General features: G+C 73.6%; 47 protein-coding genes, 2 pseudogenes and 2 riboswitches. Of the genes and pseudogenes, 24 read left to right on the top strand and 25 right to left on the bottom strand.

Annotated features, from left to right (window positions below):
• Window positions 1–293: 293 nt before the first annotated feature.
• The 5 genes and pseudogenes from ACFCY7_RS19475 to cseB form a co-directional block, all read right to left on the bottom strand.
• A pseudogene (locus ACFCY7_RS19475) lies at window positions 294–395 on the bottom strand (IS5/IS1182 family transposase); the annotation flags it as partial.
• Window positions 396–612: 217 nt separating this feature from the next.
• Window positions 613–1,680, bottom strand: a complete 1,068-nt coding sequence (locus ACFCY7_RS19470; protein ID WP_376486647.1) for an endonuclease/exonuclease/phosphatase family protein — start codon at window positions 1,678–1,680, stop codon at window positions 613–615.
• Window positions 1,677–2,630, bottom strand: a complete 954-nt coding sequence (locus ACFCY7_RS19465) for a D-alanyl-D-alanine carboxypeptidase (RefSeq protein ID WP_328940555.1) — start codon at window positions 2,628–2,630, stop codon at window positions 1,677–1,679. The genes ACFCY7_RS19470 and ACFCY7_RS19465 overlap by 4 nt, the downstream gene beginning before the upstream one ends.
• A gap of 491 nt (window positions 2,631–3,121) precedes the next feature.
• The gene (locus tag ACFCY7_RS19460; protein WP_328940554.1) at window positions 3,122–4,381 is read right to left on the bottom strand and encodes a HAMP domain-containing sensor histidine kinase; all 1,260 of its coding nucleotides are present in this window, start codon (window positions 4,379–4,381) and stop codon (window positions 3,122–3,124) included.
• A complete protein-coding gene (gene cseB, locus ACFCY7_RS19455; protein ID WP_376486644.1) occupies window positions 4,378–5,118 on the bottom strand; it encodes a two-component system response regulator CseB in 741 nt (246 codons plus the stop codon). Before cseB ends, ACFCY7_RS19460 begins: the two co-directional genes overlap by 4 nt.
• 526 nt (window positions 5,119–5,644) lie before the next feature.
• Here cseB and ACFCY7_RS19450 point away from each other — a divergent pair.
• The 5 genes and pseudogenes from ACFCY7_RS19450 (at window position 5,645) to ACFCY7_RS19430 (ending at window position 8,579) form a co-directional block, all read left to right on the top strand.
• Window positions 5,645–6,393, top strand: a pseudogene (locus ACFCY7_RS19450) (transposase family protein).
• Window positions 6,394–6,683: 290 nt separating this feature from the next.
• The gene (locus ACFCY7_RS19445) at window positions 6,684–6,809 is read left to right on the top strand and encodes a hypothetical protein (protein WP_328940552.1); all 126 of its coding nucleotides are present in this window, start codon (window positions 6,684–6,686) and stop codon (window positions 6,807–6,809) included.
• Window positions 6,810–6,929: 120 nt separating this feature from the next.
• On the top strand, window positions 6,930–7,244 hold the full coding sequence (locus ACFCY7_RS19440; RefSeq protein WP_376486640.1) for a hypothetical protein: 315 nt from the start codon (window positions 6,930–6,932) through the stop codon (window positions 7,242–7,244).
• A gap of 16 nt (window positions 7,245–7,260) precedes the next feature.
• On the top strand, window positions 7,261–7,980 hold the full coding sequence (locus ACFCY7_RS19435) for a helix-turn-helix domain-containing protein (RefSeq protein ID WP_376486648.1): 720 nt from the start codon (window positions 7,261–7,263) through the stop codon (window positions 7,978–7,980).
• A 44-nt stretch (window positions 7,981–8,024) separates the two neighbouring features.
• Complete coding sequence (locus ACFCY7_RS19430) at window positions 8,025–8,579, top strand: dihydrofolate reductase family protein (protein WP_376486638.1); 555 nt, start codon at window positions 8,025–8,027, stop codon at window positions 8,577–8,579.
• 343 nt (window positions 8,580–8,922) lie between these two features.
• A riboswitch (cobalamin riboswitch) is annotated at window positions 8,923–8,988 on the top strand.
• Window positions 8,989–9,119: 131 nt separating this feature from the next.
• Here ACFCY7_RS19430 and ACFCY7_RS19425 read toward each other — a convergent pair.
• Together ACFCY7_RS19425 and ACFCY7_RS19420 are read right to left on the bottom strand one after the other, a co-directional pair.
• A complete protein-coding gene (locus tag ACFCY7_RS19425) occupies window positions 9,120–10,643 on the bottom strand; it encodes an aldehyde dehydrogenase family protein (protein ID WP_376486637.1) in 1,524 nt (507 codons plus the stop codon).
• Window positions 10,644–10,687: 44 nt separating this feature from the next.
• Complete coding sequence (locus ACFCY7_RS19420; protein WP_376486634.1) at window positions 10,688–11,968, bottom strand: GAF domain-containing protein; 1,281 nt, start codon at window positions 11,966–11,968, stop codon at window positions 10,688–10,690.
• Between the two features lie 92 nt (window positions 11,969–12,060).
• Window positions 12,061–12,168: riboswitch (ZMP/ZTP riboswitch) on the top strand.
• Window positions 12,169–12,196: 28 nt separating this feature from the next.
• On the opposite strand from ACFCY7_RS19420, the gene ACFCY7_RS19415 reads away from it, so the two are divergent.
• Window positions 12,197–13,051, top strand: a complete 855-nt coding sequence (locus tag ACFCY7_RS19415) for a bifunctional 5,10-methylenetetrahydrofolate dehydrogenase/5,10-methenyltetrahydrofolate cyclohydrolase (RefSeq protein WP_376486631.1) — start codon at window positions 12,197–12,199, stop codon at window positions 13,049–13,051.
• Between the two features lie 188 nt (window positions 13,052–13,239).
• On the opposite strand, the gene ACFCY7_RS19410 is transcribed toward ACFCY7_RS19415, so the two are convergent.
• The gene (locus ACFCY7_RS19410; RefSeq protein ID WP_376486629.1) at window positions 13,240–14,709 is read right to left on the bottom strand and encodes an SWF or SNF family helicase; all 1,470 of its coding nucleotides are present in this window, start codon (window positions 14,707–14,709) and stop codon (window positions 13,240–13,242) included.
• Window positions 14,706–17,714 (bottom strand): DEAD/DEAH box helicase, encoded by a 3,009-nt coding sequence (locus ACFCY7_RS19405; RefSeq protein ID WP_376486626.1) that lies wholly within the window; start codon window positions 17,712–17,714, stop codon window positions 14,706–14,708. Before ACFCY7_RS19405 ends, ACFCY7_RS19410 begins: the two co-directional genes overlap by 4 nt.
• A 310-nt stretch (window positions 17,715–18,024) precedes the next feature.
• Between ACFCY7_RS19405 and ACFCY7_RS19400 the strand changes: the two genes are divergently transcribed.
• The gene (locus tag ACFCY7_RS19400; RefSeq protein WP_376486624.1) at window positions 18,025–19,164 is read left to right on the top strand and encodes a fatty acid desaturase family protein; all 1,140 of its coding nucleotides are present in this window, start codon (window positions 18,025–18,027) and stop codon (window positions 19,162–19,164) included.
• An 81-nt stretch (window positions 19,165–19,245) separates the two neighbouring features.
• Entirely contained in the window at window positions 19,246–19,791 is a 546-nt protein-coding gene (locus ACFCY7_RS19395; RefSeq protein WP_376486622.1) for an MOSC domain-containing protein, read from the top strand.
• 38 nt (window positions 19,792–19,829) lie between these two features.
• Here ACFCY7_RS19395 and ACFCY7_RS19390 read toward each other — a convergent pair whose 3' ends face one another.
• Window positions 19,830–21,206: a tannase/feruloyl esterase family alpha/beta hydrolase gene (locus tag ACFCY7_RS19390; RefSeq protein WP_376486620.1), complete on the bottom strand. Its 1,377-nt coding sequence runs from the start codon at window positions 21,204–21,206 to the stop codon at window positions 19,830–19,832.
• Between the two features lie 158 nt (window positions 21,207–21,364).
• Here ACFCY7_RS19390 and ACFCY7_RS19385 point away from each other — a divergent pair, with 158 nt between their 5' ends.
• Window positions 21,365–21,961: an HD domain-containing protein gene (locus ACFCY7_RS19385; RefSeq protein ID WP_376486617.1), complete on the top strand. Its 597-nt coding sequence runs from the start codon at window positions 21,365–21,367 to the stop codon at window positions 21,959–21,961.
• Between the two features lie 103 nt (window positions 21,962–22,064).
• On the opposite strand, the gene ACFCY7_RS19380 is transcribed toward ACFCY7_RS19385, so the two are convergent.
• From ACFCY7_RS19380 to ACFCY7_RS19360, 5 genes are all read right to left on the bottom strand, one after another.
• Window positions 22,065–23,012, bottom strand: a complete 948-nt coding sequence (locus ACFCY7_RS19380; RefSeq protein ID WP_376486614.1) for a hypothetical protein — start codon at window positions 23,010–23,012, stop codon at window positions 22,065–22,067.
• A 114-nt stretch (window positions 23,013–23,126) separates the two neighbouring features.
• Complete coding sequence (locus tag ACFCY7_RS19375; protein ID WP_376486612.1) at window positions 23,127–23,462, bottom strand: hypothetical protein; 336 nt, start codon at window positions 23,460–23,462, stop codon at window positions 23,127–23,129.
• A gap of 118 nt (window positions 23,463–23,580) precedes the next feature.
• A complete protein-coding gene (locus ACFCY7_RS19370; protein WP_376486609.1) occupies window positions 23,581–25,524 on the bottom strand; it encodes a bifunctional serine/threonine-protein kinase/glutamate ABC transporter substrate-binding protein in 1,944 nt (647 codons plus the stop codon).
• 390 nt (window positions 25,525–25,914) lie between these two features.
• Window positions 25,915–26,115, bottom strand: a complete 201-nt coding sequence (locus tag ACFCY7_RS19365; RefSeq protein WP_376486608.1) for a hypothetical protein — start codon at window positions 26,113–26,115, stop codon at window positions 25,915–25,917.
• A 163-nt stretch (window positions 26,116–26,278) separates the two neighbouring features.
• On the bottom strand, window positions 26,279–26,923 hold the full coding sequence (locus tag ACFCY7_RS19360; RefSeq protein WP_376486605.1) for a class I SAM-dependent methyltransferase: 645 nt from the start codon (window positions 26,921–26,923) through the stop codon (window positions 26,279–26,281).
• Window positions 26,924–27,074: 151 nt separating this feature from the next.
• Between ACFCY7_RS19360 and ACFCY7_RS19355 the strand changes: the two genes are divergently transcribed.
• The 12 genes from ACFCY7_RS19355 to ACFCY7_RS19300 all read left to right on the top strand — a co-directional run bounded on the left by ACFCY7_RS19355 (window position 27,075) and on the right by ACFCY7_RS19300 (window position 39,803).
• A complete protein-coding gene (locus ACFCY7_RS19355) occupies window positions 27,075–27,908 on the top strand; it encodes an MHYT domain-containing protein (protein ID WP_376486603.1) in 834 nt (277 codons plus the stop codon).
• 208 nt (window positions 27,909–28,116) lie between these two features.
• The gene (locus ACFCY7_RS19350; protein WP_376486601.1) at window positions 28,117–31,455 is read left to right on the top strand and encodes a nitrate- and nitrite sensing domain-containing protein; all 3,339 of its coding nucleotides are present in this window, start codon (window positions 28,117–28,119) and stop codon (window positions 31,453–31,455) included.
• Entirely contained in the window at window positions 31,452–31,886 is a 435-nt protein-coding gene (locus ACFCY7_RS19345; RefSeq protein WP_376486598.1) for a roadblock/LC7 domain-containing protein, read from the top strand. Before ACFCY7_RS19350 ends, ACFCY7_RS19345 begins: the two co-directional genes overlap by 4 nt.
• A 14-nt stretch (window positions 31,887–31,900) precedes the next feature.
• On the top strand, window positions 31,901–32,317 hold the full coding sequence (locus ACFCY7_RS19340) for a DUF742 domain-containing protein (protein WP_376486595.1): 417 nt from the start codon (window positions 31,901–31,903) through the stop codon (window positions 32,315–32,317).
• Complete coding sequence (locus ACFCY7_RS19335; protein WP_376486594.1) at window positions 32,298–32,915, top strand: ATP/GTP-binding protein; 618 nt, start codon at window positions 32,298–32,300, stop codon at window positions 32,913–32,915. The genes ACFCY7_RS19340 and ACFCY7_RS19335 overlap by 20 nt, the downstream gene beginning before the upstream one ends.
• Before the next feature lie 160 nt (window positions 32,916–33,075).
• Complete coding sequence (locus tag ACFCY7_RS19330; protein ID WP_376486591.1) at window positions 33,076–33,486, top strand: roadblock/LC7 domain-containing protein; 411 nt, start codon at window positions 33,076–33,078, stop codon at window positions 33,484–33,486.
• Between the two features lie 255 nt (window positions 33,487–33,741).
• Complete coding sequence (locus ACFCY7_RS19325; protein WP_376486588.1) at window positions 33,742–35,160, top strand: DUF6397 family protein; 1,419 nt, start codon at window positions 33,742–33,744, stop codon at window positions 35,158–35,160.
• A gap of 48 nt (window positions 35,161–35,208) precedes the next feature.
• Window positions 35,209–36,756: an ATP-dependent DNA ligase gene (locus tag ACFCY7_RS19320; protein WP_376486586.1), complete on the top strand. Its 1,548-nt coding sequence runs from the start codon at window positions 35,209–35,211 to the stop codon at window positions 36,754–36,756.
• A 39-nt stretch (window positions 36,757–36,795) separates the two neighbouring features.
• On the top strand, window positions 36,796–37,251 hold the full coding sequence (locus ACFCY7_RS19315) for a hypothetical protein (protein WP_376486583.1): 456 nt from the start codon (window positions 36,796–36,798) through the stop codon (window positions 37,249–37,251).
• A 308-nt stretch (window positions 37,252–37,559) separates the two neighbouring features.
• Complete coding sequence (locus tag ACFCY7_RS19310; RefSeq protein WP_376486581.1) at window positions 37,560–38,345, top strand: polysaccharide deacetylase family protein; 786 nt, start codon at window positions 37,560–37,562, stop codon at window positions 38,343–38,345.
• Between the two features lie 376 nt (window positions 38,346–38,721).
• Entirely contained in the window at window positions 38,722–39,435 is a 714-nt protein-coding gene (locus tag ACFCY7_RS19305) for a hypothetical protein (protein ID WP_376486578.1), read from the top strand.
• On the top strand, window positions 39,432–39,803 hold the full coding sequence (locus ACFCY7_RS19300; protein ID WP_376486577.1) for a peptidase inhibitor family I36 protein: 372 nt from the start codon (window positions 39,432–39,434) through the stop codon (window positions 39,801–39,803). The genes ACFCY7_RS19305 and ACFCY7_RS19300 overlap by 4 nt, the downstream gene beginning before the upstream one ends.
• Window positions 39,804–39,881: 78 nt before the next feature.
• On the opposite strand, the gene ACFCY7_RS19295 is transcribed toward ACFCY7_RS19300, so the two are convergent.
• The 7 genes from ACFCY7_RS19295 to ACFCY7_RS19265 all read right to left on the bottom strand — a co-directional run bounded on the left by ACFCY7_RS19295 (window position 39,882) and on the right by ACFCY7_RS19265 (window position 45,282).
• On the bottom strand, window positions 39,882–40,649 hold the full coding sequence (locus tag ACFCY7_RS19295; protein WP_376486574.1) for a rod shape-determining protein: 768 nt from the start codon (window positions 40,647–40,649) through the stop codon (window positions 39,882–39,884).
• Between the two features lie 120 nt (window positions 40,650–40,769).
• A complete protein-coding gene (locus tag ACFCY7_RS19290) occupies window positions 40,770–41,957 on the bottom strand; it encodes a globin domain-containing protein (protein WP_376486571.1) in 1,188 nt (395 codons plus the stop codon).
• A gap of 75 nt (window positions 41,958–42,032) precedes the next feature.
• Window positions 42,033–42,476: an RrF2 family transcriptional regulator gene (locus ACFCY7_RS19285; RefSeq protein WP_376486568.1), complete on the bottom strand. Its 444-nt coding sequence runs from the start codon at window positions 42,474–42,476 to the stop codon at window positions 42,033–42,035.
• 36 nt (window positions 42,477–42,512) lie between these two features.
• Window positions 42,513–43,460 carry a hypothetical protein gene (locus ACFCY7_RS19280; protein ID WP_376486566.1) on the bottom strand — a complete coding sequence of 316 codons (948 nt, stop codon included), beginning with the start codon at window positions 43,458–43,460 and terminating at the stop codon, window positions 42,513–42,515.
• A 25-nt stretch (window positions 43,461–43,485) separates the two neighbouring features.
• The gene (locus ACFCY7_RS19275; protein WP_376486564.1) at window positions 43,486–43,884 is read right to left on the bottom strand and encodes an SHOCT domain-containing protein; all 399 of its coding nucleotides are present in this window, start codon (window positions 43,882–43,884) and stop codon (window positions 43,486–43,488) included.
• 220 nt (window positions 43,885–44,104) lie between these two features.
• Window positions 44,105–44,554, bottom strand: coding sequence for a peroxiredoxin (locus ACFCY7_RS19270; protein ID WP_376486561.1), 450 nt, complete (start codon window positions 44,552–44,554; stop codon window positions 44,105–44,107).
• A gap of 128 nt (window positions 44,555–44,682) precedes the next feature.
• Window positions 44,683–45,282 (bottom strand): PadR family transcriptional regulator, encoded by a 600-nt coding sequence (locus ACFCY7_RS19265; RefSeq protein ID WP_376486558.1) that lies wholly within the window; start codon window positions 45,280–45,282, stop codon window positions 44,683–44,685.
• Between the two features lie 162 nt (window positions 45,283–45,444).
• Between ACFCY7_RS19265 and ACFCY7_RS19260 the strand changes: the two genes are divergently transcribed.
• The 3 genes from ACFCY7_RS19260 to ACFCY7_RS19250 all read left to right on the top strand — a co-directional run bounded on the left by ACFCY7_RS19260 (window position 45,445) and on the right by ACFCY7_RS19250 (window position 47,892).
• On the top strand, window positions 45,445–45,930 hold the full coding sequence (locus ACFCY7_RS19260) for an SRPBCC family protein (RefSeq protein WP_376486555.1): 486 nt from the start codon (window positions 45,445–45,447) through the stop codon (window positions 45,928–45,930).
• A 136-nt stretch (window positions 45,931–46,066) separates the two neighbouring features.
• On the top strand, window positions 46,067–47,416 hold the full coding sequence (locus ACFCY7_RS19255) for an Ig-like domain-containing protein (protein ID WP_376486553.1): 1,350 nt from the start codon (window positions 46,067–46,069) through the stop codon (window positions 47,414–47,416).
• Between the two features lie 167 nt (window positions 47,417–47,583).
• Window positions 47,584–47,892, top strand: a complete 309-nt coding sequence (locus tag ACFCY7_RS19250) for a CU044_2847 family protein (RefSeq protein ID WP_376486550.1) — start codon at window positions 47,584–47,586, stop codon at window positions 47,890–47,892.
• Window positions 47,893–47,916: 24 nt separating this feature from the next.
• Here ACFCY7_RS19250 and ACFCY7_RS19245 read toward each other — a convergent pair whose 3' ends face one another.
• The 3 genes from ACFCY7_RS19245 to ACFCY7_RS19235 all read right to left on the bottom strand — a co-directional run.
• A complete protein-coding gene (locus ACFCY7_RS19245; protein ID WP_376486547.1) occupies window positions 47,917–49,332 on the bottom strand; it encodes a threonine/serine exporter ThrE family protein in 1,416 nt (471 codons plus the stop codon).
• A 138-nt stretch (window positions 49,333–49,470) separates the two neighbouring features.
• Window positions 49,471–50,286: an ABC transporter permease gene (locus ACFCY7_RS19240; protein ID WP_376486544.1), complete on the bottom strand. Its 816-nt coding sequence runs from the start codon at window positions 50,284–50,286 to the stop codon at window positions 49,471–49,473.
• 22 nt (window positions 50,287–50,308) lie between these two features.
• Window positions 50,309–51,187 (bottom strand): ABC transporter permease (locus ACFCY7_RS19235; protein ID WP_376486541.1); only part of this gene is annotated, 879 nt, incomplete at its 5' end.

Here is a 51,187-nt window from a genome sequence, read left to right as displayed (position 1 = left end):
AGCGTCGACCCGGCCCGGAACTCCCGGGTCCGGTCGACGCTCGCGCGCGTGGCCGAGCGGGAGAATCTCCCGCAGGCCCCTCTTTCTGTGGCTCCAGAAGAAGCCGAGCTTCTTCGGCGGGTAGCTGACCAGCAGGTTTTTCGTCTGCTGGCGGTACACGCCTCGCATGTCCCCTGACCGCGGAAACGGCCGCGATTCGGCCAAGCGCAGGCGGCTGGTCCGGGAATGGCCCGGATCTTGGCCGGCACGGAGAGGGCCTCTGACCGATGGCGCGAGGCGGCGGCGAGTTGGCACACAGCGAGGGGGATCCCGCGTCTGCGCAGGTAGGCGCGGTTGGCCTTGGACGAGGAGGCATGGTCCGCGGCCACCGCCATGGGTCGGGTGCGTGGCCGGCCGAGTGAGCCGGGACCTGGATTCGGCCGAGTGCTGTGGGAATGGAGGGCTGCCCCTGGGGCGGGTGAACTCCCGCTGCTGCAGGGGCGGCGCCTGGGGTCTCGGCGTCGGTGACGAGGGCACCGTCGTATGCCGTGTCCGCTCCCTCCCAGCGCTCAGCGAGGGCAAGGGCGGTCGCCGCTTCGCCCCACATCGCGCCCGACGACCACCCACTCATCATCAGGGAGCGGGGTCCGGGGAAAGGTGGATCCGGGCCGCTACCGGAAGGTGGTCGCTGGCCGTCGCGGGGAGGGTCCATGCCGAAGCGGCCCGGACGCCCCCGAGAAGGATCTGGTCGATCCGGACGGCCGGCAGGCGCGCCGGCCAGGTGAAGCCGAAGCCCGCGCCCGCCAAGGCCTGTGCGGAGACGAGACGGTCGGTGAGGGGCCGCAATGCGCGGTCGTCGGTGGAGCCGTTGAGGTCGCCCATGACGACGACGCGCCGGACGGGCTCGGCCCGTACCTCCGCCGCCAGCAGGCCCAGTGCCTCGTCGCGCGCCCCGGCGGTGAATCCGGCCGGGCCCACGCGGACGGACGGCAGGTGGGCGACGTACACGGCCAGCCGCCCGCCGGGCGCGTCGACCGTGGCCCGCATCGCCCGCGTCCACGGCATGATCGGCACGGCCCGCGCGTCCCTCAGCGGATGGACGCTCCACAGGCCCACCGTGCCCTGGTAGAAGTGGTACGGGTAGGCCTCCGCCAGGGCCTGCTCGTAGGCGGGCGCCGTGGCCGGGCTCAGCTCCTCCAACGCCAGTACGTCCGCCCCGGCGGCGAGCAGGCTCCGCACGGTTCCTTCGGGGTCGGGGTTGGCCTGGTTGACGTTGTGACTGACCAGCGTGAGGTCCCCGCCGGGGGACGTCTTGTCGGCGAGGACTCCGCCGAAGACCGCCAGCCAGGCCGCCGCCGGCACCACCAGGGCCACCGCCGCCGCCACCCGCGCCCGCCGCAGCAGGGCCGCGGCCACCAGCACGGGCACGACCAGCGCGCTCCAGGGCAGCAGGGTCTCGGCCAGACTGCTCAGCCGTCCGGGCAGCCTGGGGAGCAGCCCGTGGCCCGCGACGCCCACCGCGAGGAGGACGGAGCAGCCCGTGACCGCCGCCCCGCGGCGTCGCCACCACCGGCGGCGCGCCCCGGCGTCCGCCGCGCGGTCCGGGCCGACCGCCGTGCCGCCCGCCCCGGTGGAGGGAAGGGTCCCCGCCGCCGTGCCGTCCGGTGCGGCGGCGGGGACCGGGCGTGTCGTCGCGGTCATCGTCCCCGGCCCTCCGTTCCGGCGGCGGCCAGCCGGTCGCGGACGGCGGTGAGCAGGCCGCGACTGGTGTCGACGGCGGCGCGGAGCCCCTCGGCGGGCGTGGTGTTCGCCCGCTGGTGCAGGACGGCGCCCACCAGCAGCCGGGGCGTACCGCCGACGCGCACCTCGCAGGCCCACAGGAGGTTCCCGCCCGCCGGTGTGCTGGAGCCGGTCTTCACGCCGAGGACGCCCGGGGTGTCCAGCAGGGGATTGGTGTTGGTGATCGTCCCGAGGCCGGGGACGGTGGTCTCGCGGGTGGCCACGACCGCCCGGAAGACAGGGTCCTCCATCGCGGCCCGCGTCAGCCGCACCTGGTCGGCCGCGGTGCTCGTGGTCGTCGGCTCGATGCCGCTCGCCCCCGTGTAGACCGTGTCCTTCATGCCGAGCCGTCCGGCGGCGCGCCGCATCTTCACCACGAAGGCAGCCTGGCTGCCGGAGTCCCAGCGGGCCAGCAGACGGGCGACGTTGTTGCCGGAGGGGATCAGGAGCAGTTCCAGGAGCCGGCGCTGGGAGTAGCGTTCGCCAGGCCGTACGGGGACGGTCGACTCGCCGCCGACTCCCGCCTCGTGCGCGGCCGTCCGGTCCACTTCGATCAGGGGGCCTTCCTCGTCAGGCCGCAGCGGGTGCTCCTCCAGGATGACGTAGGCGGTCATCACCTTCGTCAGGCTCGCGATCGGCACTGGCCGCCGCCCGCCCCGCTCGCCCAGCGAACCGGTCCCTTCGAGGTCGACGGCGCTCTGGCCGTCCCGCGGCCACGGGAGCGGGCCGATGTCGGAAACCGGCCTTCGCTCGTCACCCGGCGTCGGAGGCGCGCCGGAGGGGGAGGCGACGGCGATGCCCAAGGCCGTCAGCAGGGCCAGGAACAGGGCACCGCCGACGAGGCGGTGACGGGGGGTACGGGGAACGGGCACGGGCCGCCTCCAGGGGCTGCGGTACGGGATCGGTACGGCAGCAAGACTCCGGGGACGAGGTCTCCGTCCCACGGTCGGAAGAGCGCGGCCCGCGCTCGGGAACCCATCGGTCGTGTATCAACGGGGCGGCGAGTGGACGTGCGCCAGCCGGCGCGTTCGACGCATCGGCGGGGCGGGTCGGGGCCCCGGCCGGAAGAGCGGAGGGGGTGCGCATCGCGCCGGGCGGCCGTCCCGGCGAAGGCGATCGATACGGGACGGCCTCGTCGGCGGACGGAGCCGTCCCCGGACGGCGGAGCCACGCACCGGCGGGCCGTCCGAAGCGCGGGGACGTACGCCGACAGGTGACCGTCGAGGACCGTGCGTCGGCATGCAGGCCGTACCGGTACGTACCCCGACAGGCGGACCTCCCGGGACGCCGAGGAGCGTCCCGCGGCGGGCAGGCCGTCCCGGTACGGCCGGGTCACCCGCCGGCGGGCGGTCCAGGGACGCGGTCACGCCTCGGACGGTGGCCCGTCCTGGGGCAGGGTCAGGGTCGCGACCGCCCCTCCGTCCGGGGCGTTGGCGAAGTCCAGGGTCGCCCCGATCACCCTCGCCTGGCCGGACGCGATCGTCAGGCCCAGGCCGTGCCCGTGCCCCCGCTCGGCCGTGCCCGTACGGAACCGCTGGGGGCCGTGGGACAACAGGTCGGCCGGGAAGCCGGGGCCGTGGTCCCGGACGGTCACCGTCCGACCGGCGACGGCGACTTCCACCAGGCCCGCGCCGTGCCGGTGGGCGTTGACGACGAGGTTGGAGACGATACGGTCCAGGCGCCGGGGGTCCGACTCGACCACCGCCGTCTCCCGTTCGGTCACCCGCGCCGCGAGGCCCGTCCGCGCCACCGAGTCCCGGACGAGGGCGGCCAGGTCGACCGGTCCCGGCTGGGACGTCTCGGCGCCCGCGTCGAGACGGGAGATCTCGAGGAGATCCTCCACCAGGTCCCGCAGCACCTGCACCCGGCTCTGGACCATGTCCGTCACCTCGCCCTCGGGCAGCAGGTCCGCCGAGGTGACCAGACCCATCAGCGGGGTGCGCAGCTCGTGTGCGACGTCGGCGGTGAAGCGCTGCTCGGTGTCGATCCGCTGCTGGAGGCTGTCGGCCATCGAGTCCACCACGGCTGAGATCTCGGCGACCTCGTCGCCCCCGCGGACCGTCCCCGTCCGGGCGTCGAGGTCGCCCGCCGTGATGCGGCGGGCCGTGCGGGCCACCCGGCGCAGCCGCCGGGCGGGGAGTTCCGTCGCCAGGGCCGTGGCGGGGACGACGACGCCCAGGGTGAGCAGCGAGTACTTCCACATGTGACGGTCCAGGGCCTGCCGGGTCAGCAGGTCGGCGGTCATGTCGACCTCGACCGCGTACAACTTCCCGCCCTCCCGCCGGGCCGCCCAGAACACGGGGGCCGGTGGCTCGTTCTCGTAGAGCGTGGCCTCGCCGTCGTGCTCGACCTGCCGCAGCAGGGCCTCGGGCAGCTCCCCCGGGGAGGCCCGGGGGCCATCCTCACCCGCGGCCGCGGCCTCCTCTCTGGCCTTCGCCAGGGCCGTGACGGCTCTGCCCGCGCCCTCGTGCATGGACCGCCGCAGCACCGAGTCGTGCACCAGCACGCCGACCGTCAGCGCCATCGAGGCACAGGCCAGCGCCACCAGGAGGACGATCTTCCAGCGCAGCGAGCGGGAGTGCGGCACCAGGCCCGCGACCGCTCCCCGGGGACCCCGGCTCACCGCTTCCACTTGTAGCCGAAGCCCCGGACCGTCTCGACTCGCTCGGAGCCGATCTTCTTGCGCAGTCGCTGCACGCACAGGTCGACGACCCGGGTGTCGCCGTCCCAGCCGTAGTCCCACACCTCGCGCAGCAGGGTCTGACGGTCCAGCACGATTCCTGGGTGCGCTGCGAATTCGAGCAGCAGCCGCAGCTCGGTCGGGGCGAGCGCGATCCGCTCGCCGCCCCTGCGGACCTCCAGGGCCGCGGGGTCGAGGGAGAGGTCACCGAAGACCAGCGGGGCGGCCGGCTCCGCGGGGCCGGCCGGTTCGGCTACCGGGGGTACGAAGGCGGCCCGGCGCAGCAGCGAACGGATCCGCGCCACCAGGACGGCGGTGTCGACGGGCTTCACCACGTAGTCGTCGGCCCCCGCCTCCAGGCCGGACACCACGTCGAGGGCGTCGCCGCGCGCCGACATCATCAGGATCGGGTCCGTGGCCGTCTCCCGGATGCGCCGGCACAGCCCGATGCCGTCCAGGCCCGGCAGCATCACGTCGATCAGCATCAGGTCGTGCCGCCCCTCCCGGAAGAGTTCGAGCCCGGTCAGGCCGTCGGCCGCGACGAGCACGCGGTAGCCGTAGCGCTCCAGGGCCATCGCGACGGACCGCCGGATCACCTCGTCGTCCTCGACGAGCAGGATCGTCACGGGCGCGGGCGCGGGCGCGGGCGCGGGCGCGGGCGGGGGCACGGCATCAGGCATGTACATCCCTCGGGGCACGGGACGGGAAAGGTCCTCCATCATGCCTCACCCTCCCGCACCCCCGGCGGCGCGGGAGGGCTGTCGGCACGCCCCCGACCTGGTCTGATACACGCCTGATACACCACCGCGCGGGGGCCGACGCACATCCGAGCCGGTACGGACACGGAGACGGCGCGCCTGACACCGGCGCCGCGACAGCCGCTCCGGAGCCCACCGTCGCCGGACGAGTGACGTCGGTTGCCCCGACGGCGTCGTCACCCTGTCGGAAGGTGCGCCCGCCGCGCCGTCCGCACGCACGTCGTGACGCAGGGCCTCCACGACCTGTCGGCCGGCGCCGCACCAGAAGCACCGGCCTGGACGTCGACAGGTGGGCGGCCTGCACCGGGTGCCCGGTCACCCGGGGTGATCGGCCGCGGGCCGGGCGGCGAGGTCGTCGCCGACCGGGTCGTCCGGGCCGGGCTGACCGCCGCCGTCGTCCGCGGCTAAAGCGTGTTGCAGAAGGCCTCGGTGCGGGCATTTCCCCTGTATGCGTGGGGTGTTGAGGGCTGAAGCGTTGTGGGTGGAGACGTTCACCGGTCTGCGGATGCGGCAGTTCGAGCGGCTGGTGAAGGTGGTCCGGGAACGCGGTGGCAACGGTCCTGGCGGTGGCCGGCCGTGGTGTCTGCCGCTGGCCGACCGGGTGTTGCTGGTGGCCGTGTACTACCGCACGAACCTCACCATGCGGCAGCTCGCGCCGCTGTTCGGCTGCTCGCCCGCGACGGTGTGCCGGGTCATCCAGCGGCTGCGGCCGCTCGCCCGGCCGACGCGGTGGAACGCTTGTGGATCGTGGACGGCACGCTGATCCCGGTCCGGGACCGGAAGACCGGAGCGTCCTCGCGTAACTACCGGTTCTCGGCGAACGTGCAGGTCACCATCGACGCCGACACCAAGCTGGTGATCGCCGCGGCCCGGCCGGTGCCGGGCAACACCGCGGACGCGAGGGCATGGCGGGACTCCGGCCTGGCCCAACGCTGCGAAGGCGTGACCGTGCTGGCCGACGGCGCCTACATCAACACCGGGCTCGTCGTCCCGCACCGCAAACGGCCCGGACGGGCCCTGCTGCCGGGCGAGGAGGAGGACAACGCCGAGCACCGTAAGGTCCGTGCCCGCGTCGAGCACGCCTTCGCCCGCATGAAGCACTACAAGATTCTTCGCGACTGCCGTCAGCGCGGCACCGGTCTCCACCACGCGGTGCAAGCGGTCGCCCACATGCACAACCTCGCCATGGCCACGTGAACAGACCGGCCTCGAAACCGGCCCTGACCTGCCCGGACACAACCTTCTGCAACACGCTTTAGCCGCGGACGACGGAGACCCGATATCGGGGCCTTGCGCAGCCACTTGCATGTGACCAGTACGGGTCATGGGAGTGGAGGTGTGGGCTCGAGTCGTACCCGATTCGGGCGGTGGCGCGGGTTCCCGCCGGGTCAGGCTGGGCAGAATGAGGGACCTACGCGACCGTCGGCCTTGCGGGTGAGCAGGTTGATGCAGGGTGTGGGAGCGGGGCGTGAAGCTGGGCGTCCGACGTGAACGACGCTGTGCTGACGGAGCTCGTCGCCGCGGGGGCCGCGATCGGCGGCGGAGCGGCTGACGGGGTGTTCGCCTTCGCTGCCGCGAAGCGGCAGGCCGCTGCCGCCTGGGAGGCCGGCTGACAACAGGCGGCCGCCTGGGACGCGGGTCGGCTCCAGGCCACAGCGCAGCTCGACCTGTCCCGTCGGACGCTCACGGAACAGGCGCTGACGAACCAGAGGGCGGTGCGGCGGGCGGCATACGTGACGTTCCTGGGCCGTACCGATAGCACTCAACTGGCTCTGGCGGCTTGGCAGAGCGCCATCGGCACGGCGGACGAGTCGCCACGCCGAAGGGAGTACGAATCGGCGCTGGCGGCGGTGGGGGAGGTGCTCGGCAAGCGCCGCACAGCCGACTGGTTGTGCGGCGCCCGCGAGGTCGACGAGCTTGCCGTGGCGAGCCGCGCCCGGGGCGCGGGGATCGACGCCCAGCTGCTGGACGCGGTCACCGCCGGCCGGGGACCGTCTCTGCCACGTCCGGACGGCGTGGCAGACTGGCGGCTCACGCAGCAGCGGTGAGCGGGGGTTGATCCGGTTGGGGCTGGAGATCGAGAGCCGCCCTTCGGAGCTGCCGCACATCGAGCGGGTCTGGCGCAGCCGAAGCGATGACGTGGGGCGAATGACGTCGATCGCGAACGCGCACTGGGAGCTCGTCTTCTGGGAGCACGACGGCCGGGTGCAGGCTGCGGTACTCGGCCCGGAGCCCAAGGCCAGCGTGGCGCCCGTCCCGAAGGACGCCACGTTCTTCGGCATCAGCTTCGCCGTCGGTACTTCGATGCCGCACGTACCGATCAGTCGGCTGGTCGGCAGCGGTGTGGAGATTCCCGACGTCACGCGGCGGTCCGTGTGGCTGAGGGGCTCGGCGTGGCACGTGCCCGATTACGACAATGCGGAGGCATTCGTACGGCGCCTGGTACGCGAGGGCATCGTGGACCGCGACCCGATCGTGCCCGCCGTCCTCGACGGGGCGGTTCCCGACGTCTCCGAACGCACCCTCCAGCGGCGTTTCGCCGCCTCGACGGGCCTCACCCAGGGCGCCATAGGGCAGATCCACCGTGCCCGCCAGGCGGCGGTACTGATCCAGGAGGGCGTTCCGGCACAGGACGTCGTACACCGGCTGGGGTACTTCGACCAGCCGCACCTGGCACGGTCCCTGACCCGATACATCGGCCGCACCGCCACTCGGCTGAGCGCCCCGGACACGGCCGAGCCGCTGTCGCTTCTGTACAAGCCCTCGCCCTCGGCGCCCGCATAGCCTTCCTGACGCAGCGACAAACCCGTACGTATCATGGAGGAATCATGCGCAAGGTCGTTTCCGGTCTGTTCGTCTCGCTCGACGGTGTCGCCCAGTCGCCGAACGAGTGGCAGTTCGCCTTCGACGAGGAGATGGGCGCCGCGCTGGCGGAGACGCTGGAGACGGCCGACGCGATCCTGCTGGGCCGTGTGACGTTCACCGAGTGGGCCGGGTACTGGCCGACGGTGACCAGCGGGGAGGACGCGGCCTTCGCCAAGTGGATCAACGGCTCGCCCAAGTACGTGGTCTCCTCCACGCTGGACAGCGTCGACGACTGGGCGAACAGCACACTCGTCCGTGGCGAGCTGGCGACCGCGATCGAGGAGCTCAAGGCGGGCGAAGGGAAGAACATCACCATCGCGGGAAGCCCGACGCTGGTGCGCTCGTTGCTGGAGCTGGACCTCCTGGATGAACTGGTCCTGCTGATCCACCCGGTGGTGGCCGGTGAGGGGCGCAAGAAGCTGTTCGCCGATGATGCCGCCCTGAAGAAGTTGGAGCTGGTGAGTGCCCGGCCCACGAGCAGCGGAGTGATCATCGCGACCTACCGACCGGAGCGCTGAGAGGTCCTCCGTGGGGCCTCTGCGGTGTGCAGGCCGCTGATCTTGAGTGCTTGGCCTGAGGAAATCGGACTGCTCCGCCCCACCGCCGAGGCCCGGCTGCGCCGGGCGGCGTTGTGGGCCGTTCTGGCCTGGGGGGACGCCCCGCGGGGAACTCGGGGCCGCTACTCCGCTCACGTCTCGGCGGTGGCCCAGTGCCGCGCGACGGCCGGCGACCGGCTGCGCGAGGCGCTCCGGCGTTCGGGCCCGGGCGTCCGGAGGCCACGGTCCAGGGCACCACGGTCTGGGGCGAGCACCCCTCACTGAACGGGTCGGACGGATTCGCGCGGGTCGAGCGGCTTGTGCACCCGGTGGGAATCCGGGACTGCTCCGCAGCGGTGAGCGGGAACGACCGCCGTCATACGCGAGCCGGCGCAGAGAACCGGTCCATCCCGCCTCCGGTAGGTCGATCCTGACGGTCTCGCCGGTGGGGCCGGCTCCGCCGCACCACCAGCGGGAGGCGCCTGCCCGGCCGGAACCCGGGCCAGGCGTCTCTCTGTATTCCTAGAAGAACCCAAGCTTCTTGGGACTGTAACTCTGCAATATGTTCTTCGTCTGCTGGTAGTGGTCGAGCATCATGCGGTGGGTTTCGCGGCCGATGCCGGATTGCTTGTAGCCGCCGAAGGCGGCGTGGGCGGGGTAGGCGTGGTAGCAGTTGGTCCAGACGCGGCCGGCTTGGATGGCGCGGCCGGCGCGGTAGGCGGTGTTGGTGTCGCGGGTCCAGACGCCGGCGCCGAGGCCGTAGAGGGTGTCGTTGGCGGTGTGGATGGCGTCGTCGAAGTCGGAGAAGGAGGTGACGGCGACGACGGGGCCGAAGATCTCCTCCTGGAAGACGCGCATGCGGTTGTCGCCTTCGAAGATGGTGGGTTGGACGTAGTAGCCGCCGGCGAGTTCGCCGCCGTGCTCGACCACCTGGCCGCCGGTGAGGATCTTGGCGCCTTCCTGCTGGCCGATCTCCAGGTAGGAGAGGATCTTGGCGAGCTGGTCGGCGGAGGCCTGGGCGCCGATCATGGTGGTGGTGTCGAGGGGGTGGCCGGCGACGATGCGTTCGGTGCGGGTGACGGCGGCTTCGAGGAAGTCGGCGTAGTGGCCGCGCTGGACGAGGGCGCGGGAGGGGCAGGTGCAGACCTCGCCCTGGTTGAGGGCGAACATCGTGAAGCCTTCGAGGGCCTTGTCGCGGAAGTCGTCGTCGGCGGCCCAGACGTCGTCGAAGAAGATGTTCGGGGACTTGCCGCCGAGTTCGAGGGTGACGGGCTTGAGGTTCTCGGAGGCGTACCCCATGATCAGCCGGCCCGTCGAGGTCTCGCCGGTGAAGGCGATCTTGGCGACGCGGGGTGAGGAGGCGAGCGGTTTGCCGGCTTCCTCGCCGTAGCCGTTGACGATGTTGAGGACGCCGGGCGGCAGGAGGTCGGCGACGAGGCTCAGCCAGAAGTGGACGGAGGCCGGGGTCTGTTCGGCCGGCTTGAGGATCACGGCGTTCCCGGCGGCGAGGGCGGGGGCCAGCTTCCAGACCGCCATGAGGATCGGGAAGTTCCACGGGATGATCTGCGCGACGACGCCGAGGGGCTCGTGGAAGTGGTACGCGACGGTGTCGTCGTCGATCTCGCTCAGGGAGCCCTCCTGGGCTCGCAGCGCGCCCGCGAAGTAGCGGAAGTGGTCGATCGCGAGCGGGATGTCCGCGGCGAGGGTCTCCCGGACGGGCTTGCCGTTGTCCCAGGTCTCGGCGACCGCGAGCGCCTCCAGGTTGCTCTCCATGCGGTCGGCGATCCGCAGAAGGACGGTCGCCCGCTCGGCCGGGGCGGTCTGGCCCCACGCGGGTGCGGCGGCGTGTGCCGCGTCCAGGGCGCGTTCCACGTCCTCGGCGGTGCCGCGGGCGACCTCCGTGAAGGGGCGGCCGTCGACCGGGCTGGGGTTCTCGAAGTAGCGCCCGCCCGCCGGAGCGACGTACTCGCCTCCGATCCAGTGGTCGTAGCGGGCCTGGTACGACATGAGCGCGCCCTCGGTACCGGGTGCGGCGTAACGGGTCATGGGCATGGCCTCCCTGGGACGCGCCGGCCGTCCCTGGCCGGCGCTCACGGCCGAGTGTGGTGGCCCGTACGTTGCAAGTCCGTTGCGCCGGCCGACAGTTCCGCCTCCAGGGAGTCGAGCCGCGCCCGTACGGGGGGAAGCTGCGGTGCCGGTACGGCCGCGCAGAGCGCCCGCCAGACCACCACGTCGTCCTCGCCCCACGTGCTGTACGCCCAGTCGGCGAGCAGACCGGGATCCCCCCGGTCCACCAGTGCGGCCCGCAGCCGCCCTGCGAGCCGTTCCCGGAGCCGTACGACTCCGGGCGCGGTCGACGAGGGGAGCAGCGGGCCGGGGTACTCGGCGGCCGCGGCGGCGACCGCCCCGGAGGCCAGCCGCCGGTCCACCGCGGTGAAGTCCGCTTCCACGGTGTCCGCGAGCCGGTACGGACGGGAACGCAGCACGTCGGGGCCGAGGAGTGCGCGCAGCCGGGACAGTTCGGCCCGCAGTGTGACCGGGGTGACCGACTCGTCCTCGTACAGCAGGGTGAGCAGCCCGTCGCCGCTCACGCCCTCCGGGCGGTGGGCGAGGATCACCAGGATCTCGCTGTGCCGGCGGCCGAGCCGTACCCGCCGCCCGCCCACGGAGAGCACGGCCTCGTCCCGGCCGAGGGCCGACAGTCTGAGGTCTCCGGGCGCGGGGTCGGGCGCGAGCAGGGCCAGCTGGGACTCGGCCGCGCGTGCGACGGCCTGGACGAAGCCGAGGCTGTGCGGGTGCGCGAGGCCGGCCCCGCCCGTGATGTCGACCGCGCCGAGGACCCGCCCGGTGCGCGGGTCGTGCACGGGTGCGGCGGCGCAGGTCCAGGCCTGGACCGAGTGGCGGAAGTGCTCGGCGGCGACGACCTGCACCGGACGGTCGACGGCGAGGGCGGTGCCGGGCGCGTTCGTGCCCGCCGCCGACTCCGACCACCGTGCCCCGGCCACGAAGTTCATGCCGCGCGCCTTGCGGAGGGTGTCCGGATGACCCTCGACCCACAGCATCCGCCCGGCCGCGTCGCAGACCGCGAGCAGGTGCTCGCCGTCCGTCGCGTACGCCCCCATCAGTTCCCGGATCACGGGCATCGCCGCCGCGAGCGGATGGCCGGCGCGGTACGCCGTGAGCTCGTCCTCCTCCAGCTCCACCCGCGCCGCCCCGTCGGGGCTCACGCGCGCGCGTACGGAACGCCGCCAGGACGCGGCGACCAGCGGCCGAGCGCCCTCGGCGACCGGACCCGGATCCGCTTCCGCCGCCACCCACGCATCGCTCAACTCGGCCTCCCCGTCGAGGTCGTCACGGTCCGTCCCGGCCATCGTGGTGCCCGTGCGGGCCGCCGACAAGCGGCCGGACGGCGTTGCATATGCACCCTGTCCGGGACCCGCCCCACGGCGCTCACGTAGAGTGGGGCTCGGGCCGTGACTGGCGCTTGAGGTGGATCACCACCGGGGAGCGGCCCTGCGGAGCGCGTCGCGACGGCGCGGGTCCGCAGCTGCCGTGCGCCTGGGCGAACCATCCGTCAGAGACGACGCCCAGGAGTCGCCATGTCCACCAGCACCGCCATCCTCATGGACGGTACGGCCCTCGCCCGCCGCACGGTCGAGGAGACCGCCGCCCGCGCCGCCGAGATCACCCGCCGCACCGGCGTCACCCCGTGTCTCGCAACCGTCCTCGTCGGCGCGGACCCCGCCTCCGTGACGTACGTGAAGATGAAGCAGAACCGGTGCGCGAAGGCCGGAATCCGCTCCAAGCACGTCGAGCTGCCCGCCGAGACGACGACGGAGGAGCTCGTCGCCGCGATCACCGCGCTGTCCGAGGACCCGGAGGTCCACGGCATCCTCCTCCAGCACCCGGTCGGCCCGCACATCGACGAGCGCGCCGCCTTCGAGGCCATCGCCCCGGAGAAGGACGTCGACGGCGTCACCATGGCCTCGTTCGCCGCCATGGGCTTCGGCCTCCCGGGCTTCGTCTCCTGCACGCCCGGCGGCATCATGCGCCTCCTCGACGCGTACGACGTCGAGCTGAGCGGCAAGCGGGCGGTCGTCGTCGGCCGCAGCGCGATCCTCGGCAAGCCGGCCGGTCTGCTCCTCCTCGGCCGCGACGCCACCGTCACCTACTGCCACTCGCGCACCAAGGACCTCTCCTCCGTCGTCCGTGAGGCCGACATCCTCGTGGCCGCCGTCGGCAAGCCGAACTTCATCAAGGGCGAGGACATCAAGCCGGGCGCCGTCGTCATCGACGCCGGCTACAACCCGGGCAACGTCGGTGACGTCGACTTCGCCTCCGCCGCCGAACGAGCCTCCCTCATCACCCCCGTACCCGGCGGCGTCGGCCCCATGACCATCGCCGTCCTCCTCGCCCAGACCGTGGAGGGCGCCGAGCGCCAGCTCGGCCTGTAGCACCCGGGTGGTCCCGGTCGCCGCGTCGTGGCGGACGCCGGGCGCGCCGACCGGGGACCGCCGCAGGGGCCCCGGACAGGGGCCGTGGAGGGCGGGGAGCAAGGGCGCGGACAAGGACGGGGGACCGGGGACGGGGGACCGGGGAGAGGAACCGGTTCTTCGGCCCTACCCCGGTCGGCGGTACGCGCCTACCCTTCGTCGCCCGTGGCACCCGCCGCCCGAGGCGTCTGCGCCGTCGCGAGGGCGACGGCCGGGTCACGGTCCGGCGGCCCCACCGGGGACCAGTGAGCACCCTCCCTGGCGTACGGCCACCAGCGACCGTCGACGCCGAGCCGGAGCTGCGCCTCCGCACCCACGGCCGTCCACCGGGCGCCCGAGCGCCGCAGAACGGGCCGCTCGTCGTCCTCCCAGGCCTCCGCCAGCCGCGCACCGGCCCGCACGAGGCCTTCCGCGTCCGGGGTCCACTCCTCCTCCAGTACGGATAGGGCGGCGGCACCCCCGAGCCGCCACGCGCGCGTGGCCAGGTCCAGTTCCGCCGGTGTCCTGCCGGAACCGGCGGCGAGTCGTGCCCTGATCCAGGACACGGGCGAGTCCGCCGCGAGCCGTACGGCGTCCTGAGCGGCCGTCAGCCGAGACCCTGCCGGATTCTCCGTGGCGGACCCGGACATGGGCATGTACCCGGACCCGGATACGGCCCCGGATGCGGCCGAGGCCTCCGGGGACACGAGGGCGGCCACCAGCATCCGGTGGGCACGGGCCGCCGCGTCCGCCGCGAGGAACTCCAGCGCGGTCGGGTCGACACCCGGCTCGGGATCCGTGTCCGTGTCCAGGCCGGGCGGGGCGCCCGGGGAGGTGACGGCGACCGGAGGCGCGGGCAGCGGCGGGAGGAGGAACCCGTCCGCGTACGCCTCGGCAGCCGACACGCCCGGCATGTCACCCGCACCGGCCGGGGCGTTTGCCGGCGGCGTGTCGTTGTCGCGCCCGCCGCCGCGCGCCGACGCGCCGGAGGCGCGCGCGGCACTGCGCGTCTGGAGCTGGTCGAGGAGGGTGCGTTCGCCGCGCCCCCGCATCAGCAGCAGGACGAAGGGGTCCTCGTCGAGCAGGCGCGCGACCTGGTAGCAGAGCGCCGACGTGTGCGGGCAGTGGTCCCAGGCGTCGCAGCCGCACTCCGGGTCGAGGTCGCCGATGCCGGGCAGCAGGTCGAGCCCGGCCGCCGCCGCGTCCTCCACCAGGTGGGGCGGCATCTCGCGGTCGAGGAGCGCGGCGATGTGCCCCGCGCTGTCCACGGCGAGGTCGAGCAGCCGCTCCCACTCGTCCTCGGAGAGCTCCCGCACGAGGACGTCGCTGCGGTACGCCGTACCGTCCCGGTCCTTGACGATCGCCGTGAGCCGGCCGGGCCGCACCGTCACGGCGCCCACCGCTCCCGCGCGCGCGTGCCGGCGTCCGGCCTTGAGCTGCACGTTGTCGAGGGCGGTGTCCTCCAGGGCCTTGAGCCAGGCCCGGCCCCACCAGGTCCGGGCGAACGCCGTGCCCTTCGTCGGCGGCAGCGCCGCGAACGTCCGCTCGTCGCCGCCGCGGCCACCGCCCGGCGTGCCCCCGGGTCCGCCGAGGGGTCCGTCGGCGTGTCCGTACCCCGTCCCGTGTCCGGTGTCGCTCATCGTCCGTCCCCTCGCAGTCGCACCAGCTCCGCCAGTTCGGCGTCGGTCAGTTCGGTCAGCTCCCGCGGGGCGTCCGAACCCGTACCGAGCACGCTGTCCGCGAGCTCCTTCTTGCGGTCGAGCATGGCCGCGATCCGGTCCTCGACCGTGCCCTCGGCGATGAGGCGGTGGACCTGGACCGGGCGGTCCTGCCCGATCCGGTACGCGCGGTCGGTGGCCTGTGCCTCGACGGCAGGGTTCCACCAGCGGTCGTAGTGCACGACGTGCTCGGCCCGGGTGAGGTTGAGCCCCGTCCCTGCGGCCTTCAGGGAGAGGAGGAAGACGGGGACGTCGCCGTCCTGGAAGCGGGCGACCATCGCCTCCCGTTCGGCGACCGGCGTGCCGCCGTGCAGGAACTGCGTCCGCACGCCCCGCGCCGCCAGGTGCGTCTCCAGGAGCCGGGCCATCCCCACGTACTGGGTGAAGACCAGGGTGCGCGCCCCTTCGGCCAGGATCGTGTCGAGCAGTTCGTCGAGCAGCTCCAGCTTGCCCGAGCGGCCCTCGATCCTCGGCCGTTCCTCCTTGAGGTACTGGGCGGGGTGGTTGCAGATCTGCTTGAGCGCGGTCAGCAGTTGCATGACGAGGCCCCGGCGCTCCATGCCGTCGGCGGCGGCGATCGCCTCCAGGGTCTCCCGTACCACCGCCTCGTACAGTCCGGCCTGTTCCGGCGTCAGGGAGACGGCCCGGTCGGTCTCCGTCTTCGGCGGCAGTTCGGGCGCGATGCCGGGGTCGGACTTGCGGCGGCGCAGCAGGAACGGGCGGACGAGGGCCGCGAGGCGTTCGGCGGCGGCCGGGTCCGCACCGCCCTCGACGGCGGCGGCGAACCGGGTCCGGAACGCACCCAGGCTGCCGAGCAGCCCCGGTGTGGTCCAGTCGAGGATCGCCCACAGCTCCGAGAGGTTGTTCTCCACGGGCGTGCCGGACAGCGCCACGCGTGCGCGTGCCCCGATGGTCCTCAGCTGCCGGGCCGTCGCCGAGTACGGGTTCTTGACGTGCTGCGCCTCGTCCGCGACGACGAGCCCCCAGTTCCGCGCGGCGAGCCGCTCGGCGTCGAGCCGCATGGTGCCGTACGTGGTGAGGACGAAGCCGCCGTCGGCGAGCTCCTCCAGGTCGCGGGTGGCGCCGTGGAAGCGGCGGACCGGCGTGCCGGGCGCGAACTTCTCGATCTCCCGCTGCCAGTTGCCCATGAGGGACGTGGGGCAGACGACGAGCGTGGGGCCCGCGGCGGCCGGGTCGGTCTGCCGGTGCAGGTGGAGCGCGATGACGGTGATCGTCTTGCCGAGGCCCATGTCGTCGGCGAGGCAGCCGCCGAGGCCGAGCGAGGTCATCCGGTGCAGCCAGTCGAGTCCGCGCAGCTGGTAGTCCCGCAGGGTCGCGGCGAGCCCGGCGGGCTGAGCGATCTCGGGCCGACCGCCGTCGGGGTCCGCCAGCCGCTCCCGCAGCCGCTCCAGCCATCCGGTCGCGGCCACCTCGACGGCGCGCCCGTCGACCTCGGTCGTTCCGGTGAGAACGGCCGCGAGGGCGTCGACCGGGGTCACCTTGCGGTCCTGCTGGGCCCGCGCCCGGCGCACCTCGGCCGGGTCGACGAGGACCCAGCGGTCGCGCAGCCGGACGAGCGGCCTTCCGGCCTCGGCGATGCCGTCGAGCTCGGCCCGGGTCAGCTCGTGGTCGCCGACGGCGAAGCGCCAGTGGAAGGCGAGCAGGGCGTCCGCGGACAGGAAGGAGGGGAGGGACGAGGAGAAGGAGGCGGAGGAGGAGGACGAGGAATCGGATGAGGCGAGGGCCGAGGGGAAGGCGGAAGTCGGAGAAGCGTGCAGCGCGGCGCCGGAGGGGTGGTCCCCTGTTCCTTCCCGGTGTGCGTCCGAGGGGCCGATCGCCGCGCGGGCGGTCAGCCGGTCCGAGAGTTCGCGCGGCCAGTGGATCTGGACGCCCGTCGCCGCGAGGGCGTGCGCGGCCGGGCCCAGGAGTTCCGTGACCTCCTCGTCGGCGAGTTCGACGGTGTCGGGGACGGCCGCGGAGAGCAGCGGGGCCAGCGGGGGCCAGGCGCGGGCGGCGCGCCGCAGGGCGAGCAGCGCGTCCATGCGGGCGCGTGGGCCGAAGGCCGCTCCCGTCGGGCCGGAGCCCGCCCAGACCTCCGCCGCGTCGGCGACGAGGGTCGGGTCGGCGACGCCGTGCAGCTGGAGCACCGCGCGGAAGGCCGGCGCGTCGTGGGCCTCGGTGGTGAAGCCGGGCAGTTCGAGGCGGAGCGACAGTCGGACTCCCGCGTCGTGGACGGCCGCCACATCGGCGGCCCACGCCCGCTGTTCGGGGATCGGCTGTGGCTCGTCGGCGGCGAAGGCGGGGCCTCCGGCGGCGAGCACAGCTGCCGGGGTGCGGGGGAGTGTGTCCGCGACCGCGTCGGCGAAGGCGCGGAGCAGCGCCTCGGGCGCGGGCAGCTGCAGCGGTTCGTCCAGGGACAGGGGAACGGCGTGGGCCACGGGGGGCATCGACGCGGCGAGCGTACGGAGCTCCGCCAGCTCCCGCGGACCGAGCGGGCCGACGCGCCAGGCGTCCAGGTCCCCGGCGGTGAGGCCGGGCAGGAGGAGCCCGCGGGAGACGAGGTCGAGGGCGAGGAGCGATGCGGCGCCCCAGAAGGCCGTGGCCGGAGAGGCGGTGTCCGAGAACCGCGCGCGGACGAGCAGCGGCAGCGCGTCCCGTACGGACACGGTGCAGGCGGGGACGGTCACGGCCTGGAGGTCGTCCTCGTCCACGATCGTCATCTCGACGTGCGGCGATGCCCCGACCGGCAGGGCCTCGCCGTCCGGTGACCAGAAGGCGATCCGGCCGGCGCGGGGCGGATCGGCGGGAAGGAAGACGGCGGCGTGGCGGTCGAGGGCGGGGGAGAGCCCGAGGGCGGGTTCCTGAACGGGAGTGGGAGTGGGAGTGGGTTCGCGGGCCGAGTCATGGGGTCCGTGCGACAGCGACAACGCATTCCTCAAATTTGACTACCTGGGGACCGAGCGGCCGAGGTTACCTGACCGTCCAGGCCTGACGCGTCATCATCCGGCGTGATCCGCCTCACAGTCGACGGGGGTGGGGCTGGCCCCACCCCCGTCCCCGGGATCGCCCCCTCCCGCGGACGGGTGGTGACGCCATGGCCCGGGGTGATCACGGATCCGTACGTTCTCAGTAGGCGCCCAGCGGCCGAACGCGAGCCGAGCCCGGCGGCCCTGACCGGCCCCGCCGACCGCCTTGGCCCACCGACCGACCCCGACCGACAGAATCCGGAGCCCCCACATGTCCCAGGCCACCGTCCTGCCCCCGGCCGCCGCGCCGTCCGTGGCGCTCCCCACCGCCGCCACCGCCACTGCCATCCCCGACGTCACCCCCGGGAAGCCCGGCCGCGCCAGGGGCGCCAGCGAGTTCACCCCGCTCCTGCGGACAGTCAGGGAACAGGGCCTGCTCGAACACCGCCCCGGCTGGTACGCCCGCGGCATCGCCGTCAACCTGCTCGGCCTCGCCGCCGTCGTGGTCGGCCTCGCCCTGATCGGCCCGTCCTGGTGGGCGCTCCTGCTCGCCGTCCCCTTCGCCCTGCTGTCCGCCCGCGCCGCGTTCGTCGGCCACGACGCCGGCCACGCCCAGATCACCGCGGACCGCAGGGCGAGCCGGATCATCCAGCTCGTGCACGCCAACCTGCTTCTCGGCATGAGCCGTGAGTGGTGGAACGACAAGCACAACCGCCACCACGCCAACCCCAACCACCTCGACAAGGATCCGGACGTCGCCGCGGACATCCTCGTCTTCGCCGAACACCAGACGACCGGCCGCACCGGCCTGCGCGGCTTCCTCACCCGCCACCAGGCCTGGCTCTTCTTCCCGCTGACGACGCTGGAGGGCATCGCGCTGAAGGTGTACGGCGTGCGGTCCCTGCTGGCGAAGGACGGCCCGTGCCGCACCCGCCGCGACCGGCTCGTCGAAGGCGGCCTGCTCCTCGCCCACTTCGCCGGCTACGCGGCCCTGCTCCTCACCCTCCTCACCCCCGCCCAGGCCCTGGTCTTCGCGCTCGTCCACCAGATGCTGCTCGGCGTGCACCTGGGCATGGCCTTCGCCCCCAACCACAAGGGCATGGAGCGGCCGGACGAGCACGAGGACGGCGACAGCTGGGGTCACCTGCGCCGACAGGTCCTCACCTCGCGCAACATCCGCGGCGGAGCGCTGACCGACTGGTTCCTCGGCGGGCTCAACTACCAGGTCGAGCACCACCTCTTCCCGAGCATGCCGCGCCCCCACCTCCGGCTGGCCCAGTCCGCCGTCAAGGCCCACTGCGCCGCGCTCGGCGTGCCGTACACGGAGACGGGCTTCGTCGACTCGTACCGACAGGCGCTCGGCCACCTGCACGAGGTGGGCGCGCCGCTCCGGGCCGAGGGCGCCGAGTAGGGTCGGGACGCAGGCGCGATGTGATCATCGGTCCGGGAGTGGTTCGCCGCTGCCCGGAGGCAGAGAAGGGGAGCCCTCACCATGAGCGGCGGCATCGTCACCACGGTCAGCAGCAACGGCACGTACTCGTTCACCAAGCCCAACCGGGAGGGCATCACGCTGCTCGCCGGACTCGGCGTGGAGGGCGACGTCCACGCGGGCGTGACGGTGAAGCACCGCTCCCGCGTCGCGCAGGACCCCACCCAGCCCAACCTGCGCCAGGTCCACCTCATCCACGCAGAGCTCTTCGACGACGTCGCGGGCGCCGGTTTCGAGGTCGCGCCCGGCGACCTCGGAGAGAACATCACGACCCGGGGGATCGACCTGCTCGGACTGCCCACCGGCACGCTCCTGCGAATCGGCGCCGAAGCGGTCGTCGAGGTCACCGGGCTGCGCAACCCCTGCGCGCAGATCGACGCCTTCCGGCACGGCCTGCTCAAGCAGGTCATCGGCCGCGACGAGAACGGCGAGATCGTCCGGAAGGCCGGGATCATGGGCATCGTGCTGACCGGCGGAGAGGTGGGCCCCGGCGACCCGATCTCGGTCGAACTGCCGGCAGAGCCGCACCTCCCGCTGGAGCGTGTCTGAGCCCTCGGGCCTGCCCGAGGTCCCCGCTCACTCCTCGCTCACTCCTCCAGAGCGCAGGAGTCGACCACGTCACCGCCCGCCGGCCGCGCGATCGTGCGGTCCGCGGGCGGAGCCGTACCCTCCTCGACCCAGCGCGTCAGCGCGTCGAACGCGGAGCGGTAGCACGGCAGGATCGGACGCAGCCGGTCCGGATAGGTGTCGTACAGGCCGTCGGTGTGCGTCCCGCCCTGCACCGTGTAGTACCGGTGCAGCCCGCCCCGCCCGCGCGCGTCGATCATCCCCGCGTACACGTCGGAGTCGGTGGCGATGGGCAGCAGGGTGTCGAGGTCGCCGTGCAGGGTGATGAGCGGCTTGCCGATCCGGCCGGTGAGCGCGACCTTCGCGACCGCACGGTGGACGGCCGCCGGCCGGGAGGCGTAGTCGTACGAGGCGTCCGAGACGCAGGGCGCGAGGATCTGCTCCACCGTGCCGCCGATGGCGGATCCCGGGCAGGCGGGGTCGTACGAGGGGTCGAACTCGGCCCGGAACATCTTCTGCGTCAGTCCCCAGTACGCCTTCTCGTGGTACGGCCACAGGAAGCGCGAGCCGGGCGCGAAGCCCGCCGCGATCAGGTCGTCGTCGGTGGCCAGGCCCTGGGACCTGGCCACCGTGACCGGCAGGCTGGTCAAGAGGTTGGGGCCGCGGGTGGTCCAGAGCACGCCCTCCCAGTCGACCCCGCCGTCGTACAGCTCGGGCCGGTTCTCCAGCTGCCAGCGCGTCAGGTAGCCGGCGTTGGAGATGCCCGTCATGTACGTGCGCCCGGGTGCCTTCCCGTACCGCTGCCGTACGGCCTTCTTGGCGGCCCGCGTCAGTTCGGTCACCCGGCGGTTCCACTCGGCGACCGCGTCGCCCGGAGCCTGCCCGTCGGTGAAGAAGTTCGGGCCGGTGTTGCCCTTGTCCGTGGCCGCGTAGGCGAAGCCCTGGGCGAGGACCCGGTCGGAGATGAGCGCGTCCGTCGAGTACTGGCGCCGCGTGCCCGGCGCGCCGGTGACGACGAGCCCACCGTTCCAGTGGTCGGGCAGCCGGATGACGAACTGAGCGTCGTGCGACCAGCCGTGGGTGGCGTTGAGGCGCGAGTCGTCGGGGAAGTAGCCGTCGATCTGCACGCCCGGCACCCCCGAGGGGTTACGGGTCCCCTTCGCGGCCAGACCCGCCTGGTCCGCCATGTCGGTGTACGGCGTGCCGGCCAGCCCCGCCGTCGTCAGGTCCGCCAGACACGCGGCTTGCTGGAGCTCGGCACCGGGCACGTGGAGCCGGTCCTGCCGCGCGCAGTGCGCGGCGGCGCCCGTCTCGGCCCCGGCGGGGCCCGCGGGAGCGAGGACGGTGACCCCGGTCAGCAGCGCGGCGAACAGGGAGACGCCTGGGAACAGGCGCATGATGGGCCTCCGATGGGACGACGTGGCGTGTACAGCGCCACATCGTGCGGCGCGCCCCCACCGCTGGACCATGGTTCGGAACCACACCCCTGGCCGTCGCGTCATGTGGGTGCCGAAGGGGCGCCGATCACCAGGCGGGCACTCGCTACGCTGCGGGGATGGAGATTCCCACGACGGACGAGATCCGCGCGCTGCACCTGAAGTACGCGCCCGACGAAGCGGCCTTCGAGCGCGTCTTCACCCACTGCGAGATCGTGTGGAAGGTGGCCCAGCAGCTGCTGGCGCGCACGGACCGGGGCATCGACCCCGAGCTCGTGCGCGCGGGGTGCCTCCTCCACGACATCGGCGTCTACCGCCTGTACGACGCCGACGGCCGGCGCGACGGCCGGAGCTACCTCCTGCACGGGATGCTCGGCCACGACCTCCTCGCCTCCGAAGGGCTCCCGGAGGTGCTGTGCCGCTTCTGCTCGTGCCACACCGGTGTCGGCCTGACCAAGGAGGACGTCCTCAAGCAGGGACTCCCGCTGCCCCCGGCCGACTACGTCGCGGTCACACCGGAGGAGCGCCTCGTGATGTACGCGGACAAGTTCCACAGCAAGAGCAAGCCGCCGAGGTTCGTGTCCCCGGAGACGTACACGGTGGCCGTGAGCCGGTTCGGCGAGGACAAGGTCGCGGCGTTCGGGACGCTGCGGACCGTGTTCGGCGACCCCGAGCTCGACGGTCTCGCGGCCGAGTACGGGCACGCCGTGACCTGACGGCCGGCGGCGCACGGCAGGCCTGACCCGACGCGCCGCACACGCCCCCTACGCGCTCAGGTCGGGAGTACGGACCCGCTCAGGACGGGCGCATGGACCCCGCTCACGACGGGCGCACGGCCATCGCGGCGAGTCCTTCGAGGAGGGCGGCCAGCTGCGGGCTCCTGGGCACCGGCAGCACCTCGCGGGGCACCTCGTCGAGGAGTACGAAGGCCATGTCGTCGGAGCGGGCGGCCAGCGACCAGCCGGGGCCGTCCGCGCGCAGCATGCACGGGCCGTCCTTCGGATCGGCGTCGGCCCGGACCCGCCCGATCGGCGGCGCCTCCTCCAGGTAGCCGCTGAGTTCCGCCATGGCGCGCCTGACCCCGTCGTACGGGTCGGGGCCGTCGGCGGGGGACGACCCGTGGGCTTCCGAGGCCCGGACTCCCGGCGCTTCGGTGCCGTCCGCCCCCGCCCGGTCGACGGACGTCTGCTCGTCATCCGACGCCGGATGGTCGGCGGACGCCTCGCCGTCGTCCGCCCCCGCCCGGGCCGCGGGTGTTTCGTCGTCGTCCGCCCGGGACCGCCAGGCGGCCCACTGGAGTGCCACCTCGTCGGCGCCGAGACGGCGCTGGGCCGATCCCCACTCGGTGCCGGAGGGCGGGACCAGCGGGTCGGGGTCGCCGTCCTGCGGCTCCGGGTCGTGCGGGGCTGGCACGCCGGGGGCGCGGCTGGCCAGGTCGAGCGGCCAGCCCGGGAGGCCGGTCACCACCGAACGCTCGTCGGGCGACAGGTCGTACGCCATGCCGCAGTCCCAGGAGGAGATGGCGACGGCGACGAGCGACACGTCGTCGACGACCACCGTCCACCGCGCGCCGAGCCCGTCCTGGCCGAACACGAGCCCGTACCCCTCCGCGTACGGCTGGAGCCCCAGCGCGGCGCAGGCCGCCGGGTAGTCGTCCCCGAGCACGCTCAGGAAGCGCTCGGGCGTCAGCAGCGCCGCGGTCAGCACGAACAACGCGTCCGCGTCGCCTTCGGCCCCTGCCTCGGCGATCGGGTCCGTCCCAGCCACGGCAGCCTCCCCATCCGGTCGTCGGCGCACCTTAACCAGTGAGTAACCCGCGCGTCGAGGGCTCCGCCACGGAACCCCGCCCCCTGGGGTCCCTGCCTCCTGGGGTCCCGCCGGTCAGGCGTCTCCCGCGGGCCGGTGCGGTGCCTCCGCGCGCAGACCGAGCAGCGAACGGGCCACGGCGCCCGGCGTCTCGTTCCGCTCCCGGGCGAGGGTGAGGACGGCCCGGCAGGCCAGTTCGTTGACGCCGAAGGTGAGCATGCCGGGCGAAACCCAGCTCGCGGCCTCCTCCGCGCGGGCCGGGTCGTCCTCGGCACACGCCGCCACGTACACGGCCGCCGCTTCGAACAGGTTGTGCCCCTGCCGGGCGCGCGGCGGCGCCGGCGCGGCGGCCGAGGGAGCCCGCCGTGCGGAGGGGAGGAGTCTGCGCAGTCTTTCCGGTACTCGTGCCACGGCCCGCCGCCTCTCCCGGGCACGACTGCCCGGCATTGTCCACGGTAGACAGTGAAGTGCCGTGACAGAAGGGTGCGTTGGCACCCGAGGTCCGGGAGCGGCGCCGGGGTCCGGGAGGTCACTCAGGGACGGGCGGCGTGTCCGTGCGCAGAAGAGGCAGGTTCTTGCGGACGGCCGCGGCCCACGAGCCGTCGGAGACCATCCGGGCGAGCGCCGTCCGGACCTTCGCCCGCAGCGGGCTGCCCTTCGCGAGACCGACGCCGTACCGCTCCTCGGTGAGGCCGAAGCCGGCGAGCTTGAACCGCCCCTTGTAACGCTCCTGCGCGGCGTAACCGGCGAGCAGCGAGTCGTCGGTCGTGACGGCGTCCACGGTGCCCGATTCCAGGGCGTCGACGCACCGGGCGTAGGTGTCGTACGTCACCACCTCCGCCTGCGGGGCGATCAGCGTCGGGATGGTGAGCGCCGACGTGGAACCGGTGGCCGAGCAGACCCGCAGGCCGTTCAGATCCGCCGGCCTGGCGACGGACGTGTCGGCCACCGGCAGCAGGACGTCCTGATGGGCCACGAGATACGGCCCGGCGAAGTCGACCTGCTGCTTCCGCTTCTCGTTGATCGTGTACGTGGCCACGACCAGGTCGACGTCGCCGTTGCCCAGGACCGACTCACGGGTCGAACTAGGCGTCTGCTTCCACGTGATGTCGGCCGGATCATGGCCGAGCGCGCGCGCCACGTACGTCGCCACGTCGACGTCCAGGCCCGCGTACGTGCCGTCCGGCCGTTTCCAGCCGAGGCCCGGCTGGTCGAACTTGATCCCGATGGTGATCCCGGAGCCGCCGCCCGTCGCGGGCGCGCCGGACGCCGCCGCCGACGGTGCCCCGGACGACGGGCCGTGGCTGCCGCCCTTGCCGGCGGTCCTGTCGCCGGCACCCTCGCCACCCGTACCGACGAACGGATTCCAGACGAGCACACCGCCCACTGCCGCGACGACGGCCACCGCTGAGTACACCACCCGGCGCCGCTTCCGGGGCGGCCCAGGCGGCGCCGGCGGTGGCGGCTGTACCGGCGGCGGAGGCTGGACGGATGGCGGGGGCTGTACCGGAGGGGCGAGGCGGTAGGAAGTGACCGTTGCGGACCTGGCGGCGGCGTCGGTGTGGGCGTCGGTTTCGGTTTCGGCCTGGGGCTTGGCTTCGGCCGGGGCTTGGGCCTGAGCCTGAGCCTGAGACTGGGAGTCTGCCTCCGCCTCTGCCTCGGCTTCGGCCAGCATCCGGTCCAGCTCCTCGCCGTCCGGTCGGGCCGCCGGGTCACGTACGAGCACCGCCGTCAGGGTCCGCGTCAGCGTTCCGGCGCGGCGGGGCGGGGGTACGTCCTCGCCGAGTACGGCGGCGAGGGTGGCCAGTGTGTTGGCGCGGCGCAGCGGATGGTGGCCTTCCACGGCGACGTACAGGGTCATCGCGAGCGACCACAGGTCGGCGGGCGGGCCGCCCTCCTCGCCGGAGACGCGCTCGGGGGCCATGTAGTCGGGCGTGCCGATGATCGAGCCGGCCGCGGTGAGGGCGGTGGCCCCGTGCACGGCGGCGATCCCGAAGTCGGTGAGGACGGGCACGCCGTCCGGTCGCAGCAGGACGTTCGCGGGCTTGATGTCGCGGTGCTGGATGCCCGCCGCGTGGGCGGCCCGGAGGCCCGCCAGGATGCCGCGCCCCAGCGTGGCGGCCTCGCCGGGCATGAGGTCGCCACGGTCGAGCCGGTCCTGGAGGGAGCCGCCGGCGACCAGTTCCATGACGAGCCAGGGGTACGTGGCTTCGCCGCCGTCGACGATGTGATGGATGGTCACCACCTGAGGGTGCGCCACGCGCGCGAGTGCCCTGGCCTCGCGCAGGACCCGGACGCGGAGTTCACGGGCGGCCTCGGGGTCGTACTCGGCGAGCGCCGGGTCGGGTGGACGCACCTCCTTGAGGGCCACCTCACGGTGCAGCATCAGGTCGCGGGCCCTCCACACGGTGCCCATACCGCCTCCGCCGAGCCGTGCCACCAGCTCGAACCGACCGTCCACCACCCGTGCCACGCACCGCTCCCTCACCCCGACACGGCCCCCCGGCGGGCACGTGGTGAGTCCCGCGGAGTCGGACCGCCGACCGCGCCCGACTCTGCCACATTCGGCCGGATCAGGGGCAGTTGACGCGACACCCGCCGCACCCGGCCGGACCGCCGGCGCCGTCGATGGTGGTCCGGACACGGGGGAGACGGCCTGGAATGCCTGGCCGGAAGCCGTCGAGCACGTACCCCTGGGCGGCGACCGCCGAGCGGACCGTGCTGGTGCCCGCCGGGTAGGGGCCGGGCATTGACGCGCTGACCGTGCTGCTGCCCGTGGGCGAGACGGACGAGGTCACCACGCACAGCGCGTCCGAACGTGGAGTGTTTGCCGCACGGCGGAGCGGCCGACGACGTTGTAGCCTCACGCGGCCGTGGACAGGCCCGGGACGCGCGGGGCGTAGCCGAGGCCGACGGCGGCGCGCCCGGCGGCGCGGGCAGGGACCGAGGCGGCCCGGCGCGCCTCGGCGGCGACGGCGGCGCGCGGCGGGATGCCGACGAGGGGCTCGTGCGTGCCCCGGACGTGCTCGGCCCCGAAGCCCTCGCCGGCGTCTCCCTCCGCCACGCGCGCGGCGGAACCCGCCTCCGTACGCGGGCGCGTGGCCGAGGTGACGCGCTAACCCGTGTCGGGGCTCGGGGCTCGGGGCTCCGGCCGCCACGGCCGCCCGCACGGCCCGCTGGTGCCGCGTGGCCGTCCGGTCCGGTGTGCCCTTGGGGGATGGGGCGGCTCAGGACTCGCGTACGGCCAGGGCCAGGTACCGCGTGTCCTCGTCGACGTAGCTGACGAGCCGCCAGCCGGCTTCGGCGAGCACCGGGCGGAGGCGGGGCTCGGCGCGCAGGTCGTCCGGTGTGATCTGCCGGCCGTGACGGGCGGCGAGGGCGGCTCGGCCGATCGGGTGGAAGAGGGCCAGTCGGCCGCCGGGACGGACGACGCGGGCCAGTTCGCGCAGGTCGGCGACCGGGTCGGCCAGGTGGGAGACGAGGCCCGCGCCGAACACGGCGTCCAGGGCGCCGTCGCGCACGGGGAGCCGGCCGACGTCCGCAAGGAGCAGGGTCGCGGTCCCGTCCGTGCCGCCGTGCCCGCCCCCGTCGCTCACGACGTTCCGGCCGCCGCGACCGGCCAGGACGGCCTGTTCGAGCATCTCGGGGGTGAGGTCGGCGCCGAGTACGGTGCCGGTGGGGCCGACGGCGGCGCGGAGCGGCGGGAGCGCCCGGCCGGTCCCGCAGCCGGCGTCGAGCACGGCGTCCCCGGGGCGGAGGTCAAGCTCTTCCACGGCGGCGGCGTACGCGGGTCCGTCGTCCGGGAACCGGCTGTCCCAGTCGGCCGCCCGGGTGCCGAAGAACTCTCGTACGTGTGTGGGGTCATCGCTCATGCGCTCATGATCGCGCACTCAGGGGGGTGAACGTTCTGTGTGCACGTTCGAGCTCGGCGTGATCGTTCGGGACCATCTCTCTGTCATATTCCATCAGCTTTCGAAATGCGCCCCTGGTGCGCCCCCCTGTGCGCACTAGCGTCCCGGAGCCATGGGACACCTGGACCACGCCACCTTCGGCTGGCTGACACCCGTGCTGTCGTACGCGATGGCCTGCATCGGCGCCGCCCTCGGGCTGCGCTGCACCGTACGGGCGCTCGACGCGACCGGACGATCACGGCGGAACTGGCTGCTCACCGCCGCCTCCGCGATCGGCACCGGCATCTGGACGATGCACTTCGTCGCGATGCTCGGCTTCGGCGTCACCGGCACCGACATCCGGTACGACGTGCCGCTCACCATCCTCAGCCTCGTCGTCGCGATGGCCGTCGTCGGCGTCGGGGTGTTCGCCGTCGGCTACGGACGGGACCGGGTCCGCTCGCTCCTGATCGGCGGACTGACCACGGGCATCGGCGTGGCGAGCATGCACTACATGGGCATGGCCGCCCTCCGCCTCCACGGCCGGGTCACGTACGACCCCGTCCTCGTCGCCCTCTCGGTCCTGATCGCGGTCGTCGCCGCCACCGCGGCGCTGTGGGCGGCCCTCAACATCCACGCGCCGGCCGCGGTCGCCGTCGCCTCGCTCGTGATGGGCGCCGCCGTCAGCAGCATGCACTACACCGGGATGTTCGCGGTGGGGGTCGAGGTCGTCCCCTCCGCCGAGGTCCTCTCCGGTGCCACGGTCATGCAGTTCATCTTCCCGCTCGCCGTCGGCCTCGGCTCGTACCTCTTCATCACCTCCGCCTTCGTGGCCCTGTCCCCGACGGCCAGGGAGCGCGCCGCGTACGCCTCCGCCGGGCGCCTGACCGAACCGGACGAGCGCGCCGTGGATGTCGCATCGCCCGGTTTCCGCACCGCCGAACCCGCCCGTACTCCTACGACCTGACCCGCACTCACGACCGATCCCGCCCGCACCCCGACGAGCCGGCCGGCACCCACGACCGAACCCGCACCCAGACCGAACCCGCACCCACGAGGAATCCGCACCCACGACCGAACCCGCGCCCACGACCGGACTCCACCCCCCCACCCCCGTGTCACCACCGCGCACGACCCACCGCACCAGAGCACGAAGCAGCCGGAACGAGGAGGCCATGCGAACTCCCCGCAAGACCAAGGGCGCCGAGGCCACACCGCCTCCGGCCGCCGCACGCGGGCGGCGCGCACACGCCGGGCCGCCCGCCGACGAGCCGGGGCCGCACACCCCGGACGCCGCCGCGACCACGGGCCGCACGTCCGCCGAGGGACCCTCCGCCGAGGCACCGGCCATGCCCTCCGCCCGGCACGCCGACCCGGCCGGGCCGCTCGACGAGGTGCGTTCCGAGTCCGTCGCGAGCCCCGCGTCAGAGGGGCGCGTCTCGGAGAGCCGCGTCTCCGCGAACGCCGCCTTCGGGGGCCCCTCCGGTACGACCGGACCGCACGGTGCCGGGGGGCGGCAGGTGCGCCACGGCCTGCGGCCCCGCACGGTCCGCGCCAAGATCGTGTCGCTCCTGATGGTCCCGGTCGTCTCGCTCCTCGCCCTGTGGGGATTCGCCACCGTCACCACCGCTCAGGACGTCGTCGAGCTCCGTCGGCTCCAGCGCGTCGACGCCGAGATCCGCGAGCCCGTGTCGGCCGCCCTCGCCGCCCTCCAGGACGAACGGCGCGCCGCGGTACGGCAGGTCGCGGCTCCCGGCGCCACCAGGGCCGCCGAGCTCAAGGACCGGATCCGCCGCACGGACGAGGCCGTGGACCGGCTCCGCCTGGACGACACCCACACCGTCGGCGACACCGGGGACCTGCCCGACGAGGTCGCAGGCCGGGTCGGCGCCTTCGTCGGCAAGGTCGAGGGCCTCGCCAAGCTCCGTACCGCCGCGGTCGAGGGCCGGGCCGACTGGGACCAGGTGTACGAGGAGTACACCGGTGCCGTCTCCGCCGCCTTCGCCGTCGGAGGCGCCCTCACCGGCATCCAGGACGGCGGGCAGGGGTCCGACGCGCGCGTACTCCTCGAATTCGGCACGGCCGGCGAGATGCTCTCCCGCGAGGACGCCCTCCTCACCTCCGCCCATCTCACCGGCCGGCTCACCGACGACCGGATCCGCACCTTCTCCGGCACCGTCGACATCCGGCGCACCCTCATCGCATCGGCCACCGCCGACCTGCCCGCCGACGCCCGCGCCGAATGGGCCGCGCTCGCCGGCGGCGGCGACCACGCCCGGCTGACGCGGGCCGAGGACCGGGTCGCCGCCGCGAGCCCCGGCCGCCCCGCGGCCCAGGCGGTCACCTCGGCCGACTGGGACGACACCCTCGCCGCCGTACGCCGCGGACTCACCGCGATCGAGAACGACGCCCGCACCGCGGCGGCCGACCGCGCCGACCCGTTCGGCGGCGGCGCCCTCAGCGCGGGTGGCGCCGCCGTCGTCCTCGGCCTCGCCGCCGTCGCCGCCTCCCTCGTCATCTCCGTCCGGATCGGCCGAGGCCTCGTCGTCGAGCTCGTGAGCCTCCGCAACACCGCCCTCGGCATCGCCCGGCGCAAACTGCCGTCCGCCATGCGCCGACTGCGCGCGGGCGAGGAGATCGACGTCCAGGCGGAGGCCCCGCCGGGACCCGTCTCCCAGGACGAGATCGGCCAAGTCGGCGAGGCCCTCACCACCGTCCACCGCGCGGCGCTGTCCGCCGCCGTCGAACGCGCCGAACTCGCCAGCGGCATCTCGGGCGTCTTCGTCAACCTCGCCCGCCGCAGCCAGGTCCTCGTCCACCGCCAGCTCAACCTCCTGGACAGCATGGAGCGGCGCGCCGACGACCCCAACGAGCTCGGAGACCTCTTCCGCCTCGACCACCTCACCACTCGCATGCGGCGCCACGCCGAGAGCCTGATCATCCTCTCCGGCGCCGCACCGGGCCGGGCCTGGCGCATGCCCGTCCCCCTGACCAACGTCGTCCGGGCCGCCGTCTCCGAAATCGAGGACTACGCGCGCGTGGAGGTGCGCAGACTGCCGGAGACGGCCGTCGTCGGCGGGGCCGTCGCGGACCTCACCCACCTCCTGGCCGAACTCATCGAGAACGCAGCGCAGTTCTCCCCGCCCCACACCAAGGTGCGCGTCAGCGGCGAACCCGTCGGCAACGGATATGCCCTGGAGATCGAGGACCGGGGGCTCGGCATGGGCAAGGAGACCCTCGCCGAGGCCAACGACCGCATCGCCCAGTCCGAGGCGCTCGACCTCTTCGACAGCGACCGCCTCGGCCTCTTCGTCGTCAGCAGGCTCTCCGCCCGCCACGACATCAAGGTCCACCTCCGGACCTCCCCGTACGGCGGCACCACGGCCGTCGTCCTGCTCCCGACCGACCTGCTCCAGGGCGCACTCCCGCCGGGCCGCGGCACACCGGCGACCGGTCCGGGCCCCGACGGTCCGCACACCCGCGCCGCGCATGCCGCACACGCCGCCGACCCGCGGACGCCGGGCTCCGGCGCGGCGGGCCGGGCCGCCGGTGACCCGCGGACGGACAGCGCGCGCGCCGCGCGGGAACGCGACGAGGCACAGCGCGCCGAGGCCCGTCGCTTCGGCCGCCCGCCGGGACCGCGTACGCCGGCGCAGACCGGACTGCCCACCCCGGCCGCTCCCGCGCTCGGGACCGGTGCCCCTGTGCGGCCCGTCGCACCCCCCGTGGGCCCCGTCGTTGCACCGCGCCGGAGCGACCCGCGGCCACCGACGACCGGTACACGGCCCGGAAGCACGCCCGCCGGAGCGGACGGATCCCGGCCGTCCCGGACGTCGTCCCCGCCGCCGGCCGAGCCCTCGTCCCGCCCGCAGCAACTGCCGCGCCCGACCGCCGCGCCCGCGCTGGCCGCGGGGCCGGACGCCGGTAACCCGCCCGCCGGTGTCACCGCGTTGCGCCCACGGCGCGCCGCCGTACCGCCGCCGGCGGGGGAGCGCCCGCCCGGTACGCCGGCCGGCCCCACCGGACACGAGGGCGACGACGAACCCGGGGCCGAACTGCCCCGCCGCGTACGCCAGGCGAGCCTCGTCCCGCAGCTGCGCGAGGCGCCCGTCCCGGAGCCCGTCGCCGCACCGGCCGCCACGGCGGACCCCCGGACGCCGGAGCAGGTCAGGGACCGGATGACGGCCTACCAGGACGGATGGCAGCGGGGCGGCGGCGCCGCGCCCGGCAGTCGGCGCCCCCTCGGGACCGGCATCGGCGGCGAGCCGGCCATCGGGTCCGCCGCCAGGCCCGGTGCGGACCCCCGCACGACTCCGGGGCAGCACGCCGGCCCGTACACGAGCCCGTCCCCGCGCGCGTACCCGGGCCAAGCCGCGAGCCCCCACCCGGATCCGTCTCGGACCCCGGCTCAGGGCCCGTCCCCGAGCACCGACTTCGGCACGGTTCACCACCTCGGCCACGGCCACGGCACGGCACCCCTCGACGACCCCCGCACCGAAGGAGACGACGCATGATCGACCACGAGAGGATCTCCCACCACCGCTCCGGCGAGCTCGACTGGCTCCTCGACGACCTCGGCACGCGGGTCCGCGAGGTCCGCCACACCGTGGTGCTCTCCAACGACGGCCTCGCCGTCGGCTCGTCCAGCGGGCTCAGCCGCGAGGACGCCGAGCACCTGGCCGCCATCGCCTCGGGCTTCCACAGCCTCGCGAAGGGAGCGGGCCGCCAGTTCCACACCGGCGGGGTCCGCCAGACGATGGTCGAGATGGACGACGGCTTCCTCTTCGTCGCCGCCGCGGGGGACGGCTCCTGCCTCGCCGTCCTGAGCTCCGCGAACGCCGACATCGGCCTCATCGCGTACGAGATGGCCCGCCTGGTCAAACGCGTCGGCGAGCACCTGCACACCCCGCCGCGGCTGACGATGAAACCGCCGGCCGCCGGCTGATCCCGGAGAAACCCATGAACGAGGACAGCACCGGCGGCGGCCCGTCCGTGCCGGGCAGTCAGTGGTACGACGCCGACGCCGGACCACTCGTCCGTCCGTACGCGATGACCGGCGGCCGCACCAAGCCGGGGCCCAGCAACGTACGGTTCGACCTCATCGCCCTCGTCGTCGTGGACGACGACCCGCCGGGACCGGCGGACGAGGCCCTCCTCGGGCCCGAGCACCGGTCCCTGCTCGCCCTCTGCCGGGCCGAGACCCAGTCGGTGGCCGAACTCGCCGCCGACGCCGACCTCCCCGTCGGCGTCGTCAGGGTCCTCCTCGGCGACCTCCTCGAATCGGGCTTCGTGCGCGTCAGCAGGCCCGTACCGCCCGCACAGCTCCCTGACGAAAGAATCCTGAGGGAAGTAATCGATGGCCTACGAGCGCTCTGAAAGAACCGGCGCGTGCGACGACGCGGACACCTCCGCGCTCGCCCTGAAGATCCTCGTCGCCGGCGGATTCGGCGTGGGCAAGACGACACTCGTCGGCGCGGTCAGCGAGATACGGCCCCTGCGCACCGAGGAACAGCTCAGCCGCGCAGGCCAGACGGTCGACGACACCGGGGGCGTCGACCAGAAGACCACCACGACCGTCGCCATGGACTTCGGCCGCATCACCATCCGTTCCGGACTCTCCCTCTACCTCTTCGGGACGCCGGGCCAGGACCGGTTCTGGTTCCTCTGGGACGAACTGTCCCAGGGCGCCCTGGGAGCCGTCGTCCTAGCCGACACCCGCCGCCTGGAGGACTGCTTCCCGGCGGTCGACTACTTCGAGCACCGGAAAATACCCTTCGTCGTCGCCGTCAACTGCTTCACGGGCGCGCGTACGTACGGCGCGGCCGACGTCTCCCTCGCCCTCGACCTCGACCGCGGCACACCCGTCGTCCTGTGCGACGCCCGCGACCGCGACTCCGGCAAGGAAGTGCTCATCCGGCTCGTCGAGTACGCGGGACGGATGCACACCGCGCGACTTCTGGACAGTGTCGGCTGACCCCCTGCCGTACCCCCCGACGGCACGCGCGGGCGTGGTGGGTGCTTGCCCTGTTCACGACAGTACGTAAGGCTTGCGGCGATACGGCGGACCACGGCGGCGTGGGGACCACGGGAATCCGGGTCGACGGGGGACGCACCACCCAGGGGGAGGAACACTGATGGCATTGGACAAGGGCCTGGACTGGCTCCTCGACGACCTGACCCAGCGGGTCGGGTACATACGGCACGCGCTGGTGCTGTCCAACGACGGTCTGGTGACCGGTGCGAGCAGTGGGCTCGTACGAGAGGACGCCGAGCACCTGGCGGCCGTCTCCTCCGGCCTGCACAGCCTCGCCCGGGGCTCGGGCCGGCACTTCCAAGCAGGCCGGGCCCGGCAGACGATGGTCGAGTTCGACGAGGCGCTGCTCTTCGTGACGGCGGCGGGCGAGGGCAGTTGCCTGTGCGTCCTCAGCGCGGCGGAAGCGGACGTCGGTCAGGTGGCCTACGAGATGACCCTGCTGGTCAACCGCGTAGGCGAGCACCTCGGCGTGGCTGCCCGGCAGCCCGGCCTGCCGGGCGACGCGCTCTGACACAGGGGCGGTGAAGACCGGTAGGCGGTAGTCCACCTGGTACGAGGTGCTCCACTCGGTACGAGGTGCTCTACCCGGTAGCCGGTCCGGCCCGTCCGCGGGTGGTCGGCTGCGGGGCGCTCTCCGTGGGGCGGTTGTCCACAGGGCGTTGTCCACAGCTCGTGCGAGTGTCGTCACTCTGCGTTACTTTCTCGTTGTGGGTCCGAAGGATCCGCGGCACGGAGAGAACAGCGACGCACGGGGGAGGGCCACACGATGACGGTGGACGAAGGGACGCGCACGGTCACACCGGCGCGGGCCGCACAGGAACTGGAACTGAGGCGCGACGAGTTCCGGCTCGCGGTCCAGCTCGGTCTGGTGAGGACGGTGCCTACGGGCGAGGGCGGACGGAGGCGTGTCGAGCGGTGCGAGCTCGACCGCCTCAGGGCAGCAGTCGATTTCCCCGCCGGCCTGCGCGACCGCGTGCGCACGGTCGGCACGGGGGAGGCGGCTGACCTCCTGTCGATCACCCCGGAGCGCTTCACCAGGCTGGCTCGCACGGGGCACCTCAGCCCCGTGCGGTTCGCCCTGAACCGCTACCGCGCGGTGGTGTGGACGTACCTCGCCGAGGAGGTCACCGACTTCGGCCGCCGGTGTCCGGCCCTGCTGGCCGGGCGACTTCCCCTCGACCTCCGCGAACGCCTCGCCGCACACGAGGACAGGCGGCCCAGGAACTGGCGGGCCCGTCGGGTCGGTCTCCTGCTCCGCGCCACGGACGACCCCTGGGCCCGCGCCGCCGCCATCGCTTCCCTCCTCGACCCCGTCCAACTGGCCGAAGTCGTCGACGACCCCTACGAGCGCGCCCACCTGGACCGGCTGCGACCACCACCGCCGTCCGGGATGCCCGTGGCCGCCGCCGCACACGATGTCGCCGAGCGGCTCATGCGCGCGGACGAGCCCGACGAGATCCTCTGGCACCGGATGAGCCTGGCCCTGGCCCTGGACGAAGCGCGCGCCCGCCGGTCGGCCCCGTATCCCGGCGAGCTTCCAGAGACCTGCGGCTCTGTCCCTGGCGTCACAGGCATCACAGGCGTCACTGCGGTCACCGCGGTGACCGCCGCCACCGCCGTGACTCCGAGCCTTGCGGCGATGTCGGGTCCGGTCGTTGCTTCGGGACCTGCCTTGGCTCCGGTCACGGCCCTGGCCCCCGCCGCAGCCCTGACGCCGACTACCGCCTTGACCACGGTCGCTGTCTCGGCCCCAGCGTCGACCCCGGCCTCACGCCCGGCTTCGGCCCCTGTATCGGTCCCGGCCTCGGTCCCAGCCGCGGCCCCGGTATGGGCTCCAGCCGCGGACGTGAGGTCGGCCTCCACCGAGTCCCTGGCGCGAGTGCCGGCGCCGGCCGACGACGGATGGACACGTGCCCTCACGCCCGGCCTTGCGGTCCGGCGGGCGCGGAGAACGGATCCCGGTGACGCCACGAGGACGCTGGCGATGCCGCCCCTTCCCCCGACGCCGCCCACCGTCGCGCCGCCGGTACCCCAGCACGGCTCGCTGCCTGAACCGGTTGCGCCGGTGACCGACCGGCCACCAGGTCGTCCGGCGCGGGTGCGGCTTCTCGATCGACTGCGCCGGGGGAGGAGGGTCGACGGCGGGCGGACCCGACGAGGGAGGCGGGCGGTCAACTGGCCCTGAGCCGGCGGCCGGGGTGCGGCCGGGGCAGGGTGTGGGGAGGATGAGCCCATGCTCCTTGCCCGCGTCGCGGAGGTGTCCCGGGAGGTCGCCGCGGCCTCGGCGCGCTCCCGCAAGATCGGTCTGCTCGCCGAACTCTTCGCGGAGGCCGAGCCGGACGAGAGCCCGCTCGTCATCGCGTACCTGTCGGGCCGGCTCCCGCAGGGGCGGATCGGCGTCGGCTGGAGCGTGCTCAAGGACGTCGTCCCGCCGGCGGTTCCACCCGCCGGGGGACCCGGGCTCACCCTCGACCGGGTGGACGCCGCGATGACGGAACTGGCCGCCGTCTCCGGCGCCGGGTCCAAGGCCGAGCGGGCCCGGCTCGTCCGCGCGCTGTTCGCCGCCGCCACCCGCGACGAACAGGAGCTCCTGGTGCGGCTGCTCACCGGGGAGGTGCGGCAGGGGGCCTTGGACGCCATCGCGCTGGAGGGCGTCGCGAGGGCGGCCACCGTGCCCGCCGTCGAGCTGCGGCGCGCGGTGATGCTCGAAGGGTCGCTGCCGCCGGTCGCCCAGGCGGTGCTCGCCGAGGGGATCGCAGCCCTCGACCGGTTCACGCTGAGGGTGGGCGGTCCCGTGCAGCCCATGCTCGCCCACACGGCGTGCTCGGTGAGCGAGGCGGTCGCGGCCCTGGGGCCGTGCGCCGTGGAGGAGAAACTCGACGGGTTCCGCATCCAGGTCCACCGTCTCGGCGACGACGTCCGCGTCCACACCCGCTCGCTCGACGACATCACCGACCGCCTCCCCGAGGTGGTCGCGACCGCCCGGGCCGTGCCTGCGGACGGGTTCATCCTGGACGGCGAGGTCATCGCGCTCGATCCGGACACCGGGCGCCCCGTCTCCTTCCAGACCACCGCGTCCCGCGTCGGCTCCCGGACGGACGTGGCCGGCGCGCACGCCGCCGTGCCGCTGACACCCGTCTTCTTCGACGTCCTCGCGGTGGACGGCGAAGGCCTGATCGACCGCCCCGGTAGGGAACGGCAGGAGATGCTCGCCCGGCTGCTGCCCGCGTCCCACCGGGTGCGCCGCACCGTCGTCACCGACCCGGCCGACCCGGGGCAGATCGAGGCGGCCGAGAGGTTCTTCGCCGACACGCTGGCACGCGGACACGAAGGCGTCCTCGTGAAGGCGCTGGAGGCGCCCTATGCGGCAGGCCGCCGGGGACGCACGTGGCTGAAGGTGAAGCCCGTCCACACGGTCGACCTCGTCGTCCTGGCCGTCGAGCGCGGCCACGGGCGCAGGACGGGTCTGCTGTCGAACCTCCACCTCGGCGCGCGCACCGCCGAAGGCGGGTTCGTCATGCTCGGCAAGACGTTCAAGGGACTCACCGACGAGATGCTGCGCTGGCAGACCGAACGCCTCGGCGGCCTAGCCGAGTCGGACGACGGGTTCACCGTGCGGGTGCGGCCCGAACTCGTCGTGGAGATCGCCTACGACGGCCTCCAGCGATCGACCCGCTACCCGGCCGGCGTCACCCTCCGCTTCGCCCGCGTCGTACGCCACCGGCCCGACAAACCGGCCGCCGAGGCCGACACCGTCGACAGGATCACCGGCCGGGGCTGAGCGGCGGAGCGGGCCTCGCGGGACGGCGTTCCGCGAGGGATGCTGGAGACGTGGCACGACGAGCGCCCGCGTACGACGACCGTGTGGCACCACGAGCGACCGGCGGGCCGCGAGGAGATGAGCGACGTGTACGACTTGCACATCGACACCGACGTCACCGTGCAGCTGTGCGACTGCAGCCGGGAAGACGCCCAGACCGTCTTCGACGTCCTCGACAGCGTCTATGAGCTGGAGGACACGGCCACCCCGAACCCGCAGACGGCCACGGGACCGGCGCCCACCGTCTGGACGGCCATCTTCGACACGGCCGGCGGGCGGCACCAGGAGGTGGCTCCCACCCGTCTGACCGCCCTGGTCGGCGCCACCCTGACCGGTGGGTACCGCGCCGTCGACGAAGTCCAGAAGGTGCTCGCCACGGGCTTCGACATCCAGTCCTCGCAGGCCGTCTCCGGCGACCAGGAGACCGAGGCCCGCCTGCTGCTCGCCTCCCGCTGAGCGGGCGGCACGGATACCCCGGACGGAGCGGACGGGCCCCGCCCGGGGTTCACGTGTGCCCGTGTGCCCGTGTGCCCGTGTCCTCGTCGTCCGTGTGTCGGTTCGCGCAGTCGTCCGCTCTCCCGTTCTCTCGTTCTCGCTTTCTCTCGTTCGCCCATGGGTTCCCGTGCCCATGGGCTCACTCGGCTGACCCCGCCGATTTCCCCGGTATACACCGTGTGTAGAGTTCGCGGCGGTCGTGAGCACCGCCCTGACCAGGCGGTTGTCGCGGCTGTACCGAAGCCACTACGGGGAAAGCGGGATCCACCATGTTCCGATCCAGGACGGGCCGACGCGGGGGAACGGCCACCGCCCTGCTCGCCGCCGCGGCGCTGATGCTGACGCTCGGCGCCTGCGGAGTCGACACGGTCACGCCGCAGGACGCCCGGGGCGAGGCGGGGACGGACGACAAGGCGGGTTCGACTCCCCGCCGTGTCGACTGCGCCAAGGTGAAGTGCATCGCGCTCACCTTCGACGCGGGGCCGGGTGAGGACACCCCCAGGCTCCTCGACATCCTCAAGGAGAAGCAGGTCCCGGCCACGTTCTTCCTGCTCGGCAACAAGCACGTGAACCGCTACCCCGAGGTGGTCAAGCGGATCGCGGACGAGGGGCACGAGGTCGCCAACCACACCTGGAGCCACCGGATCCTGACCGACCTCGACGCCGCCGAGGTGCGCGACGAGCTGTCGCGCACCCAGGACGCCGTCGAGAAGATCACCGGCCGCAAGCCCACCCTCATGCGCCCGCCGCAGGGCAGGACCGACGACACGGTGTCCGAGGTCAGCCGGGAGCTCGGGCTCGCGCAGGTCCTCTGGAGCATCACGGCCAAGGACTACTCCACCACCGACTCGGCGCTCATACGGAAGCGCGTCCTCGAGCAGGCGCACGGAGACGGGATCATCCTCCTCCACGACATATACGACGGAACGGTCCCGGCCGTCCCCTCGATCATCGACGAGCTCAAGTTGCGCGGCTTCACCTTCGTGACGGTGCCGGAGCTCCTCGCCCCCGGGAAGGCCGAGCCGGGCGCCGTCTACCGCCCCGAGAGGGACTGAGAACACCTGTCGAAACGGGGTGAGGTGACTCACATCGCCCACCCGGGACCTCTCGGAACATTCGGGAGAGGTCTACCGTTCATACGTATGTGACTGCGAAGGGGCCCGGTCCCCAAGGTCCCCCCCGGAGGTGACCGCTCTTCGTCGTCACGGCGATCGGCCCCGGTTGGAATCCCCCGTCCAACCGGGGCTTTGTCGTTCCCGGACGCCGTGCGCGCGGCACTCCGACGGCGCCCTGGAGGCGCGCACCCCGGCGCGTTCGACTCGTTCGAGTGACCCTCGGCATGGTGGCGGATCCCCCGGGAAGTGATCACCCCGGGCCGCCTGACGATCACCCTCAGGCCGCTCCGGCCAGGGACGATCGAAGGGGGACACCATGTTTCGCACCGCCGGCCGCACCCGCCGCGCCGTGGTCACCGCCGCCGCCTCGCTGATGCTCTCGGGGTGCACCGTCGTCGGGCCGGGAGGGGCAGGGCCCCCGGGGGTGCCGGTCGGTCGGGCCGCGCAGGACGAGCTGCTCAGGTCCGCGGAGCACCGCCTCGCCGTCGACTGCCTGAGCGGCCGGGGGATCACCCTCTCGGCCAGGCCCCGCGCGCCGGACGAGGACCGTGTGCTGCAAGCGGCGCTCTTCGGCGCCGGCCCGCGCGAACTCTCCGTCACCCTCGCCACGGGCGCCACCGTCACCGCCCACGAGGACGGCTGCCTCGCCACGGCGAAGGAGCGGCTCTACGGCGACCAGCGGCGCTGGTTCCGGGCCCAGGTCACCGTCGACAACCTCCGGGCCGAGGCGCAGGCCCGTATGCGCACCGACCCCGCCCACCGCGCGGCGCTCGCCCGCTGGACCCGGTGCGCGACCCCGACCGACCGTCCCCGTCCCGACCGCCCCGACCCGGCAGTCGCCGCCCGCTGCGGCCGCGAAAGCGGGCTCGACGAGGTGCGGAAGCGGCTGGAGGCCGTCGAGCTGGTCGAGCTGCGCACCCTGCACCGGGACGAACTCACCACATACCGGCAGTTGCGCGACCGCGCACTGCGCCGGGCAGCCGAACTGCCCGAGTCCGGATCACCCGTAGAAAGGCCCCACCTCTCGTGAAGCGACTTCTCGCCCTCGCCGCCGCCGCGCTCCTGGCCACCACCGCCGGCCTTGCCCTGGCCGGCTCCGCCGGGGCGGCCGAATGCCCCAGCGGAGAGTTCTGCGTCTGGCAGGAGGCGAACTTCGGCGGCCAGCGCGCCAACTGGAGCGGGGACGACGGCTGGTGGGAGAGCTGGATCTCCGACACCGACTCCTCGTGGGCCAACCACGGCATCTCGGGACCGGGCATCAAGGACCACGTCAGGGTCTACGACAGCGCATGGCAGGGCGGCAGCATGACCATCTGTCTCGCCCCCGGGCAGGAGGTCGGCTACAACGGCGCGGCCAACGACCGAGGCGACTCCCACATCTGGTCGACCGGCTGCTGACCGGCACCCACCACGCCCGGACGGGGCCGGACCCCCGCGCCCGTCCGGGACCCGTGCCGTGGAGGCCTGCCCGACGGGTCAGCTCCGGGCGAGAGGGCCCGCCGGGTGGCGGAGGACGGAGGTGAGCATCAGGCCGGCGCCGCGCACGACGCTGGTCACCGGGTCGTTCGCCAGTCGGAGGCGGGCGCGGAGGAGGTGGGCCAGGCGTGCGGTCACGTCCAGGCGGAGGGCACCGCCGCCGGTCACCAGGACGCCGCGGCGCAGCGCCCCGCGGACCGCGCCGGTGCCGTCGTGCCGCCACAGGTCGCTCACCATGTCGGCGGCCGTGCCGGCGATCTCGTCCGGCACCCGGCCGGACTCCGGCACGTCGTCGACCCCCACCTCGGCGAGCCGGGCGTCCTGGACGAGCCCGTCCACGACGAGGGTCACCTCGGTCAGTTGGGCGCCCAGGTCCACGACGAGGAGCGGGCCGCCGCCGGGCGGTGCCGCGTACGCCGCCGCGGCGCGGGCGCTGTCCACGGCGATCACGCGTACGGCGCCGAGATCGTCCGCCATGCGGCGCGCCGCGTCCCGCTCCTCGGGGCCGGCGAGGACCGGGTGGGTGAGCATCACGACGGTGTCGTGCGCGCTGTCGCCCGGGGCCGAAGCGGTCAGTCGGCGCAGCAGTCGGAGCTGGGACGCGGCGTCGGTGACGCGGCCGCGCCGCACCGGACCGCTCGGCACGTCCGCGAAGACGCCCGCGCCCGGCGCCCAGGCGCGGGTGCGGGAGCTGCCGATGTCGAGGGCGATCCCCCGCACCGGTCGCCCCGTGCCCGGGGCGCCGACTGCTGATCCGAACGATCCCATCGCTTCCGTCCATTCGCTGCGGACCCGCTGATTGCGAGGCCGATTTGGGCCTCACTATGCAGTATCCGCAGCGGAAGCGCTATGGCACACAGGGATCGAAGGTGCTGTGGTGTGGTGAGGTCAGCTTTCGGCGCCGAGCCACAGGTCAGGGCCGAAGACCTCGTAGTGGATGTCGGCCGCCGGGGTGCCGCCGCCGAGGAGGTCGCCGCGCACCGCGCGCAGGAAGGGCAGCGGCCCGCACAGGTACGCGGTCGTGCCCGCCGGCAGATCGAGCGTCGTGACGTCCGCGCGGCCCGGGTGGGCGCCGGAGTCGCCCGGCTCCTCGTACCAGAGGTGCAGCGTGCCCTGGGGGAGCGCGCCGACCAGGCGCCGCAGCTCGTCGGCGTGCGCGTGGGACGCGGGAGAGCGGTCGGCGTGCACGACCGCGACCGGGCGGGTCGAACCGGTGGCCGCGAGGTGGTCGAGCATCGCCAGCATCGGGGTGCTGCCGATGCCGGCGGAGGCGAGCAGCAGCGGGCTCTGGTCCTCGGGCAGCACGAGGTCGCCGAACGGGACCGACACCTCCACCGTGTCACCGGCGCGGGTGTGGGCGTGCAGCCAGGAGGAGACCTCGCCCGCCGGGTCGCCGTCGACGCGCTTGACGGTGATCCGCCACTGCGGGCGCCCCGGCGCGGCGGACAGGCTGTACTGGCGGATCTGCCGGGCGCCGTCGGGCAGTGCGACGCGGACGCTCACGTACTGGCCGGGTCGGAACGAGGCCGTGGGGGTGCCGTCGGTGTGCCGCAGGGTGAAGGACACCGTGTCGGCCGTCTCCTCGTGGCGTTCGGCGATCTCCATCGTCCGCCAGACCTCGCCCTCGGGCACGCCCGACTCCTGGTAGAGGCGGGCCTCCACGGCGATGAGCGCGTTCGCCATCAGCCAGTACACCTCGTCCCAGGCCTGGGCGACCTCCGGAGTGACGGCCTCGCCGAGCACCTCGACGATCGCGGCGAAGAGGTGCTCGTGCACGACCTTGTACTGCTCGGAGGTCACGCCGAGCGAGGCGTGCTTGTGGGCGATCCGCGCCAGCATGGCGTCGGGTCGGCTGTCGGGGTTCTCCAGCAGGGCGACGGCGAAGGCGGCTATGGAGCCGGCGAGTGCCTGCCGCTGTTCGCCGTTGGCCTGGTTGCCCCGGTTGAACAGGTCGCGCAGGAGCTCGGGGTGGGCATCGAAGAGACGCCCGTAGAACCGCTCGGTGATCTGGTCGAGCGCACCGCCGACGGCGGGCAGGGTGGCGCGGACGACCGGGACGGCCTGCTCGGACAGCATGGGAACCTCAATCTGGTAGATGATCTGCGTATTAAACGGTGTGCGGGGTCGAGTGATGCCCGGAGGCGCCACGGTTCAGGGGGTGGGGCGTGGGGTGAGGGTGAGCAGCAGAGGGCCGGTCGGCGAGGTCACGAGCTCGGCCACGGTCAGCGGATCGAGCGCGCGGTAGAACGCCTCCTGGGCCTCGCGCAGCGCCCCCCGCAGCCGGCACGCGGTGCGCAGCGGGCACGGTGGATCGCCCTCGCAGGCGACGACCTCCTCGTCGCCCTCCAGGGTGCGGGTGAGCCATCCCACCGAGGAACGCCGGCCCAGCTCCGTCAGAGCCAGGCCGCCACCCCGCCCGCGCCGCGCCTCGACCACGCCGAGGTGCTGGAGCCGGGTGACCACCTTCGCCATGTGGGCGTAGGGCACGTCCATCGACGCCGCCACCTCGCGGGTGGTGACGGACTCCTCCGGTGCGGTGACCGCCAGGCGCATCACGGCGCGGAGCGCCAGGTCGGTGAACTTCGTCAGCCTCACGGTCCGACCGTATCAAAGCGGTATCCGGGCTGCGTATTAAGGGGTGGGTTCACGCCTCCGCTTGTGGCGCCGCCACACCCACCAGCCGCCGGTGAACAGACAGCTGGACGTCAGCACGATCCCGAGCACCGGCCACCGTCCGCCCGCGATCCGGAGGTCCGCGGTGACGACCACGAGGACCGCGATCGCGGGCAGGATCAGGGAACCGACGGCGCGCAGCGTCGCCAGACCCATGGCCGGGTCGACCCGGACGGTGCGCGGGATGCGAAGGTCGACGGTGCCGACGTAGAAGAGGGTGGCCCGCTCCATCAGGCGTGTGGTGGCCTTCCAGTACGAGACCGCCAGGTACGGCAGCCAGACGAGGGGCGCCACCAGGCCGACGAGGAAGACGCCGATCGCCAGCGCGTACTGCGCCACCCGGACGAACCACCGCGCGGTGCCCGAGTCCGGTGTCATCAGCCCGAGGAGCCGCGCCATCCTCATCACCAGGTACCACAGCGCGGCCCAGCGTCCCAGCCCGCGGCGTCCCGGACGCCCCGTGTCGTGCGGCGTGACGCTGAGCGCGGCGCGGGCCGTCACGGTGTCGTCGTACACGCCCTGGAGGACGAGCAGTTCCGCCGCGCGCTCCGGATCCGTCGTGTCCCGCCCCTCGGTGGCGGCGAGTTCGAGGATCGTCCGCACCTGGGACAGCAGGGCCCCGCAGAACGCGACGGGGATGAACAGGATGAACGGACCGCCGACGAAAGCCCCTTCGGTGGTCACCCGCCGCCTTCCGCGCGCCACGATCAGACTTCTCAGTGCCGCCGCGTCGGCGTCGGGGTGAGCGGCCCGCAGGCGCTCGACGGCGCGTCCGGCGCCCGGACCCAGGTGGCGCAGGGCGAAGGAGGCCAGGGCCTCCGGGAGCCTGCCGGGCTCAGCCGCGACTTCGCGCAGCAGGGAGCCCGCGAGCCCGTCGTCCGGCGCCGCCCCGGCCTCCTTCCGCACCTCTGCCCGCCCTTCTTCCGCCGGGTCAGGCCAAGACCTTGGCCTTTGCCTTCTCGAACTCCTCGGGCGTGATGGCGCCCTTCTCCTTCAGCTCGGCCAGCCGTGCCAGCTCGTCCGTGGAGCTGCCGCCGCCGGGCGACGACCCCGCCGTCTTGCGGATGTAGTCCTGGAAGGCGGCTTCGCTGTCCCTGGCCTGCTTGACGTCACGCTGCCCCATGCTCTTGCCGCGCGCGATGACGTACACCAGCACCCCGAGGTAGGGCAGCAGGATGCAGAAGATCAGCCAACCCGCCTTGCCCCAGCCGTGGAGTGATTCGTCGCGGAAGATGTCGGTGATCACCTTGAACAGCAGGAAGAGCCACATGATCCAGAGGAAGAACCACAGCATGGTCCAGAAGACGTTGAGGAGGGGGTAGTCGTCCATTCCTGCGCACTCCGTTCCCGCCCGGCCGGGAGAGGCCTGGCGTTGGAGCGAGTCTCACCCAGCCCTCGCGGCCCCGCACTTCGTGGCGGCTCGACGTGCGGGCCGCCCGGGGCCGTGTTCGGATGGAGGCCGCGTACCGCGAGCGGTACCGGGGCGGCCCCCGGGCGGGGCGGACCGCACGATGAACGGAGCGGAAGCTCCTCGGGATCCGAAGGCGGTCTCAGCCCTGGCGGAGGGCCGCCAGCGCGCGGTCCGCGTGGGCGCTCATCCGCAGCTCGCTGCGGACGACCTCGCGCACCCGCCGGTCCTGGCCGATGACGAACGTGACCCGCTTGGTCGGGGCGAGCGAGAAGCCGCGCTTCACGCCGAACCGTTCGCGTATGGAGCCGTCCACGTCGGACAGCAGCGGGTAGCCCAGGGAGTGCCGCTCGGCGAACTCCTGCTGACGCTCCACGTCGTCCGAGCTGATCCCGACGGGCAGCGCGCCGACGGCGCGGAACTCGGCCGCGAGATCGCGGAAGTGACAGGCTTCGGCCGTGCACCCCGGCGTCATCGCCGCCGGGTAGAAGAAGAGGACGACCGGCCCCTCGGAAAGGAGGCCGGTGAGGGAGCGCGCCGCGCCCGTCTCGTCCGGAAGGCTGAAGTCCTCGACGAGGTCACCGACGTTCATAGAAGCCCGTCTCCGATCCGTACCCGCGACGCCACCGGCGCCTCCGGTGGCCGGTCGGTGACGTTACCGCAGGGTAGGGCCGGTGGGTATGCGGGGGTGGGATCACGCTCCCGCCCGCTGGGGCCGTTTCAGCTCCGAGGAGCCGCTTCGACCCCTTCCGCCGCCCCGTTCCGCGCGGCGGCGCGGAGGTCGAGCACCGCGAGGGCGCGCTCGCCCCAGCGCAGGTTCTCCTCCTCGAAGAACCGGCCGCGCATCAGCGTCAGGTAGGGGCCGATCCGTTCCGCCTCGGCGAGGTAGGAGTCCTCGTCCCGGCCGTCGAGCATCCGCTCCCGCAGCCGGTCGTAGCGGGCCAGCTTGGCCCGGGCCGTCTCCATCCGCCGTGCCACGAATCCGCGTACCGCCGCCGTGTCGCCCTCGTCGCAGGCCTGCACCTGGACCATCAGCTCGTCGCGGACGGCGCTCGGGCGCGGCGGCGTCGACGTGTAGGCCGCGAGGTCGCGCAGGCCCGGTTCCGTGAGGCTGAACATCCGCTTGTTGGGACGCCGTTCCTGCTCCACGACGCGGGCGGTGATCAGCCCGGCCTCGTCGAGGCGGTCGAGCTCGCGGTAGAGCTGCTGCGGGGTGGCGGCCCAGAAGTTGGCGACGGACACGTCGAAGATCTTGGCCAGGTCGTATCCGGATGCCTCGCCCTCCAGAAGAGCTGCGAGGACGGCGTGCTTGAGCGACATCCGGACACGCTAGCAGCATGTTGAATAGTTTCCTCCGCACCTATTCAACCGTTACGTCACCCCGAGGGCCGGACGGGTGCCCTTCGCTGGCAGGTCCGTCAGGCGCCTGCCTAGGGTGGAGAGGGGGCAGGCCGCGGGGGAGCAGAACCGAGGGGCAGCGCGATGGACAGCGACTCGTTCGTCTACACCACCTACATCCGGACGACCCCGGACGAGCTCTGGCAGGCACTCACCGACCCCGAGTTCACCCGGCGGTACTGGGGCGTGGCCTTCGAGACCGAGTGGACGCCCGGAGCCCCGATGGTCTGGGACGAGGGAGGGCGCCGCACCGCCGACCCCGAGCAGGTCGTCCTCGCCGCCGAGCCCGGCCGTCTCCTCTCGTACACCTGGCACACCTTCACCCCCGCCTGGGCGGAGGCCGTCCGCCTCGACGACGACGTCTACGAACGGCTCGCCGCCGAGCGCAGGTCCCGCGTGACCTTCGTGATCGAGCCCTCCGGCGACATCGTCAAACTCACGGTCACGCACGGGGACCTGGAGCCCGACGGAACCATCAAGGCGCTGATCGGCGAGGGATGGCCCGCGCTGATCGCCAGCCTCAAGTCCCTCCTGGAGACCGGCGAGGAGCTTCCCGAGCCCGCCCGCTGACCCATTCGAGTCGTCTCGCCCGCCACTAGCCCGCCACGCCCGGCGCCTTGATCATCTTTTTCTCCTTTTGTCCGTTTTGATGATCGGGTCGGCACCGAACGCCGGCGTCGTCGTCCGGAAGGGGAGGGTGTCCGACGTGTCGTCACGCAGGTACGCACGGGGGTGGGGAGCGCTGTCCCTGGCGGTCGGAGCCGTACTCGTCGGTACGGCCGCCCAGGCGCCCCCGGGCCGGGACGCGGGCCCCCACTCCGCCCCCGACCCCGGCGCCGTCGTCACCGTCGACGGCTGCGTCATCGCCGGCGGGATCTGCTCCGTGCCCCGGCACACGGTCGTGCTCAGCGGCGGCCCCGTGCTCACCGGCGCTCCCGTCGCGCTCGACGCGCGGGCGTCGGGCCCGGTCGAACTCACGCTGCGCACCGCCGGGAGGCTCGCCGACGTCACCGTCACCGACCAGCGCGGCCGCAGGGTCGCCGGCACGCCGAGCGCCGACGGCACCCGGTGGACCAGCGTGACGGCGCTCCCCGCCGGGGGCCGCTTCGCGGCCCGCCTCGTCGTCGAACGGCCCCGCGGCCGCGGCCCCCGTCGCGACCTCGCCCGCCTGGAGTTCCGTACCCCCGCGGCGCCCGCCGGGGATCGGCTCACCGTCGCCTTCGGACCCGAGGACGGCGGCACCTACGGCGTGGGGCAGCCGATCACGGCCGAGCTCAGCCACCCGGTGCCCGCCGACGCCCCGGGCGCCCGCCGCGCGGTCGAACGCGCCCTCGACGTACGCGCCGAACCCCATGTCGAGGGCGCCTGGTACTGGGTCGACCCCCGCACCCTCCACTACCGGCCCCGCACCTACTGGCCCTCCCACGCCATCGTGCGCGTCCACAGCGGACTCGCCGGGGCCCGGATCGCCGGCGGACTCCACGGCGGCCCCTCGCGCCCGCTGACCTTCACCACCGGCGCCCGGGTCGAGGCCGTCACCGACGTCTCCGCCCTCAGGATGTCGGTGTTCAGCGACGGACAGCTGCTCCGCGCCTTCCCGGTCACCACCGGCAAGGCCGGCTACCGGACGCGGGGCGGCACCAAGGTCGTCCTCGGCAAGGAGCCGCTCGTCCACATGCGCGGCGACTCCATCGGGATCGCCCGCGGCAGCCGGGACTACTTCGACCTCAAGGTCCGCTGGGCCACCCGGGTGACGTGGAGCGGCGAGTACCTGCACGCCGCCCCCTGGTCCGTCGACGCGCAGGGCAGGGAGAACGTCAGCCACGGCTGCACCGGCATGAGCACCGAGGACGCCGCCTGGCTGTTCGGCACCGTCCGCGAGGGCGACCTCGTCCGCGTCGTCCACGGGTACGGGCAGCCCATGACACCGTTCGACAACGGCTTCGGCGACTGGAACCTCAGCTGGCCCGAGTGGCAGCGGGGCAGCGCCCTCGCCCCCGGCGCCGCCGTCGCAGCGGCCGGACCCGCCGCCGGCGCCCTCCGCCCGGACCTGTGAACGGGCGGACCTGTGAACGGGCGGACCAGGTCCGCGCCGCAGGGGCGAAGGGCGGCCCGGACGGGAGCCACGGCCGCGCCACGCCGACGGCCCGGCGGGCACCCCCGGCCCCGTACACCTCGGTGATACTGGCGTCCTGCCCGCCCCCGCCGACCGTAGGGAGCCTCATGCCGGACGTCACCGAGGTCGAGGTCGGGGACGCGACCCTCTTCGTGGAGGCGCGCCGCCTCGGCCCCGACTCCGAACTCGAAGGGCTCGGCGACCGCCTGCCCGACCTCTCCGCGGTCACCGAAGCACTGTCCTCCTTCGCGGGGCAGATCGGCGAGGCGCTCCACCAGGCCGCTCCGGACCGCGCGACCGTCGAGTTCGGCTGCCAGCTCGGTCTGAACGCGGGCAGGCTGACGGCGCTCGTCGTCCAGGGCAGCGCGAACGCCAGCCTGCGGGTGACCCTCGAATGGACGAAGAAGCCCCGCTGAGCCCGGGGCTTCGCCCGAACCGGCTCAGGCCGGCGGCTTCTCGCCCGTCGTGTCGCCGTCCGGCTCGGGCAAGGGCGACGCCGGTGCCGGCTCGCCGAGGCTCAGCCGTGGGCGCCGCTGGAGACCGGCGCCCACGAGGACGCCCAGGGCGATGGCGGCGACGGTGATCACCGTGCCGACCAGGCTGTCCAGGCCGCCGCCGGTGTCCCCGGCCACGATGATCTCGGAGACGCCGGTGAGGCCGACCGCGCCGGGCACCAGCAGCCAGAAGCAGGGCAGGAACACCACCTGGTCCGGCGTGTGCGAGTGGCGCGAGATCCAGCTCGCCATCGGCGGCAGCAGCATGCCGGCGGCGAACGCTCCGAAGGTCGTGCCGCCGAACTCGGAGGCCACCGACTGCACGAACCGCTCGACGAGCAGCGCGCCCAGCAGCCACGGCGTCACCCGGGGCGGAGCGGAGAAGTACAGCAGGAATCCGAAGCCGAGCAGCAGCACGCCCGCCCACGGAGCCCAGGCGCCCAGCGGGCCGGCCGCGGGCCCGCCCGCAGGCCGGGGCCGCAGGAGTTCGGTGCCGACCAGGATGCCGAGCGCCAGGAGCAGCAGGACGTTCACGGCCCCGGCCAACCGGGCCATGCCCGACAGGGCCGCCCCGGTGGCGAGTTCGATGGCCCCGAGGGTCAGCGCGGCACCCGGCAGGAAGGCGATCAGCGGCGGGACGTACAGGACCGCGGGTTCCTCGTGCAGGAGCGGTCCGGCCCAGTGCAGGGAGGCGGTCGTCACGAGGATGGCAGCGACCACGGGCAGGGCGGTGCGGGCCGCCGGGAGCCGGTCGCCGAAGAGCCGGAGCAGACCGACGGCCGCGCCGAGCACCGCGTACCCGACGACGGCCGGCACGGTCGCGTGCCGCATCACGCCCAGGCCGACGGTGAGCAGCACGTAGCCGAGGACGGTAGTGGCCGGACTGAACCGCTCGGGGCGCTCGCGGACCTCCCGGAGCGAGCGCCGTGCGTCCTCGAAGGGCACCTGCTCGGCGCGCATCCGCTCCACCAGCGACTGCAGCGCCTCCACTTGGTCCAGCCGCAGGTCCGGCCCCTCGACCGGGGCGAAGTCCAGCTCGCCGCCCCGCCCGTCGGGGCCGCCGCCGACCCGGACGAAGAGCCCGGTGGGGACCACGAAGGAGCGCACCCGCATGCCGTAGCGGGCCGCCACGTCGTGCAGCGTGCCCTCCACCTCGGCCGTCCGTTCCCCGGCCCGCAGCAGGTAGGCGCCGAGCTCGCACAGCAGCGAGGCGAGGTCCCGGAGCCGCTCCCGGCCCGCGTCCTCGGCCTCCGGCAGGGTGACGGTGCCGCCGCCCCGCAGCGGCCGCAGGGATGCGGCCCGCCGGGCGAGGGTGCGCAGATCGAAGCGGGAACCCGGATCGAAGCGGGGGTGCCTCACCACAAGCGCCCGCTCCCCGTGGCGACCGCGCCACGCCTCCCCTGAAACTCGTACAAGCTGCGCATTTCGGAAAGGTAGCAGCGGGGTGGCCGACGCGCCGCGTGGAACGGCGGGGCGGGGTGGGCGCGTTCGACGCAGGACTCAGACCCGCCCGCCGCCCGCCGTGTCCGACGAGAGCCGCTGGGCCGCGTAGATCGGCACGACCGAGAGCAGGACGAGCGCCGCGGCCACCACGGAGACCACCGGAGCCTGCTGAGGGCGGGTCATGTTGTTGAAGATCCACACCGGCAGGGTCTCCACCCCGGGCCCCGCCGTGAACGTGGTCACCACGATCTCGTCGAAGGAGAGGGCGAAGGCGAGCAGGCCGCCCGCGAGGAGAGCCGACCGCAGCAGCGGGAACGTGACGTCCCAGAAGGTGCGGAAGGTGTGCGCGCCGAGATCCATGGCGGCCTCCTCGTACGAGCCGGGGAGTCTGCGAAGCCGGGCCACCACGTTGTTGAAGACCACCACGATGCAGAACGTCGCGTGGCCCACGACCACGGTGAACATCCCGAGGCCCACCCCGAGGGGTTCGAGGACCGTGCCGAACGCGGAGTTGAGGGCGATGCCGGTGACGATGCCGGGCAGCGCGATCGGCAGCACCACGGCGAACGAGACGGCCTCGCGCCCGAAGAACGCGTGGCGCTGCACCGCGAAGGCGATCAGCGTGCCGAGCACCAGCGCCACCGCCGTCGCCGAGAGCCCCGCCTTCACCGACGTCCAGAGGGCCGCGCGGGCGCCCTCGTTGTCCCAGGCCGCCGCCCACCAGTCGAGCGTGAGCCCGGGTGGTGGCCAGCTCGCCGACCGGTCGGGGTTGAGCGAGCCGAGCAGCACGAGCAGCAGCGGCAGGTAGATCGCCGCGAAGCCGAGGCCGGCCGCGGTGCGCAGCGCGATCCGCGCGGGACGGGAGAGGTTCATCGGTCGCGGTCCTTCCGGCCGGTCACAGGCTGCGCAGCGCGCCGGAGCGCCGCACCGCGAGCAGGTACACCACGATGACGGCGACCGGCACGGTGCCGAGCGCGGCGGCCAGCGGCAGGTTGAGGGTGACGTTGGAGTAGACGAGGTTGCCGATCAGCTGGGTCTTGCCGCCGACGATCTGCACCGTGATGTAGTCGCCGAGGCTCAGCGAGAAGGTGAAGACCGACCCGGCGGCGACCGCAGGCCACACCATCGGCAGGACGACGGAGACGAAGGTGCGCCCCGCCCGGGCGCCGAGGTCGGCCGAGGCGTGCAGCAGGCTGTCGGGCAGCTGGACGAGCGCCGTATGGATCGGCAGCGCCATGTACGGCAGCCAGAGGTACGTCAGGACGAGCACCGTGGCCGTGAGCCCGTATCCCGGCCCGCTCAGGCCGAACGGCCGGAGCGCCCAGTCCAGCGGACCGCCTTCGGAAAGGATCAGCCGCCACGCGTACACCTTGACCAGATAGCCCGCCCACAGCGGCATGAGCAGGGCTACCACGAACAGCGGCCGACGGCGCGCGGGTGCCACCCGGGCGGTGTAGAAGGCGAGCGGGAAGGCGATCAGGGCGCAGAGCGCGGTCACGGCGAGGGCGACGCCGACGGTGCGCAGCGCGACCGTCCGGTAGACGGGGGAGGCGACCAGTTCCTCGAAGTTCCGCGAGGTCCAGATCCGGACGACCTCGGAGGTGAAGCTGTCGGTCGTCCAGAACGCGGACAGGAACAGCGCGGCCAGGGACCCGAGATAGGCGAGGACGAGCCAGAGCAGCGGGGCCGTGAGCAGCGTCGCGAGCCGCAGCCGGGGCCGCCGGTGCAGGGCTCCGGCGAGCCGCCGGGCAGGACCGGTGCCCCGGTCCTGCCC

Source organism: Streptomyces sp. NPDC056361 (assembly GCF_042262805.1).
Classification (GTDB): Bacteria; Actinomycetota; Actinomycetes; order Streptomycetales; family Streptomycetaceae; genus Streptomyces.
Note: the sequence above shows the minus strand (reverse complement) of the source record. Positions and strands in the feature narration are given on the sequence as shown.

Excerpts from the sequence above, each read along its gene's own strand:
- ACFCY7_RS19470 (WP_376486647.1), bottom strand. The coding sequence starts at position 1,680 with ATGACCGCGACGACACGCCCGGTCCCCGCCGCCGCACCGGACGGCACG.
- cseB (WP_376486644.1), bottom strand. The coding sequence starts at position 5,118 with ATGCCTGATGCCGTGCCCCCGCCCGCGCCCGCGCCCGCGCCCGCGCCC.
- ACFCY7_RS19430 (WP_376486638.1), top strand. The coding sequence starts at position 8,025 with ATGCGCAAGGTCGTTTCCGGTCTGTTCGTCTCGCTCGACGGTGTCGCC.
- ACFCY7_RS19425 (WP_376486637.1), bottom strand. The coding sequence starts at position 10,643 with ATGACCCGTTACGCCGCACCCGGTACCGAGGGCGCGCTCATGTCGTAC.
- ACFCY7_RS19420 (WP_376486634.1), bottom strand. The coding sequence starts at position 11,968 with ATGGCCGGGACGGACCGTGACGACCTCGACGGGGAGGCCGAGTTGAGC.
- ACFCY7_RS19415 (WP_376486631.1), top strand. The coding sequence starts at position 12,197 with ATGTCCACCAGCACCGCCATCCTCATGGACGGTACGGCCCTCGCCCGC.
- ACFCY7_RS19410 (WP_376486629.1), bottom strand. The coding sequence starts at position 14,709 with ATGAGCGACACCGGACACGGGACGGGGTACGGACACGCCGACGGACCC.
- ACFCY7_RS19400 (WP_376486624.1), top strand. The coding sequence starts at position 18,025 with ATGTCCCAGGCCACCGTCCTGCCCCCGGCCGCCGCGCCGTCCGTGGCG.
- ACFCY7_RS19395 (WP_376486622.1), top strand. The coding sequence starts at position 19,246 with ATGAGCGGCGGCATCGTCACCACGGTCAGCAGCAACGGCACGTACTCG.
- ACFCY7_RS19390 (WP_376486620.1), bottom strand. The coding sequence starts at position 21,206 with ATGCGCCTGTTCCCAGGCGTCTCCCTGTTCGCCGCGCTGCTGACCGGG.
- ACFCY7_RS19385 (WP_376486617.1), top strand. The coding sequence starts at position 21,365 with ATGGAGATTCCCACGACGGACGAGATCCGCGCGCTGCACCTGAAGTAC.
- ACFCY7_RS19360 (WP_376486605.1), bottom strand. The coding sequence starts at position 26,923 with ATGAGCGATGACCCCACACACGTACGAGAGTTCTTCGGCACCCGGGCG.
- ACFCY7_RS19355 (WP_376486603.1), top strand. The coding sequence starts at position 27,075 with ATGGGACACCTGGACCACGCCACCTTCGGCTGGCTGACACCCGTGCTG.
- ACFCY7_RS19350 (WP_376486601.1), top strand. The coding sequence starts at position 28,117 with ATGCGAACTCCCCGCAAGACCAAGGGCGCCGAGGCCACACCGCCTCCG.
- ACFCY7_RS19345 (WP_376486598.1), top strand. The coding sequence starts at position 31,452 with ATGATCGACCACGAGAGGATCTCCCACCACCGCTCCGGCGAGCTCGAC.
- ACFCY7_RS19340 (WP_376486595.1), top strand. The coding sequence starts at position 31,901 with ATGAACGAGGACAGCACCGGCGGCGGCCCGTCCGTGCCGGGCAGTCAG.
- ACFCY7_RS19335 (WP_376486594.1), top strand. The coding sequence starts at position 32,298 with ATGGCCTACGAGCGCTCTGAAAGAACCGGCGCGTGCGACGACGCGGAC.
- ACFCY7_RS19330 (WP_376486591.1), top strand. The coding sequence starts at position 33,076 with ATGGCATTGGACAAGGGCCTGGACTGGCTCCTCGACGACCTGACCCAG.
- ACFCY7_RS19325 (WP_376486588.1), top strand. The coding sequence starts at position 33,742 with ATGACGGTGGACGAAGGGACGCGCACGGTCACACCGGCGCGGGCCGCA.
- ACFCY7_RS19320 (WP_376486586.1), top strand. The coding sequence starts at position 35,209 with ATGCTCCTTGCCCGCGTCGCGGAGGTGTCCCGGGAGGTCGCCGCGGCC.
- ACFCY7_RS19315 (WP_376486583.1), top strand. The coding sequence starts at position 36,796 with ATGCTGGAGACGTGGCACGACGAGCGCCCGCGTACGACGACCGTGTGG.
- ACFCY7_RS19310 (WP_376486581.1), top strand. The coding sequence starts at position 37,560 with ATGTTCCGATCCAGGACGGGCCGACGCGGGGGAACGGCCACCGCCCTG.
- ACFCY7_RS19305 (WP_376486578.1), top strand. The coding sequence starts at position 38,722 with ATGTTTCGCACCGCCGGCCGCACCCGCCGCGCCGTGGTCACCGCCGCC.
- ACFCY7_RS19295 (WP_376486574.1), bottom strand. The coding sequence starts at position 40,649 with ATGGGATCGTTCGGATCAGCAGTCGGCGCCCCGGGCACGGGGCGACCG.
- ACFCY7_RS19290 (WP_376486571.1), bottom strand. The coding sequence starts at position 41,957 with ATGCTGTCCGAGCAGGCCGTCCCGGTCGTCCGCGCCACCCTGCCCGCC.
- ACFCY7_RS19275 (WP_376486564.1), bottom strand. The coding sequence starts at position 43,884 with ATGGACGACTACCCCCTCCTCAACGTCTTCTGGACCATGCTGTGGTTC.
- ACFCY7_RS19270 (WP_376486561.1), bottom strand. The coding sequence starts at position 44,554 with ATGAACGTCGGTGACCTCGTCGAGGACTTCAGCCTTCCGGACGAGACG.
- ACFCY7_RS19265 (WP_376486558.1), bottom strand. The coding sequence starts at position 45,282 with ATGTCGCTCAAGCACGCCGTCCTCGCAGCTCTTCTGGAGGGCGAGGCA.
- ACFCY7_RS19260 (WP_376486555.1), top strand. The coding sequence starts at position 45,445 with ATGGACAGCGACTCGTTCGTCTACACCACCTACATCCGGACGACCCCG.
- ACFCY7_RS19250 (WP_376486550.1), top strand. The coding sequence starts at position 47,584 with ATGCCGGACGTCACCGAGGTCGAGGTCGGGGACGCGACCCTCTTCGTG.
- ACFCY7_RS19240 (WP_376486544.1), bottom strand. The coding sequence starts at position 50,286 with ATGAACCTCTCCCGTCCCGCGCGGATCGCGCTGCGCACCGCGGCCGGC.